This window comes from Mesorhizobium sp. SP-1A (genome assembly GCF_032460275.1).
Taxonomy (GTDB): Bacteria; Pseudomonadota; Alphaproteobacteria; order Rhizobiales; family Rhizobiaceae; genus Mesorhizobium.
Genome location: NZ_JAVXZD010000001.1, coordinates 1,408,103 through 1,464,800, shown reverse-complemented (window position 1 = coordinate 1,464,800; position 56,698 = coordinate 1,408,103). Strand labels below are relative to the sequence as shown.

The window sequence follows — 56,698 nt, the reverse complement described above, 5'->3', positions numbered from 1 at the left end:
TCAGGCAGGAGTGCTCAAGGACGCATGACACTGGCCATGCGCTCGGCAAAGGGCAGCGGCCGGACGATTTCCTTCTTCTGCGCCACCGGCCGGAAGCCGAGCTTCTGGTAGAGCGGCAAAGCGGCCGGGTGGTCGAGCGTGCAGGTCTGCACGGTGACGCGCCGGGGCTTGTGCGACCAGCAGGCTTCGATGGCAGCGCCCAGGAACCAGCGGCCGAGCCCCTGCCCGGTCGCATGTTCCATCATGCCGAAATAGGCCAGTTCCGCCGTGTCCGGCAGGTGCGGCTTGACATCGAAGAAACCGGCCGGGGCGCCGTCGAGATAGAGCACCCGAATGTCGCGGTCCTCACGGTGGAGGGTGGCCGCGAGTTCCTCGTCGTCGAGCCGCAGCACGTTCACCCAGTGCCATTTGCGGCCGACCCGATCGGTGAGATAGCGGTAGAAATGAAGCGGGATGTTCTTCGTCTTCAAAAGCGCGATCTGCCGGCCGTAAGGCAATGGCGGATAGTAGGCAGGCGGAGCGTCCATCTCCAGGAACGTCACCGTGACCTCGATCTGCTCTGGCACTCCGTTTTCCATACGCTTCATTCCTTGCCGGTGACGACAGGCGTGTCGGACAGCGCGCCCCATTCGGCCCAGGACCCGTCGTAGAGCCTGTTGTCGGTGTGGCCCAGCGTTTCCAGCGCCAGGGTGATCGCCGCGGCCGTCACGCCCGAACCGCAGGAGGTGACCACCGGCTTCGACAGGTCGATGCCGGCATCCTCGAACAGCTTGCGCAGCCTGGCCTTCGGCAGCAGGGCACCGTTTTCCGCCAGCGAGGATACCGGGATGTTCTTCGCACCGGGCATGTGGCCCGATCTCATTCCCGCGCGCGGTTCCGGCTCCGTGCCGGAAAAGCGGCCCGCGGAGCGCGCATCGGCAATCTGGCTTTGCCCCGTGTCCACGATCCGGCGCATTTCGGCCAGATCGACAACGCGCTCGGCATCGAAATCGGCATGGAACACGTTGGGGGCGACCTTGGTGGGCTCGGAGGTCACCGGCCGGCCCTCGGCTTTCCAGCGGTCGAACCCGCCATCCAGAATGTAGGTCTGGAACACGCCCATCACGCGGAACATCCACCAGGCGCGCGGCGCCGAGAACAGGCCCGGCCCATCATAGACCACGATGGTGTCGTCGGCGGAAATGCCGAGCGGGCCGACGAACTGGGCGAATTCGAGCGGATCGGGCAGCGTGTGCGGCAGCGGCGAATCCTTGTCCGAAATGGCATCCTGGTCGAGGAACACGGCGCCCGGAATATGGGCAGCCTTGTATTCGGCCGCGCCGTCGCGCTTCTGCGCGGGCAGATACCAGGACGCATCCACGATGCTCAGGCCCGGCTGTTCAAGCCGCTGCTGGAGCCAGTCGCCATCGACGGTGAAAGGGCTATCCTCTGCCATTGCGTCCTCCCTGGACAAACGTCGCGTCAAGCAGCCGGCAGCGGCCCGAAGCGGATACGGAAGCGCCGGTTCTCGCGGCCCTTCTTTTCGATCTTGCCGATGTGGATCTGGCCAACCTCGCCGGTGCGGGCGACATGCGTGCCGCCGCAGGGCTGGCTGTCCACCACCGCGTTTTCGCCGATGCAGACCAGCCGGATACGGCCCGTGCCGCTCGGCGGGCGCACGTTCTTGGACTTCACCAGCCCGGGATTGGCGGCGAATTCCTCGTCGGTGATCCAGCGGATGAACACCGGATGATCGGCATTCACCAGTTCGATCAGTTTGCCGGTGACGTCTTCCTTGGTGTAGCCGGCATCCTGAATATCGAAATCGACGCGGGAATCGTCCACCGCGACGGAAGCGCCCGTGATCGGAAACGGACAAACGACGCTGAGCAGGTGGCAGGCCGTGTGCATGCGCATCAGCAAGTGGCGGCGATCCCAGTCGATGACGAGCCTGAGCCGTTCCCCCACCGACGGCACCGGCTGCTCCGGAGCCGGCACGTGGATGATCTCGTCCTTGGTCTCGCCGGTGACGGTCGCGGCGATGGCAATGCGGCTGCCGTCGGCCCGCTCGAAATGACCCGTATCGCCGGGCTGGCCGCCGGAGGTGGCGTAGAAAATCGTGCGGTCGAGGATGACGCCGCCGCGCTCGTTGATCGCGACGACCTCGGCCTCCGCCGTTCGCAGATAGGAATCGTCGCGAAACAGCGCCTGCGTCGTGGACGCCATCAGGGCACCTGCTCGAACGGCACGGATATTTCGCTGCGGGCCTCCATCCAGCCCGGCACCGGCAGGTTCTTCTCGCGCAGGAAGGCCGGGTTGAACAGCTTCGACTGGTAGCGCGTGCCGTAGTCGCACAGCATGGTCACGATGGTGTGCCCGGGGCCGAGTTCGCGCGCCAGGCGGATGGCGCCGGCGATGTTGATGCCGGTCGAGCCGCCGACGCAGAGCCCCTCCTCCTGGATCAGGTCGAAAATGATCGGCAGCGCATCCTCGTCCTGGATCTGGTAGGAGAAATCCGGCGCGAAGCCCTCGAGATTGGCGGTGATGCGGCCCTGCCCGATGCCTTCGGTGATGGAAGTGCCTTCGGACTTCAGTTCGCCCGCTGTGTAGAAGCTGTAAAGGGCGGCGCCCATGGGATCGGCCAAAGCTACCTTCACGTCCTTGCTGCGGGCGCGCAGCCCCGCCGCGACACCGGCCAGCGTGCCGCCGGAGCCGACCGCGGACACGAAACCGTCGACGCGGCCGCCGGTCTGCTCCCAGATCTCCTCGGCCGTGGTGCGGGCGTGCCCGTCGCGATTGGCGACGTTGTCGAACTGGTTGGCCCAGACCGCGCCGTTCGGCTCGCTTCTGGCCATCTGCTCGGCCAGCCGGCCGGAGAGCTTCACATAGTTGTTCGGGTTCCTGTAGGGGACGGCCGGCACCTCGATCAGCTCGGCGCCGAGAAGACGAATGGTGTCCTTCTTCTCCTGGCTCTGCGTCTCGGGGATGACGATGACGGTGCGGTAGCCCAGCGCCTTGGCCACAAGGGTAAGGCCGATGCCGGTGTTGCCCGCCGTTCCTTCCACGATCACGCCGCCTGGCTTCAGCAGTCCGCGGCGCTCGGCATCGCTGATGATGAACAGCCCTGCCCTGTCCTTCACCGACTGGCCGGGATTCATGAACTCGGCCTTGCCGAGGATCTCGCAACCGGTTTCCTCCGAAGCGCGTTTCAACCTGATCAGCGGTGTATTGCCGATCGCTTCGATAACAGAACCGTACATCATGGGAATCCTTCAGAAAGTTCGACGAAACCCTAGAAACGCACGGCCCGGCTTTCAAGGCAGGAAATGGCCTGGACCATTCGCATTTCGGGTGAACGCGGCCGCGGCGAGGACGCGCAAATTCGCACATGCGTCGCAAAACGCCCTTCCTTTTCGGTTTTCTGCCCGTTAGGTCGTGGATCGAGGGCAGAAATCGGGACGTCATGACGCTTTATCGGGCCAATCCGAAAGATGGTGTCGCCTGGATCACCGGCGGCAGCTCAGGAATAGGCAGGGAACTGGCGAAGGAACTCGCGGCCCAGGGCTTCCGGGTCGCCGTGACGGCTCGCGAGGAAGATTGCATCGACACGCTGGTATCGGAATGCGCGGGCCTGCCGGGAAGCGTCCTGTCCTTCGCCTGCGACGTGACCGACGAGCGGGCGATGGCCGAAACCGTCGCGGTCATCGAAGCCAAGGCCGGCCCCATCGTGCTCGCCATCTTCAACGCCGGCGCCTTCGTTCCGGTCGTCGGCGACAATCTTTCGGTGCGCAAGTTCCGCCGCAGCTTCGACGTCAATGTCATGGGCGTGATGAACGGCCTTGTGCCGACGGTGAAATGCATGCGCTCGCGCGGGCGCGGCCATATCGTCATGGTCGGCTCCATCAGCGCCTATTTCGGCTGGCCGACCACCGCCGCCTACGGCGCCACCAAGGCCGCGATCAATGCGATAGCGGAATCGCTGAAATTCGACTTCGACAAGATCGGCATCCGCATCCAGGTGATGAATCCCGGTTTCATCGACACGCCGCTGACGCGCGCCAGCGGCGTGCGCCTGCCGGCGCTGATGCCGGCGCCGGTGGCGGCGAAGCGTGCGCTGGAAGGCATCCAGCGCGGCGGCTTCGAAGTCACCTTCCCGCGCCGCCTCACCTGGAGCCTGAAGCTGCTCAGCATGTTGCCGCGGCCGTTCTGCCTGTCGGTGATCGGCCGCCTGACGAAATGGAAGCAGCGCCCGCTGAGCTTCGGGCGCCGGATTGCGCCCGGCAGTCGCTTGCCGGAACCGGCAAGCGCACCCGAGCGCGCCGAGTAGGCGTTAAGCGGCCCGCGCCTGACGGTTGCGGTTGCCGAAACGGCGCTTGCCGCGGAACGGCTTTGCGCCCTCGGGTTTGCGCTCCCGGTTCGGCTTGCCGGCGAAGACTTTCTCGCCAGACGGTTTTGCACCGGCCGGTTTCGTGCCCGAAGGCTGACCGGCGCCGGCCGGCTTGGCGCCGAAGCGCTTCTTGCCGAAGCCGTCGCGCTTGCGCTCCTGCGGCCTGCCGTCACGGGATTCGCCCCGATCATTGGCGGGTTCCTGCGCCCGTTCATGCTGGCGCGGCTCGCGCTGCGGATCGGGGCTGCCCAGATGATCGGCGATGACCGGCAGCTTCATGCGGATGATGCGCTCCACCTGCCGCAACTTGCCGTTCTCCGACGGGTCGACCAGCGTGATGGCCACGCCGTCGGCGCCGTTGCGTCCCGTACGGCCGATGCGGTGCACATAGCTTTCCGCCTCGTCCGGCAGGTCGAAATTCACCACATGGCTGATGCCCGGCACGTCGATGCCGCGTGCGGCGATGTCGGTTGCCACCAGGATGCGCACGGAGCCGTCGCGGAAGCCGTTCAGCGCCTTCTGGCGCGCGTTCTGCGACTTGTTGCCATGGATCACGGCGGCCTCGAAGCCATCGCGTTCCAGATCCTTGGTGACGCGGTCGGCGCCGTGCTTGGTGCGGGCAAAGACGATGACGGAACTCATCGCCTCGTCGGTCAGCATCCTCGAAAGCACCTGCCGCTTCTGCTTCGTACGGGCAAAGACGACTCCCTGCGATATCTCGGCGGCCGTCGTGCTCTGCGGCGACACTTCCACGCGCAAGGGGTTCTGCAGCAGGCTCTTGGCCAGTTCGGCGATCTCGTCGGGCATGGTCGCGGAAAACAGCGCCGTCTGCCGCCCGGGATGCGTGGCCTTGGCGATGCGCCGCACATCGTTGATGAAGCCCATGTCGAGCATGCGGTCGGCCTCGTCCAGAACCAGCCAGGTGGTGTCGGACAGGTTTATGTCCTTCTCGCGCACCAGATCGGTCAGGCGGCCCGGCGTGGCGATAAGGACATCGACGCCCGGCGCGATGCGCTTGACCTGGCTATAGCGGGAGACCCCGCCAAGCACCAGGGCGGTGGAAATATGAGCGCCCTTGGCCAGCAGCTTGATCGTGTCCTCGATCTGCACCGCCAGTTCGCGGGTCGGCGCAAGGATGAGCGCGCGCGCCGTCTTCGGCCGGCGCTTGGTGCCCAAGGCGATGATCTTCGACAGGATCGGCAGGGCGAAGGCCGCCGTCTTGCCCGAACCCGTCTGGGCGATGCCAAGGATGTCCCGGCCTTCGAGCTGAGCCGGAATGGCCTGCTCCTGAATGGGCTTCGGCTCGGTGAAGCCGGCGCCAAGGGTGGCCTTCAGAAGCTGGCCGGAAATTCCGAGCTTGGCGAAACCGTTCTGTTCCGCATCGTTCGGCTTGATGTTTTCGTTGGTCAAAATTCTTCTTCTTTCACGCGGCCTTGGCCGCAAGCATGAGTGCGGCGGGGCGCAACCCGCCGTAAAAATATGTTGGAAAACGACAAGGCGGCGGATCTAACGGATCCGCACGGCTGCGCTGTCGTGCCCGCCGGCCTCATGCCGCGGGGCTTCGCCGCTTTGCCGGAAATCCGGCAAAGGGGAACAGACGCAACCAGTCTCGATCTTGGAGAAAGCCGGAATCCTGCCCGGCCCAAGCGCCTATGGCACGCATATGGAGGAGTTCGGGCCGGAAAGCAAGCCGCTTATGTTGCAATGCAGCAATGCAGGGGCAGCAACACCAGCCGAAAGCCGCGCTTGCGCCCGCCATTCCATATGGCTACCAAAACAGAGCTTTTCCGCAGGGGATCCATCCGATGAAGGACGTGCTGAAGGAACTCGAGCGCCGCCGCGAAGTCGCGCGCATGGGCGGCGGCAAGACCCGCATCGAGGCCCAGCACAGGAAAGGCAAGCTCACCGCCCGCGAACGCATCGATATATTCCTGGACGAAGGCTCGTTCGAGGAGTTCGACATGTATGTCGAGCACCGCTCGACCGATTTCGGCATGGAGAAGACCAAGATCGCCGGTGACGGCGTGGTGACCGGCTGGGGCACGGTGAACGGGCGGCCGGTCTATCTGTTCGCCAAGGATTTCACCGTCTTCGGCGGTTCCCTGTCGGAGGCGCATGCCGAAAAGGTGGTGAAGGTGCAGGAGATGGCGCTGCGCAACCGCGCTCCGATCATCGGCCTGTACGATGCCGGCGGCGCACGCATCCAGGAAGGCGTGGCGGCTCTCGGCGGCTATGCCGAAATATTCCAGCGCAACGTGCTGGCTTCGGGCGTCATCCCGCAGATCTCGGTCATCATGGGCCCCTGCGCCGGCGGCGACGTCTACTCGCCGGCCATGACCGACTTCATCTTCATGGTGCGCGACACCTCCTACATGTTCGTCACCGGACCGGACGTGGTGAAGACCGTGACCAACGAAACCGTCACCGCCGAGGAGCTTGGCGGCGCGTCGGTCCACACGACCAGGTCGTCGATCGCGGACGGCGCGTATGACAACGACGTGGAAGCGCTGTTGCAGATGCGGCGTCTGGTCGACTTCCTGCCGGCGTCGAATACGGCCGAGATCCCCGAGATCGAGTGCTACCAGTCGGCCACGGAGCATGACATGTCGCTGGACCGGCTGGTCCCCGACAATGCGAACAAGCCCTATGACATCAAGGAGCTGATCCTCAAGACCGTCGATGAAGGCGATTTCTTCGAAATCCAGCCCAGTTTCGCGAAGAATATCGTCACCGGCTTCGGCCGCATCGAGGGCCGCACCGTGGGCTTCGTGGCCAACCAGCCGATGGTGCTTGCCGGCGTGCTGGATTCGGACGCCAGCCGCAAGGCCGCCCGCTTCGTGCGCTTCTGCGACTGCTTCAACATCCCGATCGTCACCTTCGTGGACGTTCCGGGCTTCCTGCCCGGCACCAGCCAGGAATATGGCGGCCTGATCAAGCACGGGGCCAAGCTCCTGTTCGCCTATGCGGAGGCGACCGTGCCCAAGGTCACGGTCATCACGCGCAAGGCCTTCGGGGGCGCCTATGACGTCATGGCTTCGAAGCATCTGCGCGGCGACATGAACTATGCCTGGCCGAGCGCACAGATCGCCGTCATGGGCGCCAAAGGCGCGGTCGAGATCATCTATCGCAAGGACATCGGCGACGCGGAAAAAATCGCAGCGCACACAAAGGCTTACGAGGACCGCTTCCTGTCGCCCTTCGTCGCCGCAGAGCGGGGCTACATCGACGAGGTGATCATGCCGCATTCGACGCGGCGCCGGGTCGCGCGGGCCCTACGGATGCTGCGCAACAAGGACCTGAAAAACCCCTGGAAGAAACACGACAACATTCCGCTCTGACGGCGGAGAAGCCGGACGGCGAAAGCTGCCCCGGCTGTTCACGGGCTGCGATCAGGCGGCGGCGCCGACCACCTCGTTATAGGTATCCAGGTCGAGATAGAAGACGCGGATGATCTCGGTGACCAGTTCCTCGTCCTCGTAGCCTCGCGACTTCAATATGTTGATCGCCGTCAGAATATCGACGCGCTCCGTCAGCCGTCGTTTTTGGTAGTCCTCCAGGAAACGTTCCATGAGCCATCCCCTTGCCCATTGCCTGATGTGCAGAACGACGCAAACATCGTGGGGATGCTAGAAACGGTCGCTTGCGCGGAACTTGCCGGCGGCTACGCCGTGTCCCGCCCCGTCTGCCCCCCCGACAGACTCACCCGGAAAAACGGCCGACTCACAAGGCCGGGGCAAGGATACAACGGTTCGCCATTTCAGCGACCGGGAACATTATGAGAATGGAATTTTCGGAAAGTCGAAAGTCTGTGCTACGCCAGTGACATATGAAGACTTCGACACAGCACCGGCCACCGGCCGGTCACAACGGCAGTTGCCATGACACGTTTTCTCTTTCCCCTCGCCGCTTTGATCTTGTCCGTTACGGGGCCGGCAGCGGCGAACATTGCGAACGGCAAGTTGCCGGATGGCTCCTATCGCTGCGAAGTCTACCTGCTCGGCACCTTCATGACGGTCGGAGACATCAGGATCAGGGGTGCTGTCTATAGCGGACCGGCCTTTTTCGGAGCCGCGCAGGCGCAGCAGGGCTACAATTACCAGATCAATCCGAACGGCGAGATCGCCTGGCTGGGTCCGCTCGGCGGCTTCACTTCAGGCGGCAACAGCGTGGTGCTGACCCAAATCACCGACGACCGCGACAGGACGGCGTCCTTCGATATCGTGATGCGCCAGCGGGACGGCGCGTTCACGGCTTTCACCTGCACGATCCGTTGAGCGGATCAGGCGGCATCCGCCACGACCGTTTCCAGGGCGAGCCGGGCCATGTTCGCGAACAGGCCCTGGCGTTCGGCGTAATCCGTCTCCTCTTCCGTGACCACGTTGTCGACCGCGGTGCAGATGGACAGCGCCCGAACCCGGAGATTGCGGGCCAGGCGATAAAGCGCGCTCGTTTCCATATCGACCGCCAGCGCACCCGCTGCCTGGACCCCGGCGAAGCGGGCGCGGCCGGCGGGATGATGGAATATGTCGCTGCAGGCTGTCAGCCCGACATGATGCGGGATTCCAAACCGTTGCGCCAATGCCCTCGCGCGCGCCAGCAGGATCGGATCGGGGCCGGAGCCCGGCGCATAGAGGCCGAAGACCTGTCCGCTGACGGCGTCCTCGCCCTGCACCGCCGCCGAAATCACCAGATCGCGCAGCGCCACCTCCGCCCGCAGCGCGCCGCATGTTCCGGTGCGGATCAGCCGGCTGGCGCCGTAGAAGGAGACAAGTTCATAGAGGTAGATCAGGAAAGACGACGCGCCAATGCCGGTGGACTGGACGCTGACCGGCAAGCCGCGATAGGTCCCGGTGAACCCGAGGGCGCCCCTGCGCCGATTGACGCATCGCGCGCCATTCAGGAAGGTCGCGGCCATCCATTCGGTGCGCTGCGGATCGCCCGCCAGCAGGACCGTCGCGGCATAGTCACCTTTGCCGGCTTCGATATGCGGCGACACCGAAGACCCCCAAACGGCTGAATCGAGCCGTGCGGACCACGGCCGGCAGCGTTTCACCTACGATCATGCCATGACGCGGCTGATGCGCAAGCGCCACATCGGCCGACTGGCCGGACCCTACGCCTCAAGCACTTCCTTCACGACCGTCGCCAGTTGCTTCAGCGAGAACGGCTTGGGCAGGAAACCGAACTGGGCGTCAGCCGGCAGGTTCTTGGCGAAGGCGTCCTCGGCGTAGCCGGACACGAAGACGAACTTGATGTTGGGCTCGCGCTTGCGCAGTTCCCCGAGCAGGGTCGGCCCGTCCATCTCGGGCATGACCACGTCGGAGACGACGATATCGACCTTGCCGCCGAGCGAATCGAACACCTCGAGCGCCTCGACGCCCGAAGAAGCCTCATGCACCGAATAGCCGCGCGAGGTCAGCGCCCTCACGCCGCCCATGCGCACGGCGTCCTCGTCCTCGACCAGAAGCACCGTCGCGGAACCGGACAGGTCCTTCCCGGCCGTCTCGGCCTTGGCAGCGGCCGGCGCGGCCTGGTCGCTCCGCGTCGCGGCTTCAGGCTTTGCTGAAGCCAGCTGCGCCTGCCCCGCCTGCGCGATATGGCGCGGCAGGAAGATGCGGAACACGCTGCCCTTGCCCACTTCCGAATCGCAGTAGATGAAGCCGCCGGTCTGCTTGATGATGCCATAGACCATGGAAAGCCCGAGACCGGTGCCCTTGCCCACTTCCTTGGTGGTGAAGAAGGGTTCGAAAATCTTCTTCAGCACGTCCGGCGGAATACCGCTGCCGGTATCCTCCACTTCCACGAGCACATAGTCGCCCGGCGCCAGTTCCCGATAGCCGTAGGCGGCGCATTGCTCCGTCGCCACATTCTTGGTGCGCACGGTGAGGTCGCCGCCGGAGGGCATGGCGTCGCGCGCATTGACCGCGAGATTGACCACCACCTGCTCGAACTGGCCGATATCGACCTTGACCGGCCACAGGTCGCGGCCATGGTCGACCTTGAGCCTGATATTGTTGCCGACGAGCCGCGTCAGCAGCATCCGCAGGTCCGCCAGCACATCGGTCAGGTTCAGCACCTCCGGCCGCAAGGTCTGCTTGCGCGAGAAGGCCAGCAGTTGCCGCACCAGCGAAGCCGCCCGGTTCGCGTTCTGCTTGATGTTCATGATGTCCAGGAAGGACGGATCGGACGGGCGGTGGTTCGCCAGCAGCAGGTCCGAGGCCATGATGATGGCCGTCAGCACATTGTTGAAATCGTGCGCGATGCCGCCGGCAAGCTGGCCAACCGCCTGCATCTTCTGGCTTTGCGCCATCTGGCCTTCCAGCGCCTTCTGCTCGGTCGTGTCGACCGCATAGACGATGGCCGCCTCCTCGGCGCCGTCGTTCGCCGTGCCGTCCGCCACGGCGTTGACATAGAAGCGCACGTGCCGCTCCTCGTCGTTCGGCAGCACGGTGTCGATCGGCGCGATGTCGGCCTGGCGCTGGCGGGCCTTGTCGAGCGCGGCGGCGAAAGCCGGCCGGTCGCGCTCGTGGATGACGGTGTCGAAGCGCACCCTGCGGTCGAGCGCGTCGCGATCCACCACCGACGAGAACAGCGACAGGAACGGCGCGTTGGTGCGCAAAATGCGCCCCTGGTGGTCGACGCCTGCTATCGCCATCGGCGTGGAGTTGAAGAAGCGCGTGAAGCGGATCTCGGAGGCCCGCAGATCCGCCGAAGCGTCTTCGCCCTGCGTGCGGTTCAGCACGATTGTGCGCGTCGGGCCGCTCACGCCGTCGCGGCTGGCGGAGACGCGATGCATGAAGCGCACCGGCAGCGCCTGCCCCGACATGGTGGTGAGGTCGAGGTCGATGACGGCGTTGCGGGTCGTGCCGGGGTCCGCGCGCACGGAGCGGATCAGCGCCATGCCGTCGCCGGCCACGATCTCCGGCAGGGTCACCGCGCCGGGCGTGAAGGAAGCCAGATCGATGCCCAGCCATTCGGCCAGGGTGGCGTTGAGATAGGTCACGCGGCCTTCCTGATCGGCGGAGAAGAACCCCGCCGGCGCGTGGTCAAGATGGTCTATGGCCTTCTGGAGGTCCAGGAAGAAGCGCTCCTGCTCGGCCCGTTCGCGGGAGATGTCGGCAAGCTGCCAGGCCGAGAGGGGCTGTCGTTGTCCCGGCGCCATGAAGCTGCGCGCCTGCACCCTGTACCAGCGCGCGCCGGGCTCCGCGCCCGGCCGGATCGACTGGGAAAGGCGGAATTCGCCGTCTCCCGGCTGACCGTCGCGCAGCCCCGAGGCCACGCGGTAAATGGTTGATGACGCTTCCGGCACGTCCGAAAGCAGCGCTTCGACCGTCTTGATTTCGGCGGCGGAAGCGGCGCCCGTCATGTCGGCATAGGCGCGATTGGCATAGATGACGCGCCCCTTGGCGTCGGAAACCAGAAGGCCCTGCGCCATCGAGTCGACGAAGGCCTTGGACAATTCGTCGCCCGTGGAACGCGGCGCCACCTGGATGAAGCCGATGGCGGTCGCGAACAGGAAGCCGACGCCGATCATGGCCAGGACGCCGAGCAGGCCGAGTAGGAACGGATCGCCGAAGCGCTCGCGGAAGATGGCGAACACCACGGCCGAGCAAGCCAGCACGACCATGAAGATGATCAGCCGAACGACCGCGCCGGGCCGGGCGCCCTGGTCCACCATCGGCACGGGATAGAAATCGCCGCCCGGTTCCTTGGCCATCTGCCTCTTGCTCACCAGTTCCTTGCCCCTTTCAGCCGCTCCGGTTGGATCACATTCTCCCTGTCCGGAAAAGGGCCGCAGCCTGCAAATGTCGGGAAAAACGGCCTCGCCGCCGAACGCGGCCATTCTCCTGTGTCGCATTGTTCACAATCACGGATGCCGCCTTGCCGCAGGCCGCCGCAACAGTCTAGTGTTCGCGGCATTCGGCGGATGGATGCTGGGGAAAAACGATGCAGGATTGGCTCGACGGCATGGGCGGCTCCGGTTATGCCGCCGCGCTTTTATGGACCTTCGCCGCCCTCCTCCTGCTGATCGTCGTGCTGATCGTCATAAGACTGATACGCAGCCTCACTTTCGGGACCTTCGTGGCCGGCGGCAGGAACCGCAAGACCCGCCTGGCGGTGATGGACGCGACGGCCGTCGACAGCCACCGCCGCCTCGTGCTGGTGCGCCGCGACGACATCGAACATCTGCTGCTGATCGGCGGGACGACCGACCTGGTGGTCGAGCGCGACATCCGGCTGGTGCCGGTGCGGCGTCCCGCGACGACGGGAGACGCCGGTCACCCGCAAGCGCAGGCCGGCTCCCCGGTTGCGCGTCCCCGGCCACAGAACCCGGCAGCCGCCATGCCTGCGCAATCTGCTCCCGCCAGGCAGCAGCCACAGGCGCCGCGACATGCCGAGCATTCCGCACAGGCAGCGCCCTCGATCGAGCCGATGTCACGTCCGGTCGCCTCACCGGTCGGCGCACCATCCGCGGCCAACCAACCTGTCAGGCAGCATGCCCCCTTGCCGGCCGCGCCGCTGCCGGTCGCGCCAGCCACGATCGACGAAGCGCTGCTGCGCGAACTCGAAGTGTCGCTCGACGAGCCGCCGGCAGTGGAACCGGCGGCCAAGACAGCCTCGCCGTCGCTCGACGACGAAATGGCGAAGTTGCTGGGCGAACTCGCAAACCACAAGAAGTGATCGGGACGCGGAAACCGCCGGCAAGCTCCGCAAGGCTTGATGCGACTGCCTTGCCGCAGTTGCCGATTGAGAAACGAAAAACGGCCGGTTTCCCGGCCGTTTTTGAAGCAAATCTCCGAATTCCTCAGTCGTCGCGATAGACTTTCTCGCGGCGCTCATGGCGTTCCTGGGCCTCGATCGACAGAGTGGCGATGGGACGCGCATCCAGCCGCTTGAGCGCGATCGGCTCACCGGTTTCCTCGCAATAGCCGTAGGTGCCTTCGTCGATCCGCTGCAGGGCGGAATCGATCTTGGAGATCAGCTTGCGCTGGCGGTCGCGTGCCCGCAGCTCGATGGCCCGGTCGGTTTCCGACGATGCGCGATCAGCCAGATCGGGATGATTCGCGTTTTCCTGCTGCAATATTTCGAGGGTCTCGCGCGCTTCGCGCAAAATGTCGTTTTTCCAGGTGACCAGCTTCTGCCGGAAGTAGGATTTCTGCCGCTCGTTCATGAACGGCTCGTCTTCGGAGGGTACGTAATCGGAAGCAATAATCTCGCTCATTCGACTCACCCGACAAACCCCAAATTTGGCGCCTATATATTCGCCGAGTGAAGGCTATACAAGCGTAAACCTCCGCACGCTCACGTATTTGTCAGCAATGCTCACCCGTGTCGGTTGCAAACGCTCGCGCCGCAAGGGGCGCGGGCGGCGCGGCCCGCATGGCATTGCACCGGAGCGACCCGGCGGCTAGAGCTTGTATCGGCGGAACGGCGAAGTTGCCGGAGGTTGTTGCGGATGGCCAGGCTTTTTCTTCTCAGGCACGCCAAGGCCGGCTGGGCACCGCCCGGAACGCATGATTTCGACCGGCCGCTGGAGCCGGGCGGGGCGGCGGACGCGGAAGAAATGGGCCAGGCGATGCGGGCCGGCGGCTACGTGCCCGACATGACGCTCTGCTCCACGGCGCTGCGCGCCCGGCAGACGCTGGAAGGCGTGGCGATGCATGCCGATACGGGCCGCGTCGTCTATCTTCCCGCCCTCTACAGCGAAGACGCGGCCGGATACCTTTCCATCATCCGCGAAAATGGCGGCGACGGCTCGCTTCTCGTCATCGGCCACAATCCGATGATGGAAGATCTCGCCACCGCGTTTTCCGAGGAAGGCGACGAGGAGGCCCGGGCCATCCTCCACTACGGCTTTCCGACTTCCGGCCTTGCAATCATAGGTTTCGGAGGAAGCCTGAAGACCGCGGCGCCCGGCGAAGGCCATCTGGAGGCCTTCCTGACGCCAGCCAGGCCCTGAAAATCGCGGCGGCCGCGCCTATATGCGATAGCCGACGCAGAGAGAACCAGATTGGCATCATCGCTGACCAGCTTTTCCGACGAGGCCCGCATCGCGCTCGACACGATTGCGGGCCGCGCCACGGGGCTTTTCTCGCCGTCGCTGCGCCTGGGCGTCACCGGCCTGTCGAGAGCGGGAAAAACGGTGTTCATCTCGGCTTTCGTCCACAACCTGATCCATGGCGGCAGGCTGCCTCTGTTCCAGGCGCAGAAATCCGGCCGGATCGCGCGCTCCTTCCTCGAACATCAGCCGGACGACGCAGTGCCGCGCTTCCAGTACGAGGACCATATCGGCGCATTGGTGGACGAGCGCGTGTGGCCGGACTCGACGCGCGCGATTTCGGAACTCAGGCTGACGATCGAATACGAGACCGCTTCCGCCTGGGGCCGCATGTTTTCCGCCGGCAAGCTCTCTGTCGATATCGTCGATTATCCCGGCGAATGGCTGCTCGACCTGCCGTTGCTGGGCAAGTCCTATGACGATTTCTCGCGCGAGGCGCTGGAACTGGCGCTGCTGCCGGTGCGCGCCGACCTTTCGCAGCAATGGCGCGAGCTTTCCGCGGCCGTCGATCCGAAAGCCCCCGCGGACGAGATGACGGCGCGGCGGCTGGCCGAAAGCTTCGCCGCCTATCTGAAGGCCTGCAAAGAGGACGAGCGTGCTCTTTCCACCCTGCCGCCCGGGCGCTTCCTCATGCCGGGCGATCTCGAAGGCTCGCCGGCCCTTACCTTCGCGCCGCTTTCGGCACCGGCCGAGGGCCGCGCGCGGCCCGGTTCCCTGCACGCCATGATGGAACGGCGCTACGAGGCCTACAAGACGCATGTGGTGAAGCCGTTCTTCCGCGAGCATGTGGCGCGCCTTGACCGCCAGATCGTGCTGATCGACGCCTTGCAGGCCTTGAATGCCGGCCCCGGCGCCATGGCCGATCTGGAACGCGCCGTCACGGAAATCCTGGCGTGCTTCAGGCCCGGCCGCGGCAACATTCTCACCGATATTTTCTCGCGTCGCATCGACCGTATCCTGATCGCCGCGACCAAGGCCGACCATCTTCACCACGAAAGCCACGATCGGTTGCAGGCGATCGTGCGGCGGTTGGCGGACCGCGCCATCGCACGGGCGAGCTTTACCGGCGCCGACGTGGACGTGGTTGCCATGGCGGCGGTGCGCGCAACGCGCGAGGGCACGGTGAAGCAAGGGCGCGAGACGCTGCCGGTCATCATCGGCACGCCGCTGGCCGGCGAGCGCATCGGCGATGAACTGTTCGACGGGAATATGGAAACTGCCATATTTCCCGGTGACTTGCCGCAAAAAGCTGATGTCGTGTTCAAGGATTTCAGTGCCGCGCCGGAAGGCTCCCTGGCAGAACCGGCAATCCGCTTCGTGCGCTTCCGCCCGCCGAAGCTGGAACGCACCGCCGAAGGCGTTTCCCTCTCGCTGCCGCATATACGGCTGGACAGGGCCTTGCAGTTCCTGATCGGAGATCGACTGGCATGAGCGCACCGCGCAAGCCTGCTGCCTTCCGCATCGACCCGGAACCGGTAAACGTCGAGCCGGCACCCCGGCCCGAGCCCGCCGCCTCCCAGCGCAAACCGCGCGCGCTGAAACCCGCCGAGGCAGTCGTCGTCCAGGATGAAATCGACGTTTTCGCCGAACCGGATCTCGTCGCAGCCGAGCCGCCCCCGGCCACAGCACCGCACAAGCGCTCCGTACTGGGCAGCCTTTTCTTCGGCGCCCTCGGCGTGCTGGTGTCGCTCGCCGTCGGTCTCTGGACCGACCGGCTGATCCGCGACCTGTTCGAGCGCGCGCCATGGCTGGGTTGGCTGGCTGCCGGAATGGCCGCTCTCGCGGGATTGGCGCTGGTCGCCATCCTGGCGCGCGAATTCCTGGCGATCCGCCGGCTGGCGGAGGTCGAAAAGATGCAACGCCGCGCTCTCGACGCGGTCGCGCGCGACGATCCGAAGGCGGCGCGTGCGCTCGTCGGCGAGTTGTCCGACTTCGTGGCGAACAAGCCGCAGACGGCGGCGGGACGGCGCATGCTGGCAGAGACGCGCGGCGAAATCATAGACGGCCGCGACCTGCTCAAACTGGCGGAAACGGAAATCCTGGAACCGCTCGACGCGCGCGCCAAGGTGCTCATCCTGGATGCCGCCAAGCGCGTGTCGCTCGTCACCGCCGTCAGCCCGCGCGCGCTTGTCGACATCGCCTATGTGGTGTTCGAGGCCGGGCGACTGATCCGCCGCCTGTCGGAACTGTATGGCGGACGTCCGGGCACGCTGGGGTTCGTGCGCCTCGCGCGCAGCGTGCTGGCGCATCTGGCCGTTACCGGCTCGATCGCCGTCGGCGACAGTTTCGTCCAGCAGGTGGTCGGCCACGGACTGGCGGCGCGCCTGTCCGCAAAGCTGGGCGAAGGGGTGGTCAACGGCATGATGACGGCACGCATCGGCATCGCCGCGATGGAGACGACGCGGCCCCTGCCCTTCATCGCGGTGAAGCGCCCGGGGCTCGGCGACTTCATGTCGGCGCTGACCGCCTATGCGACGCGCAAGCGCGACGATCCCGACGCCACGAATGCCTGATCCGGCCTGCGTAACCATGCCGCAGTGACGAACCATTAACCATTCTTGTTCATGGTCGGCCCGGGTTCTTCCTCTTGTCCCTGTCGCTGGGTGCCGCTCATGAAAAGCATGATCCTGTCCGCCGTATTGCCTTTCGCGATCGCCGCCACCACGCCGGCAGGCATGGTCGCCAGCGCCGCCGCCGGCGAGCACGACGGCGATTTCTTCCATTCGGTCGAAGGCAACTGGACCGGGCCGGGCGAGATCGTGGCGGGGAAATACAAGGGCACGAAGTTCACCTGCAACTTCGTCGGCTCGACGCCCGCCGGCAAGATCGGAATGTCGCTGGACGGCGGCTGCCGCGTCGGCCTGTTCAGCCAGCAAATGTCCGCGTCGGTGGAACGCAAGGGCCGCGGCTACAAGGGCAGCTTCATGGGCGGCTCCAGCGGGAACGGCCTGGACATCATCTCCGGAAACGTGGTCGATGCCCGCAAGGTGGTCTTCGCGATCAACCGCAAGCAGCTTCGCGGCGTGATGCAGGCTCGCGTGCCGGACGGCAATTCAATGATCGTCACGGTTTCGGTCAAGGTCGAGGACCAGATGGTGCCGGTGATCGGAATGAACCTGAAACGGGTGGACGGCGTCGCGGTCGGGGCGATCGCAAAGAACTGACCCTGCACCACGCAAAAAAGGCTGCCGGCGGCAGCCTTTTGATCAATCTTTTTGCCGCGAACCCCGACATAACCACCGCGCAGATTTGGCGGATAGCGCCTGTCTGGCGCGGGTTTGGACGCCCGATCAGCCCTTGATGGCGGCGATGACCTCGTCATAGGCCTTGCAGGCCTCCGCCGGCGTGGAAGCGCCCTGATATTTATTGGTCACGTCCTGCACCTTGGTCATCAGTTCGGTCGCCTTCGACGGATCCTTGGTGACCGCTTCCTGGACGGCCGTGGTCATTTCCTGGGCCTTCTTGGCAAGCTCTTCGCTCGTGCATTCCGGAGCCTTCGAGCAGGCGGAACCGGCAAGCGCGGCAAGGCCTGTGGCAAGCAACAAAAATTTCTTCACGTTCAATATCCCTCGATCGACAACCAGCCCCGTCGCCCGAAACATGCAAGTCCTAGTCTCGTTCAGGTGGCAGCGGCAACCAGCGCGCGCACAACCCACAGCTTTATTCGGATGTCCTCGGCGGCGTTGCGACAGGCCGGCGTGCTTGCGAGACGGGTTGTTATGCCACCCCTGCCGGCCCTATCTTGGAACGACCCGCAACATCCGAACTTCCCGGAAGGTAATGCATGGCCGCCGAAGCCGCTGGCAGCGATCTCACACAGATAGTGGCGCTCCTGGCGGCGGGCGTGGTCGCGGTGCCGATCTTCAAGCGGGCGGGACTGGGCTCCATCCTCGGCTATCTGGCCGCCGGCCTCGTCATCGGGCCGTTCGGGTTGCGCGTCTTTTCCGATCCGCAGGCCATATTGCACGTCGCCGAACTGGGCGTCGTCATGTTCCTGTTCATCATCGGGCTGGAAATGCAGCCCTCGCGGCTATGGAGCATGCGCGGCGAGATATTCGGGCTCGGCACGCTGCAGGTCGGCCTGTGCGCCGCGCTGCTGACGCTGGCCGGACGGCTGGGCGGCTTCTCCTGGCCGCAATCCTTCGTCGGCGGCGCCGGCTTCGTGCTGACGTCCACCGCCATCGTGATGCAGCTTCTCGAGGAGCGCGGCGATATCGCGACGCCCAGGGGCCAGCGCATGGTGTCGATCCTCCTGTTCGAGGACCTGATGATCGTTCCCTTGCTCGCGCTGGTCGCGTTCCTCGCTCCCGGCGGCGAAGAAACCAGCCTTTCGCAGCGCTTCGCAGAGGTCGGGATCGGGGTCGCCGCGATTGCGGGGCTCATCCTTGCCGGCCGCTACCTGCTCAATCCCTTCTTCCGCATCCTCGCCGACGCGCGGGCGCGCGAGGTCATGACCGCTGCCGCATTGCTCGTGGTGCTCGGCTCGGCGCTGGCCATGCAACTGTCCGGCCTGTCGATGGCGATGGGCGCGTTCCTGGCGGGCGTGATGCTTTCCGAATCGACCTTCCGCCACCAGCTGGAAGCCGACATCGAGCCGTTCCGCGGCATATTGCTCGGCCTGTTCTTCCTGGCCGTCGGCATGTCGCTCGACCTCAGGGTAGTCGTGGAGAACTGGCAGCTCGTGGGCCTCTATGTCGTGGTCTACATGGTCACCAAGGCGTGCGGCATCTATGTCGTCGCCCGCTTGCTCAGGAGCCGCCACCAGGAGGCGCTGGAGCGCGCCGTGCTGATGGCGCAGGGCGGCGAATTCGCCTTCGTGCTGTATTCCGCCGCCGCCGTGGTCGGCATCATCGACGGCCGGGCGAACTCGATCCTGACCGCCATCATCATCCTGTCCATGGTGCTGACGCCTTTGGCGATGGCCGCATTGCGGCGCCTGACGCCAAGGGACGAGCAGTCGCTGGCCGAGGTGGACATGGCGGAAGGCCTGACCGGTTCCGTGCTCATCATCGGCTTCGGACGGTTCGGCCAGATCGTCAGCCAGCCGCTGCTTCTGCGCGGCGTGGACGTATCGATCATCGACAACGACGTGGAGATGATCCAGGCGGCCGCCGATTTCGGTTTCAAGGTCTATTATGGCGACGGCACGCGGCTGGACATCCTGCACGCCGCCGGCGCGGGGCGTGCGCGGGCCGTGCTGATTTGCGTGGACAAGGCTGAAACCGCCGTGCGCATAGCGGAGCTCGTCAAGGCGGAGTTTCCGCTCGTCATCCTGTTCGCCCGCGCCTATGACCGCGGCACCGCGCTGCAACTCATCCATGCCGGCGCGGACTACCAGTTGCGCGAGACTTTCGAATCGGCGCTGGTCTTCGGCGGCTCCACGCTGGAAGCGCTCGGCGTCGATCCCGAGGAAGTAGCTGAAGTGATCGAAGACGTCCGGCGTCGGGATGCCGCACGCCTCGATCTCCAGCTTGCCGGCGACATCCGCGACGGCCGCAACTTCCTTAAAGGCAATATCGCCACGCCGGTGCCCGCCCCGCTCGCCCAGCCGCGCCATACAGGGCGGGCCTTGAGCGAGGAAACGGCCGGAATGCTCAGACCCCAGCAGAACAGGACAGGTGCCTCATGACGCAACCCGACAAAACAGCCCTCGCCGTCACCGGTTTCTGGCGCGAAGCGGGGCGCGACGCCTGGTTCAGCAAGAGCGATGCCTTCGACGACGAATTCCGGAGCCGCTTCCTCGACCTGCACTACAGGGCCGCCAGGCGCGAACTGGATGACTGGATCGCCCACCCCGAAAGCACGCTGGCGCTGATGATCCTCCTCGACCAGTTCCCGCGCAACTGCTTCCGCGGCACCGGCCACATGTTCGCGACAGACCCGCTGGCACGGCATTTCGCGGTGAAGGCGATCGAGGCCGGTCACGACCTGGCGGTGGAGACGGAAGTCCGGGTGTTCTTCTACCTGCCTTTCGAGCACTCGGAGGACCTGGCCGATCAGGAGCGGTCCGTCGAGCTCCACCAGGCAAATGCCGTGGAGGAGCTGGAATACGCCGTCGGGCATCGGGACATCATCGCGCGTTTCGGCCGCTTCCCGCACCGCAATCGGGCGCTCGGGCGCGAGACCACGCCGGAAGAACAGGCCTTCCTGGATGGCGGCGGATTTGCCGGCTGAGGCCGGAGCGTTTCGTGGCTACACGGAACTATGAAACGCCCTACGCAGCCGGCGAGTTGGAATTGCCGGTCGGCCCGTCGTGCCACCAGTCCCGTCCTGAGGGCAGCTTCTCGATGCCGGCAACGTCCATCTCCGCCAGCCTCTGCGAAACGCTGTAGCCGACCACGATCAGGTCCGGCGCGATTTCCGCCAGCGGCGCGAGCACGAAGGCGCGGTCGAGCATGCGCGGATGCGGCACGTCCAAGCCGACTTCCTGGATGGCGCGCTCGCCAAACATCAGGATATCGACATCGATCAGCCTCGGTCCCCAGCGCTCCTCGCGGACACGCTTCAGCCGTTTCTCGATGCCCAGGCAAAGGTCGAGCAGGCCGCGCGGCGACAGCGTCGTGCTCAGTTCGGCAGCGGCGTTGAGGAAATCCGGCTGGTCGAGCTTGCCCCATGGCGGCGTGCGATAGAGCGACGACACGGACACGACCGTGGTGCCGGCGTCGTCGTCCAGCATGCGCAAGGCAGTGGCCATGGACGCGGCCGGATCGCCGAGATTTCCGCCAAGGCTGACGAAAACCCTGCTAGTGCGTGACTTACTGGGGCCAGACAACTGTCACCTCGACATGGTCGAGCACGCCGCGCACGGGTGCATTGGGCTTGCGCACGGTGATCTCGGCCGTGACGATCTGTGGGAACCGCTCCGCCAGCGCCTTGCCGACCTCCAGTGCCAGCGACTCGATCAGGAAACGGCGGGCCCCCGTGATGATCTTCTCGATGACCTCGAACGCCACGCCGTAGTCTACCGTGGCGGCGATCGCGTCGTCCTCCAGCGCGCGCAGCGGCTCGACCGTCAGTTCGGCGTCCACGTAGAAGCGCTGTCCAAGCGTTTCCTCCTCGTCCAGCACTCCATGCCGGGCGAAGAAGGCGCAATTCTTCATTCGAATCTTGTACATCAAGGAAATTCCCGCTCGGCGGTCTGGCGCGCCAGCATAGCATCGGCGATGGCCAGGGCATCCGCATTGGTTGCGACATCATGGACGCGAAAAAGGTCCGCGCCCTTCAATCTCAGTATGACACTGGTGGCGGCGGTGCCGGCTGCCCTGTCGGCCGCCTCGCGCCCCGTGACGGTGCCGATGAAGCGCTTGCGCGAGGTGCCGACGCCCAGCGGGAAGCCAAGCGCGTGCATTTCCTCGAAGCGCGCCATCAGGTCGAGATTCTTTTCCGCCGTTTCCTTGGCGAAGCCGAAACCCGGATCGAGCATGATGCGATCGTCGGCGACGCCTGCCGCGCGGGCGATCTCGACGGATTTTTTGAGGAAGAAGAACTGGTCCTCGATCACGTCAGGCAGGATTTCGCGGCCGCGACCGGTATGCATGATGACCAGCCCGGCCCCTGTTTCCGCCGCGACGCGTGCGATTCCCGGCTCCCTTTGAAGGCCCCAGACGTCGTTGACGATATGGGCGCCCGCGGCAACAGCCAGCCTGGCGGTCTCTTCGCGGTAGGTATCGACCGAGATCAGCGTCTCGCCCGAGCGGGACAAGGCTTCGATCACCGGCAAGACCCGGTCCTGCTCCTGAGCGGCGCTCACCGGCTCCCCACCGGGGCGGGTCGATTCGCCGCCGACATCGATAATCGCAGCTCCCTCGCGCATCATCCTGCGGGCCTGTTCCATGGCAATGTCGGGCGCGTCGAACTGCCCGCCGTCGGAGAAACTGTCCGGTGTGACGTTGAGGATGCCCATCACCACGGCCTTTCCGCCCAGGTCGATGTGGCGGCCATGCGCCAACTGCCATCGTCTCATCATCATTGCCGGCCATCCATTGGCACATTCGGACGAATGGTGCCCGGATTTTCCGTTGCGCCGGCAAGGGCCCTAACGCAAGGTGAAACCGGAGGCAACAGAATGAAACGTCCCCTGCTCTGCATTTTTGCTCTGATGACGGTCGCATACCCGGCCGAAGCGCTGACGCTGGTCAAGAGCTACAGCTATTTCAACACCGGAGGACGCACGCTGGACCAGATCCAGGACGAACTGACCACGCGCGGACCGCAGGTCAAAACCACGGGCTTGCGCCACCCCGGCGCCACGCAGATGAAATTCACCACCCGCGTCGGCTATTCGCAGCAGCCGGACTCGTGCCGCATCGTTTCAGCCGACGTCACCGTCAAGACCCATGTGATCCTGCCGAGATGGCGGCCACGCGGAAAGGTCGGGCCGGACGTGCGGTTCTTCTGGGACACGCTTTCGGCCGACATCAAGCGGCACGAGGAGCGCCATGTCGAGATCGCCAAGAACTACGGCAGGGAGCTGGAGAACGCGCTGAAGGCGACATGGCCGCAAAAGACATGCGAGGCCGCGGCCGCCAAGGCGCGCCAGATCAGCGCCGCGGTGCTCGCCAGACACGACAAGGCGCAAGCCGATTTCGACCGTGTCGAACTGGTCAATTTCGAAAGCCGCATCCTGCGGCTGATGCACTACCGGCTGGAAAGGATGCAGGCCGCCCGGCAGCAGCAGGGATAAGCGCCTCGCTGGACCATTCAAGTTTCCGGCATCCGGCAGGTGGCATTCTCGACAGGCTTGCGCCGCTCTGCTATTTCCCGCGCCGCTGTTTCAAGGAAACGCAGGCCGGTTGGTAGTCCGGCAGTCCCGCCAAGGGACCCGAAGCCCGCATCTCGCGAGCCCACAGCCAGACCAATCCATCGGACTGTTTTTGGACGCCTTTTGCGCCATTTTCGGTCGAAGCGATACGGCAAGCGGAAAGACAATGGACAAGCCCGTCACACAGGAAGCGGCGCATGGCACGGCCGTGCCGGCAATCAGCGAAAGCGAGAAGAACGCCATCATCGGCGGCGTGCTGTTGTCGATGCTTTTGGCCGCGCTCGACCAGACCATCGTCGCTCCGGCGATGCCGACCATAGCGGCGGCGCTCGGACACGCCCAATATCTTCCCTGGATCGTGACGGCGTACCTGCTGACCGCCACCGCCATGGCCCCGCTCTACGGCAAGATCTCCGACGTATATGGGCGCCGGCCGACCATCTATGCCGCAATCCTGATCTTTCTCGCCGGCTCCCTGATCAGCGCGCTGGCGCCGAACATGCTGGTCCTGATCATCGGCCGCGCCGTGCAGGGCCTCGGCGGCGGCGGCCTGTTCGCGCTGTCGCAGACGGTGATCGGCGATCTGGTGCCGCCGCGGGAAAGAGCCCGCTACGCCGCGTGGATATCCGGCACCTGGGCGGTCGCCAGCGTGGCTGGTCCGCTTCTCGGCGGCACGTTCGCGGAGCACCTGCACTGGTCTCTGATCTTCTGGATCAACCTGCCGCTGGGCATCCTGGCCATGGCCATCATAAACAATCCGCTGAGGAAGCTGCCGGTCGTCGCCCACAAGCACCGCATCGACGGCTGGGGCGCGGTGCTGCTGGTGATCGCCACGGCGCTGCTGTTGCTGGCGCTCAACTGGGGCGGCGGCACCTATGCCTGGACCTCCCCTGAAATCCTCGGGCTGATCGGGCTTTCGGCGCTGTTCTGGGCCGGTTTCGCATTGCGCGTCATGCGTGCCGACGAGCCGCTGATCTCGCTGGAGGTGCTCGGCAACCGCATCGTGCTTTGCGGCACGCTCTCCATGTTCCTGCTGCAGGCCGCCAATATCGGACTTGCCGTCTACCTGCCGGTCTATCTCCAATCCTATATCGGACTGAGCGCCGCCGAATCGGGCATCGCCATGCTCGGCCTGCTTCTTGGCACAGTCTTCGGCGCGACGATGAGCGGACGCATGGTGGCGCATGTCGTGCACTACAAGCGGATCGCCCTCTACGGCGTCGCCTTCGCCATCGCCGCACTCGCGATCATGGCCTATGTCGCCGGAAACGCTTCACTGCTTGTCGTGGAAGTGCTGACGACCTGCATCGGCATCGGAACCGGCACCACGTTCCCGGTCGCAACCGTATCCGTGCAGAACGCGGTGGACCGCATGCATCTGGGCGTCGCGACCGGAATGCTGACCTTCCTGCGCTCGCTGGGCGCCGCGCTCGGCGTGGCGCTGCTGGGCGCGGTGGCGCTGGCCTATCACCTGCCGCTGATGGGCGAAGGCGTGCAGGTCACCACCCTGCTGACTTCGGCCGCGCCCTTCGCCATGATTTTCCTGGTCTGCGTCGCGATGCTGGTCGCCGCGCTGGCAACGTTCGGGCTGATGCCGGAAAAGCCGTTGCGCGGCAGCCATCAGGCCGAACCGCCCGTGCTGGTGGAGTGAGCGAAGAGACTTTGGGTCCGAGAAGGCTACGAAGACGCCGCAGGCTCAGCCCTGGCGCTCGGGCACGCGCACGACCAGCCCGTCGAGTTCGTCGCGCACCCTGATCTGGCACGACAGGCGCGAATTCGGCTGCACCTCATAGGCGAAATCGAGCATGTCCTCTTCCATCGCCTCCGGCTCGCCGACGATTTCGGTCCAGGCCTCGTCCACATAAACGTGGCAGGTCGCGCAGGCGCAGGCGCCGCCGCATTCCGCCTCGATACCGGGAACGGCGTTGCGTATGGCGTTCTCCATGACGGTCGAGCCGTTCTCGGCGTCCACGTCGAAGCGAGTGCCGTCGAAGGCGATGTAGGTCAGCTTGGTCATTCCGTCACCTGAAGGGGAGATCACCGACCGAGATAATCACTCGCGCGGACAAGTCAACTGCCGCGCAAAAACGCCGTCGCATGGCGTTTTCGAGAAAACGCCGGAGCAGCAGGCGCGCTGGCGACATGCGCTCCACAACTCCAGCCTGGTTTCCAGGCCGCGTCCATGCAGCGGCGGACGATTCCCTGCGGCTAACGATCGATCGTGGCAATGAAGTCCCGCAGTTGCCCGATCAGCAAACCAAGCCGATCGAGATGACCTTCGTCGTGCGGATTCTCCTCCGCGCGAGCGGCCCATTCCGCGATGGCGAAAGCGCCCACGCCGCGCGCGGCCCCCTTCAGATTGTGCGCCAGCAGGAGGCGCTGCCTGGCATCGCATCCCGCCATGCTGTCCCGCACCGAGATCGCCTGCTGCACGAACAGCTCCAGCACCTCGCGCGCGAGGTCCCGGTCATCCATGGTCTGCCGTGCGAGATGTTCCAGATCGAGCGGCCGAGGCGAAGCCGATCCACATTTTTCTGCACCGTTTATGGAAAACGCCGCATCGTCCTCATCATGCATCTGCCAACTCCCTGCGGGCCGCCTGGCGAGCCGTGAAGCTAATGAAATCCGATGGATAGGGAGTTAACGTGAGGTTGCGAAAAATCTGCAGCGGGCCCGCGAAACTCACGGCCCCGTTAACCGTATATTTAAACTTTTACGTATGCCGCCGAATGCATGTTTTCTTTACCCCCCTGTGTCATTACGATACGAGGGTCCGATTTTCAGCCTCAGGCGCGGGGCATCAAGCTAAAATAATAGGTTCCGCAGCAGCCAGTACAGGGTAGCGAAGGCATGGCGAAGAAATCCATTACAAACAAGACGCTGGACAGCGAAGTCGCTCGCGAACTCGAAGAGGCGCTCGACCTCGATCTCGGCATGGCCGAGGGAGGCGATCTGGATATCGCCGCTTCCATGGAAGACCTGGAAGCGCAGATATCGCAGGCTGCGGACGAACTGGCGCGGGCCGGAAAAGGCGCCGCACCTGTTTCGAATCAGGCCACCTCCGAGCCGGCGCCGCAGTCCAAGCTCGGACTTCGCCCTGCCGAGACCAACGGCAACAACGCCCAGCCCGCCGGCTTCTCGCCCGCCAACAATGCCCAGCCTGCCGGCTTCTCGCCTGCCAACAACGCCCAGCCTGCAGGCTTCTCGCCTGCCAACGACGACCGCCAGAAAGACTACCGCACCCTGCTGCACGGCCTGAACCGCCGCGGTTCCAACACCATCTATTGGGTGGTGGCCTTCGTTTCCATCGCCTGGATCGCCGGCGCCGTCGCTCTGGCGAACCTGATTTTCGGCTCCGGCATCTGGAGCACCCGTTCGATCGACCAGCTCCTCGGCCGACCCGAACTGATCGGCATGGCCGTCGCGACGGTCGTCCCGCTGATCCTGTTCTGGGCCTTCGCGATCATGGTCCGCCGCGCGCAGGACATGCGCCTCGCCGCCCAATCCATGACCGAGGTCGCCTTCCGCCTGGCGGAGCCGGAAAACCTCGCGCAGGACCGCGTGATGATGATCGGCCAGGCCGTGCGCCGCGAAGTGGCCGCCATGGGCGAAGGCATCGAGCGCACGCTGGCGCGCGCCGTCGAGCTGGAAACCCTCGTCCATAGCGAGGTGAGCCAGCTCGAACGCTCTTATTCCGACAACGAAGCCCGTATCCGCACGCTGGTGGACGGCCTCGGCAACGAGCGCGAGGCCGTGGTCGGCCATGCCGAGCGCGTGCGCGCTTCCATCGCCGGTGCGCACGAGACGCTGCGCGACGAGATCAACTCGGCCGGCGACATGATTCGCGAGAACATCCTCGGCGCCTCCACCAAGCTGTCGATGACGATCACCAATTCCGGCGACACGCTGATCGACCGGATCAACGAAAGCTCGATGTCGATCTTCGATTCGGTCGAAAGCCGTCTCGATTCGATCACCGAACGGCTTTCGACCTCCGGCGAAGCCTTCGCCAGCCTGCTCGACACGCGCATCGCCAAGCTGACCGATTCCACCGAGGGCCTGACCCGGTCGCTGACCGAATTGCTGGACGACCGCACGGCAGGCATGGTTTCGCTGCTCGGCGGCGCCGCGCGCTCGCTGAGCGCCGAGTTCGAGACGAGCCTGACCGGCATCGAGCGCACGCTGGCCGAACGCGGCCAGGCGCTGATAAGCCAGTTCGAGACGCGCGCCGAGGCGCTGGACACCGGCACCCAGAAGCTCAATGCCGCGCTCGAGGCGCGTGCCCGCCAGATCAACGAGACGCTGGTCGATCGCGCCCGCGAGATCGCCGACGCCTTCACCCAGGGCAAGGACACCTTCGCGACCCTGATCGACGAAGGGCGCTCGCGCCTGAACGCCGACGTCGCCGAGATGGTCACCTCCACCTCCGCCATGCTCGAAGCCCATGCGAGCGATTTCGCCGGGCGCATGGAAGCGGCCAGCCAGACCGCTTCGCGTGCGTTCGACGCCGATATCCAGCGTCTTTCCGACGCGCGTCTCGGCATCGAGGAAGCCGTCCAGAACCACAGCCGCGAACTGGCCGAAAGCCGCGAGCGCATGGCAGCGGCCATGCACGAGGATCTCGCCCGCTTTGCCGAGGGCCGCTCCGAGATCGATGCCGCCGTCTCCGGACAGGTGCAGAAGCTGTCGGAAGGCCGCGACCTCATCGCACGCGCGCTGGAAGAAGACCTGCGCAAGGTCAACGAAACCCGCGCGGCAATCGACGCCTCGCTCAGCAGCCATCTCGAGCGGCTGGAAGAAGGCCGCGCGCGCCTTGCCGACGCGCTCAGCCACGACTCCGAAAAGCTCGTCCAAGCCCGCACGATGATTGACGAAATGGTCGCCGGCCATGTCGGCAAGCTGGCTGAGGGTCGCAATATATTGTCGCGTGCGCTCGATGCCGACCTCGGCAAGATCGCGGAGAGCCGTTCGGGCATCGACGGGCTGGTCGCCGGTCAGGTCGAGAAGATCGCCGAGGGCCGCGCCCTCCTCGCCCGCGCCCTGGAAGCCGATGTCGACCGCATCCGCGCGCTGATGGAGGAGCACTCCGTCCGGCTGTCGGAGGACCGCGGGGAACTGGGCCGTACGCTCGAGACCGATCTGGCCAACATCCGGCAGGCGGTGGAGAACCATTCGAGCCGGTTGTCCGAGGAACGCGGCCTGCTTTCCCAGACGCTGGAATCCGATCTCGCCAAGCTGGCCGAGAGCCGCTCCAGCATCGACGGGCTGGTCGCCGGTCAGGTCGAGAAGCTGGCCGAAGGCCGCGACATCCTCAAGCGCGCCCTGGAATCGGACCTCGGCACCATCAAGGATACGCTTTCCGAGCAGTCGCAGCGCCTGATCGACGACCGCGCGCAGTTCGCGCGTGTGCTCGAAGGCGATCTCCAGAGCATCAACGAACTCGTCCACAGCCACATGGAGAGGCTGTCGGCCGATCGCTCCACCCTCGCAAGGGCGCTGGAAGACGATCTCGCCAAGCTGGCAGAGAGCCGGTCCAGCATCGACGGGCTGGTCGCCGGCCAGGTCGAGAAACTGGCCGAGGGCCGCGACATCCTCAAGCGCGCCCTGGAAAACGACCTCAACACCATTCAGGACGCGATTTCCGAACAGTCGCGCAAGCTCACGGAAGACCGCGAGCAGTTCTCCCGTGCGCTCGAGGACGACTTCCGCAACGTCAGCCAGTTGGTCAGCGGCCATAGCGAAAAGCTGATTTCCGATCGCTCCCTGCTTTCCCAGGCCCTGCAGGACGATCTCGCCAAGCTGGCCGAGAGCCGTTCCAGCATCGACGGGCTGGTTGCCGGCCAGGTCGAGAAACTGGCCGAAGGCCGCGACATCCTCAAGCGCGCCCTGGAAGACGATCTCGCAAAGCTCGCAGAGAGCCGCCAGAGCATCGACGGGCTGGTTGCCGGCCAGGTCGAGAAGCTCGCCGAAGGCCGCGACGTCCTCAAGCGCGCACTGGAGAACGACCTCAACGTCATTTCGGAGGCGGTTCAGGACCAGTCGAGCAGGCTGACCGAGCAACAGGAGAAATTCTCCCAGTCGCTGCGTAGCGATCTCGACAACGTCAACACGGTCGTCCGGAGCCATATGGACCGGCTGACGGATGACCGCGCCACGCTGTCCAAGGCGCTGGAAGACGATCTCGCCAAGCTCGCCGAAAGCCGCCAGAGCATCGACGGGCTGGTTGCCGGCCAGGTCGAGAAGCTGGCCGAGGGCCGCGACATCCTCAAGCGTGCCCTGGAAAACGACCTCAACACCATCCAGAACACGGTGTCCGAGCAGTCGCGCCGGCTGGTGGAGGATCGTGCGCAGTTCTCGCGCGCGCTGGACGAAGACCTTCGCAGCGTCAATGAGCTCGTCAGCGGGCATGGCGAAAAGCTGGCTGCCGAACGGTCAAGCCTGTCCAAGGCGCTCGAGGAAGACATCGCCAAGCTCGCCGAAAGCCGGGCGGGTATCGACGGGCTGGTCGCCGGTCAGGTCGAGAAGCTGGCCGAGGGCCGCGATATCCTCAGGCGGGCCCTTGAAGCGGACCTGGCGAAGATCGCGGAAAGCCGCGGCGGCATCGACACGGTGATCGCCGACCACGTCGGCAAGCTTGCCGAAGGCCGCAACATGCTGACGCAGGCGCTGCAGGACGATCTCGGCCGCCTCACCGAGGCGCGCCGCGACATCGACACGGCCGTGAGCGGCCACATCGAGCAGATCGCGGCCAGCAGCTCGCGCATCTCGGACGCGATCACGTCCGACATCGGCCGTATCGAGGACGCGTTCGGCCGTCAGACCGGGATCATCGAGGAGCGCGCCGGCACCATGGAACGCGCGCTCTCGGCCGGTGTCGACAATATCCGCGGCGCCCTGGAGCGCAGCGCCGTCTTCGTGGCCGGACAGCTGCGCGACAAGGTGATGGAAGTCACCGCCGCCCTGCACGAGCAGGCGGGCGCGGCCTTCAGCGACGCCGACCGGAAGATCGCCGAGCGTGCCGAACAGACCTCCGCAGCGCTTCTGGCGCGCGCCGAAGATATCGCGCGCGCCTTCGAGGAAGCCGACGGCCGGCTTGCCGCCCGCGCTGAGGACAACTCCAACCTCCTGCTTGCCCGCGCCGAGGAGAGCGCCGAGAAGCTGTCCGGCCGCGCCAGGGAGATCGCATCGACCTTCGACGAGGCCGACCAGCAACTGGTGGCCCGCGCGACCGAAACCGCCCGGTCACTGGCCGAGCGCGCCGGCGACATCCTGCGCAACTTCGAGGACGCCGACCAGAAGCTCGGCGCCCGCATCGGCGAATCGGCCGAGGCGCTGGCGGCCCGGGCGAGCGATCTCGGCCGCATCTTCGACCAGGCCGAACAGCATCTTGCCGCGCGCATCGCCGAAGGTGCGGAAAGCCTCACCACGCGCGCCTCGGAGATCAGCCGCGTGTTCGACGACGCCGATGGGCGCCTGGTTTCGCGCATCGCCGAAAGCGCTGCGGCGCTCGACGGCCACACCGACCGTATCGTCGGCGCTTTCGCCGACACCGAGCAGCGCGTGGCCGAACGCGTGCGCATGACGGGCGAACAGCTCGCCACCCACGCCCGCGACATCGAGCAGACGCTGACCGGCGCCGACGAGCGGCTGGCTTCCAGCGCCGCTGCGGCGGCCGCACGCGTCGAAGAGCACGTCTCCGGCGCGGAAAGCCGTTTCGCCCAGTCCGCCGAGGCGATGACGCAGAAACTCGGCGAGCACATCGCGCAGGCCGAGAACCAGCTGACCTCGCGCGCCAATACCATTGCGGAAACCTTCGCCGCAGTGGGCCAGCATGTCGGCCAGAGCACCAACGAGGCGGCCAAGAGCATCGGCGCCAACACGCGCGAACTCAACTCCATGCTGGCGGCGCGTTCGGCGGAACTGTCGAAGATTCTCGATGAAACCGCGCGGCCGCTGGTCGACCGCTTCGCCGACGGCGGGGCGGAGCTGCAGCGCAGCATGGAAGAGGCGACGAACCGCGCCACCGAGAAGCTGCGCCAGGAGAATGCGAACCTGGTCGATGCGCTCGCCAGCCGCACCGCAGAAACCCTGTCCGCCGTGGATGGAGCCCGCTCCACCCTGGCGCAGAGCGTCACCGACCTCATCGGCCGTATGTCCAGCTCCAGCGTTCAGCTCAACGAGCTGATCGAGAAGGCGGCCACCAACCTCAGCCAGGTCGAAGGGCAGCTCACCGGCAGCACGCAGAGCTTCGCCGCCACGACCGAGAAGGCCGCGCAGACCTTTGCGAGCTCGGCAAGGCTGGTCGATTCCAACACCTCCCGCCTCACCGAACTCTCTTCGGCGACACTGCGCGAAGTGGCCTCGATCGCGACCCGCTTCGACAAGCACAGCAGGCTGCTGGCCAGCGCCTCGGAACTGCTGTCCTCCGCCCAGAGCAACCTCGAGCATACGCTGGAGCGGCAGTCCTCGCTGGACGATCTGGCCGTCGGCCTGGTGAAGAAGTCGGAAGAGCTGGAGAAGGTCATGCGTTCCTTCGAGGGCCTCGTCGGCAAGACGCTCCAGAATGCGGAAGGCAAGACGATCGAGTCGGCCGAAAAGATCCGCAGTTCGATCGCGGAGGCCATCGATTCCGCCACCAAGCGCTTCGCCGACGCGACGGACGAGATGCGGCGTACAGCAAGTTCCATCAAGAGCGAACTGGACATCACCCGCGCCGAGCTGAAGAAGGGCGTGGTGGAAATGCCGGAAGAGGCGAAAGAATCGACCACCGCGATCCGTCGCGCGGTCTCCGAGCAGATCAACGCGCTCAAGGAGCTGTCGGCCATCGTCGCCAAGTCGGGCCGCGCGGTGGATGTTTCGGAGCCCCGCAACCTGCGCCCTGCTCCGCAGCCAGCTCCGCGCGCGCAGGAACCCGCGCCGGTGTCCCAGCCGCAACGCGCGCCGCAGAGCCCGGCTCCGGCTTCACCGGAGATGAACCTGCGCGGTTCGCTCGACACCGCGACCGAGGCTCCGTTGCGGCCGCGCGAGGCCGGCCAGCGTCCGCAGCAGGGTGCATGGGTACGCGACCTGTTGAGCGGTGCGTCGCGCGACGAGGCCGCACGGCCTGCGTCCAGCGACGCGCCGAAGCCGACGCCGGTGCAGCGTTCGCCGCTGCACGTCGTGGAATCGCTGAACTCGCTGTCGGTCGATATCGCCCGCGCGATAGACCACGAGGCGTCCATCGAGCTGTGGAACCGCTATCGGCGTGGCGAGCGTGACGTGTTCACGCGCCGGCTCTACACGCTGAAGGGCCAGCAGACATTCGACGAAATCCGCCGCAAATATCAGGCCGAGGCGGAATTCCGCGCCGCCGTGGACCGCTATTGCGACGACTTCGAGAAGCTGTTGAAGGATGTGTCGCGCAACGACCGCGACAACATCATGACGCAGACCTATCTGTCGTCCGACACCGGCAAGGTCTACACCATGCTGGCGCATGCCAGCGGGCGCCTGCGGTAGGGCATTTCGCAGAGAAACAAAAAGGCGGGAGAATTTCTCCCGCCTTTTTCATGGCCTATGCGGTGTTCCTTCCGCGATGGAGCGGGGCGCGGGAGCATTTCGCAGCGGTCGGCATCGCCTGACGGCGGCAGATGCGGTCAGGCGCGAATGGCCAGAACAACCGACAATGCGGCTCTTCGGTGCCGCTCGCTCAGATCGTGGAATCCGTCCAGCGAACGATGTCCTTCGCAGCCTGTCCGAAGGCCGCGTCCAGCGCTGCGACATAGGCCGCATTGCCCGCGCCCGATACCGGCGCGCTTGCGGTGAAGGAACGCTGCGCGCGCACCTCGCCGTTGCGATCGTTGAGCAGCCGCACGAACAGCTCGACCTCCGCGCGCTCGCCGCCGTTGCCGGCCAGCACCCCGAAGGCGCGGATATCGGTGATGACCTGATAGTCGATCGCCAGCCCCTCGCCCGGCTTGCCGACGCCCGCGAAGCTGCCGGAGCGCTGGAAGGTTTCGGTGAGCCTCGCCTGCACGATCAGCGGCAGCCTGTCGGCCCATTGCGCGCCCTTGAGGTACTGGATCGAGCGCGCGCCCGTCTTGATGACGATGTTCTGGCTGTCGAGCGCCTTCAGCGCGGAAGGCTGGGCGATGAGGATCTGCCGGCGGCTGTGGCCCTGGGCCGAAACCGTGGCCGCCGAAAGCTCGAACGTATCGAGCGGCGCCGGGCCGCCGCCGGGCAGTGCCGCGCATCCCGCAATGGCGAGGGTCAGCATCGCCGCTCCACAACCGGATATGATGGATTTCACGCGCGATCCCCGTTCCTACGCAAATCCTGTAGCCGCCACCGTTGCGGCGGTCCGTTTTCTTGCGGCGCGCGATGCCGCATGTCAACTGCAGGTAGCGGAGCCGACGTCACCGTCTCGCCCGTCCGTCGAACTGGCGCACTTCCCCGGCTCCGCCCGAAATGATGCGCTGCGGGTTGCGCTGGAAGTCCGATACGGCCTCCTCGATGCGGTTGACCGAGCGGCGGCTGTCCTGCACCAGCGCCTCGATATTCTTCAGGCCCTGCCCGGAGAAACGGGAGATATTGTCGGTGATGGTGCCGAGCCGTGCATTCAGCGTATCGGCCACCTGCTTGAAGGATTTCAGGGTAGCCCTGGCATCGGCCATCACGCCGTTGGTCTCGTCGGAGCCGAGCAGCTTGTCGACCTTGGCGAGTATCCCGTCCACGCGCACCGAAGCGTCGTTGAGGCGCTGCGAGAGTTGCTGGGCGTTCTTGATGGTCTGGTCGATGTCGCCGGAGCGGTTGCTGACCTTTTCCGTGATCTTTGCGATGTCGGCGGCGGCTTTGTCGGCGCTGGCGCTGGCCTGCCTGATATTGGCGAGCGCCTCGCGCACGTCGGACGGATCGACGCTGTCGAGCACGCCGTTGACCCTGGCCAGCGTTCCCTGCGTGCTTTTGGCGAAATCGTTGATCGAACCGACCGCCGTGTTGACGTTGGCGACCACGTCGTCGAACTGCTTGCTCGTCTGCTTGAGGTTGCCGGTGACCGTGTCGATATTGGCCACGATCTCCCTCACCTTGTCCTTGTCGACGGCCTTGAGCAGGCCCTCGGCCGCCTTGAGCGTGCCGTCCAGCTTGCCTGAAACGCCTTGCAGTTCCCCGGCAAGGGCGCTGACGCTGGCGAGGAACTTGTCCACGCCGTCGGAATTCCGCGCGAGCGCCTCCGAGAATTTCTGGGCGTTCTGGACGGTCTGCGTCAACGGTCCGCGCACGTCCTGCGTGAAGCCTTCCAACTGCGAAATCACCTTGTCGGCGCGCGTGAAGATGTCCTGCGCCGTTTCCAGCAGGTTGGTGACCGCCGACGGGTTGGCGACGATCTCGGCCACCTTGCCCTGGGCCTCGGCCTCGTCGAGCAGCTTCGGCTCCTTCGGATTGGCGCCCTTCAGCTCGATATTGGCCTGACCGGTCAGGCCGGCGAGGCCGATGTCGGCCTGGGTCGACTTGGTGATGGGCGTCAGCCGGTCGATCTCGGTGTCGGCGATGGCAACGGTCGGGTTGGTGACGTCGATATAGACGCGGCGGACATCACCCACCTTGACGCCGTTGAACAGCACGAAGCTGCCGCGGCCGAGCCCCGAGGCCGAGCCGGGTATGCGCACGCGCAACATCGTCGTTTCGCCCCGTTCGCCGACCCCGGACGTCCAATAGACGAAGCCGAAGGCCGCAAGAATGGCGACCAGCGTAAAAATCCCGACGATGACGTAGTTGGCTCTCGTTTCCATCGTTCACTTATCGCTAGTGGCGGCTTTCCAGATCAAGCTGGCGGGCGCGTTTGCCCCTGAAATAGGCCTTCACCCAAGGTTCCTCGCTCTTGAGCATGTCCTCGATCGTGCCTTCGATCAGCACTTTCTTGTTTCCCAGCACGGCCACGCGGTCGCAGGTCGTGAACAGCGAATCGAGATCGTGCGTAACCATGTAGACCGTCAGTCCCATCGTGTCGCGAAGCTTGATGACCAGTTCGTCGAACTCCGCCGCGCTGATCGGATCGAGGCCCGAAGTCGGCTCGTCCAGAAACAGGATGTCGGGATCGAGCGCGAGCGCGCGCGCCAAGGCCGCTCGCTTGATCATGCCGCCGGACAATTCTGACGGGAACTTCGCGGCATCGTCGGCCGACAGCCCGACCAGTTCGATCTTCAGCAGGGCGAGTTCGTCCATCAGTTTTTTCGGCAGATCGAGATATTCCCGCATCGGGACCTGGATGTTCTCCAGCACTGTCAGCGCCGAGAACAGCGCGCCCTGCTGGAACAGCACGCCCAACCGCATATCGACGGCGACCTTCTCGGCGTCGTTCGCCTTGCCCACATCGACGCCGAAAATCCTGATCGTGCCGGAACGCTTCTCCGTAAGCCCCAGTATCGTGCGCAGAAGCACCGACTTGCCGCCGCCCGAGGCGCCGACGAAGCCGAGAATCTCCCCGCGCTTCACGTCCAGCGACAAATGCTCCAGCACCGTGCGGTCGCCGAAGGCGACGGTGACGTCGTGCACCGACAAGACGGTTTCGTCCTTTTGGCTCCCCTCCTGCGTCTCGGGCTGCTTTTCCACCGCCGCCATGTCAGAACCCTATCGCGGCGTAGAAGATAGCGAACAGCCCGTCGAGGATGATGACCACGAAGATCGACTTCACCACCGAAGCGGTGACGTGGAGGCCGAGCGATTCGGCGCTGCCGCCCACCTTCATGCCTTCGACGGACGCTATGATACCGATGATGATGGCCATGAACGGCGCCTTGATCAGGCCGGCGAAAATGGTGCTGAGGTCGATGGCGGCGCGCAGCCGATCCAGGAAGGCGGCCGGCGGAATGCCGGAATAGAGGTCCGCGGCCAGCATACCGCCGCCCAGCGCAGCGAAATTGGCCAATATGGTCAGGCACGGCAGCGCCACGACCAGCGCGACAAGCCGCGGGAACACGAGCACGCCTATCGGGTTCAGGCCGATGACCTTTAGCGCATCGACTTCCTCGCGCATCTTCATTGAGCCGATCTCGGCGGTGATGGCGCTGCCCGAGCGGCCCGCGATCATGATCGCGGTCATGAGCACGCCCAGTTCGCGCAGGACCAGCACGCCCACCAGGTCGACCACGAAAATGTCGGCGCCGAAATAGCGCAACTGGTAGGCGCCCTGCTGCGCCACGATGGCGCCGACGATCAGCGACATCAGCGACACCACCGGGATGGCGCCCACCCCCATCCGGTCGATCTGGTTGAAGATCGCCGCCGGATTGATCGCATGGCCGCGGCCGAGCTTCATCTGCGCGCCGCCTATGGTCGCGCCCAGTATGTTCATGGCCGCGATGAAGTCGTCGCACATGCTGTAGACGCCGCGCCCGATGGCCTCCAGCCCCCGGATGACGATGTTCGGCGCAAGGGCGGGCCTGGCGTCGGTGTTGCGGCCGGTGGCTTCGCCGACCGCGTCCAGCAACGTCGCGGCGATCTTGCTCTGGCCCTGGATCGTGACCTCGACGCCGCGCTTCTCATTGACCTCGATCAGGCGTTCGATCAGCCAGGCGCCTGCGGTGTCCATGCGGCCGACCTGCGAAAGATCGAGCGCCAGGCGCTTGTGGCCGCCGCGCCGCTCTATGGCGCGCATCTCGGCGTCGACCGTTGCCACCCTTCGGGTCGTCCAGTTGCCGGAGAAGGCACAGCCGAGAAGATCGCCCTCCTCGCCAACGGCGACACGCGGCTGCTGGTCGTCGCGGGCGGCGGCCTTGCTGCTTGCGTCCTGTTTGCCGATGGTCAACATGGCGTCCTGTTTAGCCCGGCAGGCACAGGCTGTCGATTTCGACAAACCCCGTCTACCCCATTGTCGGAGAAGAAAAATATGACGCGTGTCATTTCGGTTGAAACCGAACGGTTTCCCATAGCTGGCGTCTTCACCATTTCACGCGGCTCCAAGACCGAAGCCGAGGTCATAAGCTGCATGATTCGCGAAAACGGCAACGCCGGGCGCGGCGAATGCGTTCCCTATCGCCGCTATGGCGAGACGATCGAGGGCGTGGCGGCGGCCATCGAATCCATGCGCGCGCGGCTGGAGGCCGGCATGACGCGTTCGGAGCTTCTGCAGGCCATGCCCGGCGGCGCGGCCCGGAACGCCATCGACTGCGCGCTCTGGGACCTCGAAGCCAAGGCGAGCGGCGTTTCCGTGGCGGAACGCCTGCGCCTCAGCCCGCGCCCGCTCGAAACCGCCTATACGCTGTCCCTCGGCGAGCCTGAAGCCATGGCCCGTCAGGCGCGCGACAACGCCTTCCGGCCGCTGCTCAAGGTCAAGCTGGGCGGCGGAAACGACATCGCGCGACTGAGGGCGGTGCGGCAGGCCGCGCCGCGCAGCCGCATCATCGTCGATGCCAACGAAGGCTGGAGCGAGCGCGACATCGTGGCCAACATGGCGGCCGCCGCCGAGTTGGGGGTGGCTCTCATCGAACAGCCCCTGCCCGCCGGACAGGACGGGATGCTGCGCGACATTGCGCATCCGGTGCCCATATGCGCCGACGAAAGCGTGCATGAGGCAAAGGACCTCGACCGGCTCACGGGGCTTTACGAGGCCGTCAACATCAAGCTGGACAAGGCCGGAGGCCTGACCGCGGCGCTGCTGTTGCGCGATCGCGCGCGCGAACTCGGCTTCGCCGTCATGGTGGGCTGCATGGTGGGCACCTCGCTCGCCATGGCGCCGGCCGTTCTGCTGGCGCAGGGGGCCGATTTCGTGGACCTCGACGGTCCGCTCCTGCTCGCAAGGGACCGGGAGCCCGGCCTCGTCTACGAAGGTTCGCTGGTTTCAGCGCCGACGCCGACGCTTTGGGGCTGAGCGCGCCGCAAGCCAGATCAGCCCCAGGCCGACCAGCGCCACCGGCACCATGGCGTAGAAACCATCGACGCCGAAGCGGTCGTAGAGCGGCCCCGATACCAGGGTGACGCCGGCCATGCTGACGCCGTTGGCAAAATAGGCGATGCCCTGCGCGGCACCGGTCTGCTCGTCCGGCACGGTTTCGCCGATCATCTTCTGCAGGCCGATCAGGATCAGCGCCGTGGAGACCGAGTGCAGCGCCTGCACGCCGAAGAAGCCCGCCATGCCGAGCCCGAGCGGCCACACCAGCGGATAGGCGATCCACCGCACCACCGCGCCTATGCCGGCCATGACCATGACCGAGACGACGGAAAACCTTCCGAACAGCCGGTTGAAGGCGACGAACATGCAGACTTCGCACACGACGCCGAACGCCCACAGCAGCCCGACCGTCGAATCGCCGAGGCCGACCGATTTCCAGTAGATCGACGCAAAGCCGTACAGAAAGCCGTGGCTGCCGATGATGACGCCCGCGCCCGTGGCGAAGCAGAGAAAATAGGCATTGAGCAGCTTGGGCGCCTTGTCCTGGATGTCGGCGGCCGAAAGCGGGGAAGCCAGCCGGGGCGGACCGAGACGCGGCGCGAAGACCGCCGCCGCCAGCGCCAGGCAGAAGGACAGGAAAAGAATCGATGGCACCGCGCCGGACCCCGTGGCCGCCAGGATGAAGCCGCCGGCGAGATTGGCGCACAGGAAGGAGATCGACCCCCAGATGCGCATCGCAGGGTAGTTCGAGCCGAAGCGGCGCACGCCCGAGAGCGCCAGCGAATCGGCAATGGGCGAATGCGGCGTCCACACCACCGCGAGCACCAGCGAGACGGCCAATACCGTCGCATAGCTCGGTTCCAGGAAATAGCCGGCCGAAGCAAGCACGGAGGCGGCCACCAGCGCGATATAGACGTCGGCGCGGTCCCGAGCCTTGTCCGCCAATGCCGTGAACAGCGGCGTCGTCGCGACGCGCAGGAACATCGGCGCGGAGAGGATGATGGCGATCTTCTCCGGATCGAACCCCTTCGCCTCGAGCCAGACGGGAAAGTAAGGCAGGTAAATGCCGTTGGGCACCAGAAGCGTGAAGAACAGCGCGGACATGCGCGGCTCGAACAGGCGCGGCTTGATCTTCCGTTCTGGCGATAGAGGCGGCAGGCGCATCCGTGGCGATCCGTCGGCGCGGATCGGACGGCTGAACTCCGCGCACGCAGCCGCCATAACATGGCTGTCTACGGTGCGATACTGGCTGGACCAGTCGATTTACGTGCAGAGCGGGCTCAAGCCGCCTCGGAGATGCGCGTTCCGATTGCCGGCGCCACCGGAATGCCGAGCAAGGGCGGCCGCTGCGGCAGGACGTGCGGCCAATGCAGGATCTCTATCCGGCCGTCGAAGTGCTCGACCGCCGCGGTGCAGCTTTCCACCCAGTCGCCGGTGTTGATGTACTGCACATCGCCGAAGACGGCGTTCGCCGCATGATGGATGTGTCCGCAGACCACGCCGTCCACCTTGCAGCGGCGCGCCTCTTCCGCCAGCACCTCTTCGAAGGCGCCGATGAAGTTCACCGCCTTCTTCACCTTGACCTTGGCCCAGGACGAGAACGACCAGTAGGGCATGCCGAACAACTGGCGGAAACGCCCGATCACGCGGTTGACGAACATCGCGGCGTCGTAGGCATAGTCGCCGAAATAGGCCAGCCAGCGCACGTTGTGGACGACGGTGTCGAACTGGTCGCCGTGGATGACCAGAAATCGCCGACCGTCCGCCGTTTCATGGATGGCGCGGTCGGCCACGACGATGCCGCCGAAATGCACGCCCTGGAACTGGCGCGCGAATTCGTCATGATTGCCGGCGATATAGGTGACGCGGGCGCCTTTGCGCGCCTTGCGCAGCAGTTTCTGCACCACGTCGTTATGGCTTTGCGGCCAATGCCAGTTTCGCCGCAGACGCCAGCCGTCGACGATATCGCCGACCAGATAGACGGTGTCGGCATCGTGATGGCGCAGGAAATCGATCAGGAACTCTGCCTTCGCCGCCCGCGAGCCGAGATGGACGTCGGAAATGAAGATGCTGCGGAATATGCGGGGTTCGGGGCCGGGCATCGCGTTCTCGCCTTTCATGCCCTCGCCTATGCCCAGATTCATGCAACAGCCATATGACGGTTGCGGTCCGCCCGGCGACGGGAGTAAGCCAGCAGGAAACGCACAGGAGTATTTCGACATGGATCTCGGCATCCGCGGCAGGAAGGCCATCATCTGCGCCTCGAGCAAGGGGCTGGGGCGCGGTTGCGCCGCCGCGCTGGCCGAAGCCGGCTGCGACATCGTCGTGAACGGCCGCAATGCCGAACTGCTGGCAGGCACGGCAGCCGAACTGCGGCAGGCATACGGGGTAAAGGTCACCGAAGTTCCCGGAGATGTCTCAAGGCCCGATATCCAGGCGGCGCTGCTGGCCGCCTGCCCGGAGCCTGACATCCTGGTCAACAACAATGGCGGCCCGCCCTTCCGCGACTTCCGCGAACTCGACCGCGCTAAGATCCTGGAAGGCGTCACTAACAACATGGTGACGCCGATCGAGCTGGTCCAGGCCGTGGTCGACGGCATGGCGGCGCGCGGCTTCGGCCGCATCGTCAACATCACCTCGCTGTCGGTCTATACGCCTATTCCCAGGCTCGACCTGTCCTCGGGCGCGCGTGCCGGGCTGACCTCGTTCCTCGCCGGGGTAGCGCGCACCGTGGCCGACCGGAACGTCACCATCAACAACCTGCTGCCCGGCAAGCTGGACACCGACCGGCTGCGCGGCCCGCACGAGGCCGGAACCGTGGAAGACCCGAAGGCGGCCGCGGAGCGCAAGGCCCGCATCAGCGCCGACGTGCCGGCAAAGAGGCTCGGCACGCCGGAGGAATTCGGCCAGATCTGCGCCTTCCTGTGTTCGGTCTATGCGGGCTACATCACCGGCCAGAATATCCCCGTGGACGGCGGTCTCTACGTCAGCGCGTTCTGACCTGCGGCCAAACGCCTGATACACTTCAGCAGCTTTCTCAGGCAAGCTGCTGATAATTTTCTATTTTCCGTAACATTGGCATGGTCATGCGAGGCGGCGCTTTCCCGCGTCGAAAAAACGTTTTGGCGTGCTAAAAGGGTCAAAAGGACAAGAAAGGGACGCCAGCATGGGCATTCAGGATGAAAAGACGCTGCGATCCGATCTGCAGGAAGCGGCCCTTTTCTTTCACAAATATCCCGTTCCCGGAAAGCTGGAAATCCAGGCCACCAAGCCACTCGGCAACCAGCGGGACCTGGCGCTGGCCTATTCGCCCGGCGTGGCGGCCCCATGCCTTGCCATCAAGGATGATCCCGCGACCGCGGCCGACTATACGGCGCGGGCGAATCTCGTGGCCGTGATCTCCAATGGCACGGCCGTTCTCGGCCTGGGCAATATCGGCCCGCTTGCCTCCAAGCCGGTGATGGAGGGCAAGGCGGTGCTGTTCAAGAAATTCGCCGGCATCGACGTGTTCGACATCGAGATCGACGCGCCCGGCATCGAACGCATGGTCGAGACCATCTCCGCGCTCGAACCCACCTTCGGCGGCATCAACCTGGAAGACATCAAGGCGCCGGAATGCTTCGAGGTCGAGGAGCAGCTGAAGGCGCGCATGCGCATCCCGGTCTTCCATGACGACCAGCACGGCACCGCCATCATCGTCGCGGCGGCTGTCCTCAACGCGCTGGAACTGGCCGGCAAGAAGATCGAGGAGGTGAAGATCGTCACCTCCGGTGCGGGCGCGGCCGCGCTCGCCTGCCTCAACCTGCTCGTCTCGCTGGGGGCGAATGTCGACAACATCTGGGTCACCGACCGTTTCGGCGTCGCCTACAAGGGCCGGACCGACGAGATGGACCGGTGGAAAGACGTCTATGTGAAAGACACCGAACACCGCACGCTGGCCGACGTGCTGCCGGGCGCCGACGTGTTCCTCGGCCTGTCGGCCGCAGGCGTGTTGAAGCCGGAACTGCTGCATCTGATGGCGCCGAACCCGCTGATCCTGGCGCTCGCGAACCCCACCCCGGAGATCATGCCGGACATGGCGCGCGCGGCGCGGCCCGACGCCATGATCTGCACCGGCCGTTCCGATTTTCCCAACCAGGTCAATAACGTAATCTGCTTTCCTTACATTTTCCGTGGAGCGCTGGACTGCGGTGCGAGCGCCATCAACGAGGAGATGAAGATGGCGGCGGTGCGCGCCATAGCCGCGCTTGCCCGCGAGGAACCGTCGGACGTCGCCGCGCGCGCCTATTCCGGCGAAACGCCGATGTTCGGCCCGGATTTCCTGATCCCCTCGCCGTTCGATCCGCGCCTCATCTTGCGGGTGGCGCCGGCGGTCGCGCGGGCGGCCGACGAGTCGGGCGTCGCCACGCGGCCCATCACCGACATGGCCGCCTATCTGGACAAGCTGAACCGCTTCGTCTTCCGTTCCGGCCTGGTGATGAAGCCGGTGTTCTCGACGGCCAAGACGGCCACCGCCAAGCGCGTCATCTACGGCGACGGCGAGGACGAGCGGGTGCTGCGCGCGGCACAGGTCGTGCTGGAGGAAGGCATCGCCCAGCCGATCCTGATCGGCCGTCCGCATGTCATCGACGTGCGGCTGAAACGGTACGGCCTGCGCATCCGGCCGGGCGTCGATTTCGGGCTGATCAATCCGGAAGACGATCCGCGTTACCGGCTCTATGTCGACCTGCTGATCGAGCTTGGCGGGCGCCGGGGCATCACGCAGGAGGCCGCGCGCAACATGGTGCGCACCGATCCGACGGTGATCGCGGGGCTGGCGATGAGGCGCGGCGAAGCCGACGCCATGATCTGCGGACTGGAAGGGCGCTTCGCCCGGCACCTGCGCAACGTCAACCTGCTGATCGGCCCCCGCGACGGCATCAAGGAACTGTCGACGCTGTCCATGCTGATCTCGCAGCGTGGCGTGCTGTTCCTCACCGACACCTATGTAACGGTCGACCCGACGGCCGAGGAAATCGCCGAAATGACGATCCTGGCAGCCGAGGAGATACGGCGCTTCGGCATCGAGCCGAAGGCGGCGCTCGTGTCGCTGTCGGACTTCGGCTCGCACGAGGCGCCTAGCGCCCAGAAGATGCGCAAGGCGGCCGCCATTCTGGCCCGTAAGGCTCCGGACCTGGAATGCGACGGCGAGATGCATGCCGATTCGGCCCTCTCGGAGCAACTGCGTCAGCGCGTCTATCCGCATTCGCGCCTGAAGGGCGAGGCCAATCTCCTTGTCTTCCCGAGCCTGGATGCAGCCAACATCACGCTGACGGCGCTGCGCACCATGATGGACGCGCTGCATGTCGGCCCCATCCTGCTGGGAACCGACAGGCCCGCCCACATATTGACGCCTTCGGTCACGTCCCGCGGCATCGTCAACATGACGGCGCTCGCCGTGGCGGAGGTGGCGCACCGCGCCCAGACGACCCCAAAGGCTTCAACCAGCTAGAGAAAGGGTTAACCCGCCCCAAGCTAGATTCCCGTCGAGATTCCATAGGCGGGACGAGGCATATGAGGGGCGGAACCCGAAGGCTGGCGCTGGCCACCGCCACGATCTTTGGTGCGGCGGTCGCGTCGGTTTTTGCTCCTGCAGCAACCCAGGCGGCCTCGCCGGCCTGCCGGCAACTCGAAGCCGAACTGGCCGCGACCAAGGGCTCGAGCGGTCGGGCTGTCGTCGGCCGGTACGATGCCGCGATTGCCAGACAGAATGACGAACTCGCCAAGGCGCGCGCCCAATCCCGTGCCGCCGGCTGCGGCTTCTCGCTTTTCGGGGGCAACATCTCGCATTGCGCGGAACTGAACGCCGCGCTGGAGCGCATGAACCGCAACCTCGATATGCTGGAGCGCAAGCGGGCGCGCCTGGCGGCAGGTGCGTCACCCCGCGACCGCGCACGAATCCAGGCGCGGCTCGAGGCCAATGGCTGCAACGACACGGCGGCGCCGCGTATCGTAAAGGCCGAAACGCAAACGGAGGTGCGCATACTCGGCGGCTCGGCCCAAACCGCCGATCCGGACGGCATGCCGCCGCAGCCGAACGACACGGCCGGGGAAAGCGTCAGCGGCCGGGTGCTCAACCTCAGTGCCCTACCCTCCGGCGGCGGCGACTACCGGACGCTGTGCGTGCGAACCTGCGACGGCTATTTCTTCCCCATGTCCACAGCCGCCTCGACCGGCGAATTCGAGCGCGACCAGAAAAATTGCGAATCGAGCTGCCCCGGCACCGAGATTCAGCTTTTCTATACGCGCGGCTTCGACAACGATCCGGCGGGCATGATCTCCACCGCGACAGGCCGTCCTTACGACCAGCTTTCCAGCGCCTATCTCTACAAGCGCCCCAACGCTTCCATTCCACGCGGTTGCGGCTGCAACGCGGCCAAGGATTTCAAGATCATCGCCGGCAATCCCGCCGCCGGCGCCGCTGGAGGATCGTCCTTCCTTCCGGTTCCGGCCACGCGCCCCGATCCCGCCGCGGACTCGGAGACGCTGGCGAATGCGGCCGGCGGGCTCGATGCCGAAGCCCTGCGCGAGCTTGCCGCGAAACCGGCCGATAGCCCGAAATCAACGGCCGAAGACCGCAGGATCAGGGTCGTCGGGCCAACGTTCCTTCCCGACCCAGAAGGGGCAATAGATCTGCAAGTTCCGGCCCCGAAGACAGGCCGGTAAGCGCCAGCCGAAGCGGCATGAACAGGGATTTGCCCTTGCGTCCGGTGGCTTCCTTCACCGCCGCTGTCCAGTCTTTCCAGATCGTCGCGTCCCAAGGCTCCTCCGGGAGGAGGTCGAAAGCCTGACGCAGGAATTCCCGGTCTTCGTCCGAAAATTCCGGCTGCTCGAGCGGGCCTTCCTTGACGATCCGCCACCAGAGCGCGGCGTCCGACAGCTTGTCGCAATTTCCACGCACGGCCTGCCAGAACGGCGCGGCACGGCTGTCGGAAACACCCAATATCGCCAGCCGGTCCCGCACCTGCTCGAACGGCATGTGGTGCAGCAACGACCGGTTCAGCACCAGAAGCTCGTCGGGGTCGAACTTGGCTGCCGATTTCGAGGTGGCGGCGGGATCGAAGCGCTCGGCCAGTTCCGCCATGGTCGGCACGGCCTCGACATTCTCGGAGGTGCCGATCAGCACCGCCAGCGACGCGACCGCCATCGGCTCGATGCCGCCCTCGCGCAGCCCTTCGATCGACAGCGCGCCAGAGCGTTTCGACAAGCCCTCGCCCGAAGTGGTGGTCAAAAGGTTGTGGTGGCCAAAAACCGGCGCCTGTGCGCCAAGCGCATGGAAGATGGCGATCTGGACACCCGTATTGGTGACGTGATCGTCGCCGCGGATGACATGGGTGACACCCATGTCGATATCGTCCACCACCGAAGGCAGCGTGTAGAGATAGGTGCCGTCCTCGCGCACCAGAACCGGATCGGAAACCGAGGCAAGGTCCACCGTTTCCTCGCCGCGCACCAGATCGTTCCAGTGGATCTCGGTGCGTTCCGGCTGCAGCGGGTCGGAGGTGAAATTGGGCAGCAGGAAGCGCCAGTGCGGCCGGCGGCCGTCGGTTTCATACTCGGCGATCTGCTCCGGGGTCAGCGCCAGGGCCTCGCGGCCATAGACCGGCGGCAGGCCGCGCGTGCGGCGCACCTTGCGCCTCAGGTCGAGTTCTTCGGGCGTCTCATAGCAGGCATAGAGCACACCGGCCGCCTTCAGCCGCTCGACCGCCGCGTCGTAGCGGTCGAAGCGTTTCGACTGATACTCCGTCGCGTCCTGGAAAATGCCGAGCCAATGCAGATCGTAGAGGATCGCGTCGGCGAACTCCTGTTTCGAGCGGACAACGTCGGTATCGTCGAAGCGCTGGATGAAGCGGCCCCGATGCTTTTGGGCGAACAGCCAGTTGAACAGGGCCGTGCGCGCATTGCCGATATGGATGCGGCCGGTCGGGGACGGTGCGAAACGTACTGTGACGGTCATTCTGGCGGGCGTAGCGGATGCGGCCGCGCTTGACAAGCGCCGGCGCCGGAGAGCCCGGCCGCGCAACTCCCCGGCAGGGCTCCATACGGCCGCAGTGGCGACTACCGCCTCATCTGCATATCGAGGCCGGAGTCGGCCGCTACGAAGCCGAACTGCTTGTACAGGCCGTGTGCATCGCTGGTGCTGAGTGTCCAGCTGCCGACCGTCGCAAGGTCCGGGTGGCCGAGCAGCGCCCCCATCAGTGCCTTGCCGACGCCCTTGCCCCGATGTTCGGGCCAGACGATGACATCGGAAATGCGCGCGAAGACGGCGCGGTCTCCGGAAGCGCGGGCGAAACCCACCTGCCTGCCCTCGATCAGGGCAATGGCGCAGATCGAGTTGGCAAAAGCGCGCCGGTTGAGCGTGTCGGTACGCTCCTGCCCCCAGTAGGACGACTTGATCAGGTCCGAAGTCCTGTCGAAGTCGAGATGCGCCGGATCGAAACTTATCTCGATTCTGCTCATCGATACCGGGCTCAGCCCTTGTCCCGGAACCTGTTGGTGATCGGGTAGCGACGGTCGCGGCCGAAGTTTTTTTTCGTGATCTTCACGCCCGGCGCCGCCTGCCGGCGCTTGTACTCGGCAACGTAGAGCAGGTTCTCGACCCGCGTTACCGTTGCCCGATCATGACCTCGCGCGACGATCTCGTCGACGCCCATCTCGTTCTCGACGAGGCATTCCAGGATATCGTCAAGGTCCGGATAGGGCGGCAGGGAATCCTGGTCGGTCTGGTTCTCGCGCAGTTCCGCCGAAGGCGCCTTTTCGATGATGTTGACGGGGATCACCTCACCGGAGGGGCCGAGCGCGGTCGGCGGCACGTGGCCGTTGCGCCAGCGCGACAGGGCGTAGACCTGCATCTTGTAGAGGTCCTTGATGGGATTGAAGCCGCCGTTCATGTCGCCATAAAGCGTGGCGTAGCCGACCGACATCTCCGACTTGTTGCCGGTGGTCACCACCATCGAGCCGAACTTGTTGGAGATCGCCATCAGGATAGTGCCGCGCGCGCGCGACTGCAGGTTCTCCTCGGTGATGCCTTCCTTCGTGCCCTCGAAAAGCTGGGTCAGCGCGTGCTGGAAACCCTCGACGGGCTCATGGATCGGCACGATGTCGTAGCGGCAGCCAAGCGCGCGGGCGCAATCCTCGGCATCCTTGAGCGACGCGCTGGAGGTGTAGCGATAGGGCATCATCACGCAGCGCACCCGCTCCTCGCCGAGCGCATCGACGGCGAGCGCGGCGCAGATGGCCGAGTCGATGCCGCCCGAGAGGCCGAGCACCACGTTCTTGAAGCCGTTCTTGTTGACGTAGTCGCGCAGGCCGAGCATGCAGGCGCGGTAATCCGCCTCCTCGCGCTCCGGCAGCTTCGACATCGGTCCCTCGGCGCAGACCCAGCCGTGATCGGCTCTCTTCCATGTCGTGACGGCAAGCGTCTCTTCGAACTGGCTCATCTGGAAGGCGAGCGACTTGTCCGCCGCGATGGCGAAGGACGCCCCGTCGAACACCAGTTCATCCTGCCCGCCGAGCTGGTTGGCATAGATCATCGGTAGACCGCTTTCGATGACCTGCCTGATCACGACCTGCTGGCGCACGTCGGCCTTACTGCGGTAGTAAGGCGAGCCGTTCGGCACCAGCAGGATTTCGGCGCCGCTTTCGGCCAGCGTCTCGCTGACGCCGAGATCGCCCCAGATATCCTCGCAGATCGGAATGCCGAGCCTGACGCCGCGGAAATTCACCGGTCCGGGCAGGTCGGGGCCGGGCTGGAACACGCGCTTCTCGTCGAACTCGCCATAGTTGGGCAGATCGACCTTGAAGCGCTCGGCGATCACCTTGCCGCCGTCCGCCACGATGACTGAATTGTGCGTGCCGCTCTTGCGCTTCAGCGGCGTGCCGATGATGACGCCCGGCCCGCCGTCCGCCGTATCGGCGGCGATCTGTTCCGCCGCGCGCTCGCACGCCTTCAGGAAGGCCGGCTTCAGCACCAGATCCTCCGGGGGATAGCCGGCGAGGAACAATTCGGTGAAGAGCACGAGATCGGCGCCCTGGCGGGCGGCATCGGCGCGCGCCTCGCGGGCGCGGGCGAGATTGCCGGCGACGTCGCCAACGGTCGGGTTGAGCTGGGCGACGGCTATGCGCAGCGTATCGGGAACGGATTTCTTCGTCATGGCGAGGGTTTAGCGTGGGCGGGCGCGGCCGGCAATGGCGTTCGGCCCGGCATTGTCATGGTCCATCATGCGCTGGTGTAGCGCTGCATCGTTTCGGGCGATCTGTTCTCGCCGATGGACATGGCCAGGATGCGCGATATGTGCTTGCGCGGCAGCCCGGTCTGCGCCGCCCATTCGTTGATCTGTTTCTGCACCTTCTCCGCATCGCGCTTCGAGGTCGGGCTCTGGGCGATGTCGAGGCCGGCATCGCGCAACGCCGCCACCACGTCGTTCGAGAGGACGTAGGCGTCCCATTCCAGCCAGCGCAGCAGATATTGCGCCGTGGCGCCGCCGAGCCGGCTGCCGTTCTTTGCAAGATAGGCCGTCAGTCCGATCTGGTCGTCGGCCGGCCATTCGGCCAAAAACCTGCCGAAGCCACCGTGCTCCTTCGACACGCGCTCCACGAAGGCGGCGTTGTCCCTCACCGCGCGTATCTTCTGCGGGTTGCGCACGATGTGCTTGTCCGAAGCGAGGTCGTGCCAGAAATCGTCCGGCTGGAACAGCAGCCGTTTGGGCTCGAAACCGAGGAACGCTTCTTCGAAGCCGGGCCATTTCTGCTCGATGACGCTCCACACGAAGCCGGCGGCGAAGACCCGTTCGGCCATGGTGGAGAGGATGCGGTCGTCCGCGATGGCCGCGAGCCTGGCATTGTCCGGCGCGGCGCCGAGCAGGGACGCCAGCACGTTGTCACCGCCCTTTCGGGAAGCGGCCCGTGCACGGATCTTCTGGAAATCGATCATGTGATCCTCGTTCACCGGCGAGCCCTTCCCACGCGTCACGACTGCCTTTACCTCTAGCACGAACGATACGGAGATCCCCATGAACAAGTCGATCGAGGACCTGGCCAAACGCTGGCTGAAGCGCCGGTCGGACGGTCTTTCCATGCTGGAGCACCGCGTTTTGCAGAGCGCCATCGAGCGCAAGACCATCTCCAGGGACACGAACGAGACCTACGCGGAGCAGCTCACCCTGGGGCAACGTCTTGCCGACGGCATCGCCCGCTTCGGCGGCTCCTGGTCGTTCATCCTGGGCTTCCTCGGCTTCCTGGTGCTCTGGGCCGTCGGAAACGTCTACCTGTTGCGGCAGGACGCATTCGACCCCTACCCGTTCATCTTCCTCAACCTGGTGCTGTCGATGCTGGCGGCGATACAGGCGCCGGTCATCATGATGTCGCAGAACCGGCAGGCCCAGCGCGACCGCATCGACGCTGCGCATGATTACGAGGTCAACCTCAAGGCCGAGATCGAGATCATGGCGCTGCATGAAAAGCTGGACGAGATGCGCCACAGCCAGATCATGGGAATGTGCGAGGACATCGCGAGGATATCGCAGAGAGTCGAAAGCATGGAAGGCCGCCTGTCGGCCTTGCACGACGCCGCCAAAGGCAAGCGATGACGGACACCATCCATCGCCTGGTCGAACAATACGGGCTGATCGCGGTCTTCCTCGGCTGCGTGGCCGAAGGCGAGAGCGCGGCGATCCTCGGCGGCTTCTTCGCGCACCAGCATGTCTTCATCGTCTGGCAGACGGTGCTCGCCGCCTTCCTGGGCGCGTTCGCCGGCGATACGTTCTTCTTCTTCCTCGGCCACAGCTTCGCCGAGCATCGCTGGGTGCGCCGCCTGCGCAAGCGGCCAGGCTTCAGCCACGCCTACCAGTCGGTGCGAACGCACCCGAACATCTTCGTGCTGTCGAACCGCTACATTTACGGCATGCGCCTCGTCGGCGGCATCGCCTCCGGACTTTCCGGCATTCCGATCTGGCGCTTCATCGCGCTCAACGCTTTGTCGTCGCTGGTGTGGGCGCTGCTTTTCAGCACCATCGGCTATGTGTTCGGACTCGGCGCGGAGCAGATCATTGGCCGCAGCCTGCTTCTTCACCAGCGGTTGCTGATCGCGCTCGGCATCGGCGTCGCCGTGATCGTCGTGGCGGTCTTCATCGGCCATCGGGTGGCAAGACGCGAACGGGCCAGGGAAGGCGACTGAATTCAGACCGGCAGGCCGGTGATGCGTTGCGCGATCGCGATGATCCAGACGCCGCCGGCCAGCAGGATGGAGATGAGCACGGCGAGCGAGCCGCAATCCTTGGCAAGCTGGATATCGATATTGAATTCGCGGCTGAAGGCATCGCAGGCGGCCTCGATGCCCGTGTTCAGCACCTCGACCATGATGAGGACCAGCACCGCGCCGATCAGCAGCGCATACCCGCTCCACGAGGTGGAGACGAACCAGCCGAGCGGCAGCGCCAGCGCCAGAAGCATCAATTCCTGCTGGAACGCCGCCTCGCTCCCTGCCAGGCGACGAAATGCCCGCACGGAATTGCGAAAGGCGCTGATAAGCCGCTTCATTGCCTGCTCCCTGCGTGAACGGCAGGCGCCGCGCCTGCCCTCGTGGTGGACGCAGGGCTTATGTCTTTTCCTTCAGTCCTCCGCAACCTCGATCGAAGGCGACGAGCGCCCGAATTGCGGCAGCCCGTCTTCGATTTCGTAATAGTCCCCCTTGTCGGCGACGAACAGGTGCTCCTCGCCCTTCAGGCCGGTCGGGGTGTCGAAGCTGCCCGCAAGCACCGAAGTCGTGTCGGAGCCGTTGCGCTTCCAGAACAAGACCGACCCGCAGGTCCGGCAGAAGCCGCGCCTGGCGAAGTTCGAGGCTGCGAACCACGTCACATTGTCCGTGCCCCGAGCATCCATCTCGGCATCTTTGACGTTCGTCGCAGCGAAATAATGCCCTGTCTGCTTGCGGCATTGCGAACAATGGCAATAGATCACGCCGCGCACCGGGCCGCGGGTGATGAATTGCACCGCGCCGCATAGACACGAGCCGTTTCGAACGTCCGTCATGAGCTTCTCCTCTATCAAAACAACGCTTCGCATCTCATCGGCAGACAACGATAAGATGATTGCGACGTAACCTGGCGGAAACAATGTTACCTGACAGGGAAATATCGAGCCGTTTCAGCAAGTAGAGACGTTGCGCGACAGGTTCGCAATTAAGAAAACTTTAGCGCGAACACAGCTATATTGATGCGTGCACAGGATGCAAAAAGGGGGTGCGTCCTGGATGCTGCAATCCCGTCAAGGCGATCCCCTGCCCGGGTTCGAAGGCGAATGCCGACGAATCGGCCATTGAGGTATCCATATGCAGCCGGCTGCTGCTCCGCTCGAACGAAGCACGGACATCGCCACAACCGTCGTCACCATGATGCGCCAGCTCGGCGTGATGGGATTGCCGCGCAACTACGAGATCTTCTATGAGGCCCTCGCCGGCAGCAATCCGGAACTCAGCCTTTCGGTGATCGCACTGAGCAACAGGCCGACGCAGGACGAACTCGACCTGATCGGTCGAAAATTCTTCGCCCAGAACCATGGGCGCGGCATTGTCGAGCATGCCCGCGACGTGCTGGCGCACGAACTGGAAGAGGTTGCGACGCTGCTCAGGGCCGAGCGGTCGCATGTGGAAAAATACGGCAAGATCCTCGACGAGACGTCGGGCGGCCTGAAGAACCGGAGCGCCCTTTCCCGGGAACTGCTGGAAAAGATCGTCAGCGCCGTCTCGAATGCCACCAGTTCCACCATCGAACGGGGACGGTACGTCGCGAACGCGCTGACGGAGAAGACGGCCGAACTGGAGACGGTGAAGTCGAAGCTCGAGGAATACAAGCGGCTGGCCGACACCGACCCGCTGACGCATGTGTGGAACCGCCGCGCCTTCGACACGGAGATCGCGCGCATCTACAGCAGCAACAAGGGCATCCTGTTCAACGCGCTGATCCTGGCCGACATCGACCGCTTCAAGGACATCAACGACCGCTTCGGCCATCCGGCAGGCGACAAGGTCATCAAGAGCATCGCCAACATCTTCCACGGCAGCGCCGTGCCGGGCATGTTCGTGGCGCGCACCGGAGGAGAGGAATTCGCCATCATCGTCGAGGGCGTGAGCGAGGACTACACCTTCGAGATCGCCGAACGCTTCCGGCTGCTGATCGAACAGAGCCGGTTCCAGATCGGCCAGGACATGGAGTGCGGCCCGGTCACCATCTCCATGGGCATCTGCATGGCTTCCGAAGCGACAGGCCCGGAAGACCTCTACACCAAGGCCGACAGCGCCCTCTATCGCTCCAAGATCGATGGACGAAACCGCGTCACGCGCCATTCCACCATGGGCGGGAGGTCGGGCAAGAACTGGATGCTGTACAAACAGGACTGACCGGGGTTCGCCACGGCCGCCATGCGGTTTCCTGCATGAAAAAAGCGCCGGGTTGCCCCGGCGCTTTCGTATTATGCGGATGCCGCGATCAGCCGTTGGCGGCCTGCTTGTGCTGGACCGAATGGCTCTTCTTGAGCAGGTCCGAAACCAGGAACGCCAGTTCGATCGCCTGATCCGCGTTGAGGCGCGGGTCGCAATGGGTGTGATAGCGATCCTGCAATTCCTCGGCGGTGATGGCACGCGCGCCGCCGGTGCATTCGGTGACGTTCTTGCCCGTCATCTCGATATGGATGCCGCCCGGATGCGTGCCCTCGGCACGATGCACGTCGAAGAAGGTCTGCACCTCCTTGAGGATGCGGTCGAACGGCCGGGTCTTGTAGCCGGCGGCGGTGATGGTGTTGCCGTGCATGGGATCGCACGACCACACCACCGAACGCCCTTCCCGCTCCACCGCGCGGACCAGCTTGGGCAGGTGATCGGCCACCTTGTCGGCGCCGAAGCGGGCGATCAGGGTCAACCGGCCGGGCTCGTTTTCCGGGTTCAGCAGGTCGATCAGTTCGATGAGCCCATCCGGGGTCAGCGACGGGCCGCACTTCAGGCCGAGCGGGTTCCTGATGCCGCGGCAGTACTCGATATGCGCGTGGTCGGGCTGGCGCGTGCGGTCGCCGATCCAGATCATGTGGCCCGACGTTGCGTACCAGTCACCGGTCGTGGAATCGACGCGGGTCAGCGCTTCCTCGTAGCCGAGCAGCAGCGCCTCGTGGCTGGTGTAGAAGTCCGTCTCGCGCAACGCGAAGTTGGTCTCCGAAGTGATGCCGACGGCCTTCATGAAGTCCATCGTCTCGGTGATGCGGTTGGCGAGCGACTCGTATTTTTCGGCCTGCGGGCTGTCGGAGACGAAGCCGAGCATCCAGCGATGCACGTTTTCCAGGCTGGCATAGCCGCCCTGGGCGAAAGCGCGCAGCAGGTTCAGCGTCGCGGCGGCCTGGCGGTAGGCCATCACCTGGCGCTGCGGATCGGGTATGCGCGCCTTGGCGTCGAACTCGATGCCGTTGATGATGTCGCCGCGATAGCTCGGCAGCGTCACCTCGCCCTTGGTCTCGTTGTCGGACGAGCGCGGCTTGGCGAACTGGCCGGCGACACGGCCGATCTTCACCACCGGCTGGGAGCCGGCGAAGGTCAGCACAACCGCCATCTGGAGGAAGACGCGGAAGAAGTCGCGGATGTTGTCCGCGCCATGCTCGGCGAAGCTCTCGGCACAATCGCCGCCCTGGAGGAGGAATGCGTCACCGGCAGCCACGCTGGCAAGCTGCTTCTTCAGCTTGCGTGCCTCGCCTGCAAAAACCAATGGCGGAAAGCTGGCAAGCTGGGCCTCCGTGCTCTTCAGCACATCCACGTCCGGATAGGCCGGAACCTGGCTGATCGGCTTCGTTCTCCACGAATTCGGGGCCCATTTCGTCATCGTCGTACCCAATGCTCTCTTGGCCGGAAGCTCTCCGGGCTCGCTACGCGGGCATCGTTACCCGCAAACCTGTCCTCATATGGGGACTGCGCTCCTTACATGAAGCCGTCTTTCCATTCTAGTCCGGATTCGTGCGGCCGCTAAGCCGTATCGCCGCACGAATAATCCGCCATCGGTAGGCATCGGCAATTTGATCTTCCGCAGCGACACGTGTGGCGTGGCGGCAACGTCACCCGATTTCCCGAGCCGCCTACGTCAGAGAATATTAACTGAAAGTGATCAATTGGTGTTACGATCCGTAACAAAACGAAAAAGGTTTGGGCGGACAGTGATTCGGGTCGGCAGACCACCGCATTCAATGCTGAAGAAGACCTCCAGCGGCGCAGATCGGCCGCAACACAGAACGGCGGTCTCCTCGATGCGCAGCTTCTGGGGCCTGATGCGGGCCTACTGGTTCTCCGAAAAATGGGCGGAAGCATGGCTGCTGGCTGCCGTGATCGCCCTGATCACCGCCCTGTCCAGCAAGGCCGGCGTCTGGTTCGCCGAAGCTTCGGGCGAACTGGTCAACTCCATCGCCTTCTTCCACGACGCCGCAAACACCAACCCGCTCCGCAGGCTTCTGGAAGATGCGGGATGGCTGGTCCTGCTGGTCGTCTTCAAGGATGCCGGCATCACCGGCTCGCGGATGCTGGTCTCCACAACGCTGCACCGCAAATGGCGCGGCTGGCTGGACAGCCGCTTCAACGAGGCCCTGCTCGACGCCAACCATACGCATTTCCATGCCCAGCACGGCACCGCGGACGGGGCTCCCGACAATATCGACCAGCGGGTGCAGGAATCCATCAAGGACCTGACCGGCGGCGCCATAGGGCTGGCCATGGGCGTGATGGCGGTCGCCACTTCCGTCTTCTTCGTCGGCCAGAAGCTCTTGGAAACCTCCACCGAAGTGGCCGGGCTGGAATTCCTGGGCGACTACGGCAGCGCGGTGCTGGCGCTGGTGGCGGTGGCCGCCTACGTGCCGCTCAACACCTGGATCGCCGCGAAGCTCGGCGGCATGCTGGAGCGCCTCAACGTGCACATGCAGCGCGCCGAAGGCACCTATCGCGGCGAGCTGACCACCTTCCTGCGCCGCTCCTTCCACGTTGCCGCGTCGCGCGGAGAGGACGTGCAAAAGGCCATGCATGGCCGGCTGTACAAGGACATAGACAGCACCTGGGGCCGGCTGAACGTCGTCAACACCAGCTATGCCGCGTTCGAGCTCGTCTACAATTTCATCGGCGCGAGGATCGTCGCCTACGGGCCGGGCCTGGTGCCCTTCATCCATAACCGGCTCGACCTCAAGGGCTACATAACCGGCGCGGAACTGGTCAATTCGCTGATCAGCCAATGTTCCTGGTTCATCCACGTGATGCCGGCGATCGCCACGCTGCGGGCCAACAGCCATCGCGTGACGGAGCTCGCGCAAGCGATCGAGAACGTGCAGCAGCCGGCCGAATTCTATCGCCAGACAGGCAAGTCCGAATTCATCTACGCCCGGCAGAACCCCGTGTTCGGCCTTACCATCCAGCATCTCGAGCTGACGCACAGGGGCCACGATTCGGAGCCGTTCCTGGCCAGCGAGCGGCTGCGTTTCCGCCCCGGCGAATGGACCTTCCTCAAAGGCGAATCCGGCTGCGGCAAGACCTCGCTGATCAAGGCCATCAACGGCCTGTGGCCATATGGCCGGGGCATGGTGGTGTTCCCGGACGGCATCAAGACCTTCTATGCCGCGCAGGAGGTCAAGCTGCCTCCGCTGTCGCTCAAGGAACTCGTCTGCCTGCCGGAGAGCCCCGGCAGCTACAGCGACGCACAAACCGCCGCCGCCCTTCACAAGGCAGGGTTGGGCGAATTCATCGAGCATCTCGGTTCCGAAGAGCATCAGGGCAAAATCTGGGAACAGGTGCTTTCCGGCGGCCAGAAGCAGAAGCTGGTGGTCGCCCGCATCCTGCTCCAGCAGCCGGGCTTCCTGTTCCTGGACGAAGCCACCGGAGCGCTCGACCCGGAAGGCAAGGTGGCTTTCCATCAGGTCATCAAGGACAATTGCCCGGACGTGGCGGTCATCAGCGTCATGCACGAAGCAACCCCGCCGCGCGCGGCCAACGGCCAGGAATTCTATCACAGCGTGCTGTCGATCGCCGACGGCGTGGCCACCAAGAAGGCGCTCGCGCCGAGCCTGCCGGCGGAGATCACGAAAATCCTCACCAGCCCCCCGGTGGCGGACGACCACTGGCTTCGCCTCCCCCGGCTTCGCCTCAGGGCCTCGAACAGGAACTGACCGGCGCCGGGATCATTCCCGGCGGATGCACAACCGGCCGGCCATCATTCGCGGCGGCGGGACAGGACCTTCGTCAGCATCGGCTCGATACGGGACAATTCGTCCAGATGGACGGCCGAAAGCCGGTGCAGGTGGTCGTCAGCCTGCCGTGTCAGCGCGAGGAACACCCGCCGCTGATCTTCCTTGTCGTGCCGGCGCTCGACCAGCCCTGCCTCGCACAGGCGGTCCACCAGTTCCACGGCGCTGTGATGGCGAATGCGCAGCCGCTCGGCCAGGTCCCCGATGGCCACCGGCCCGCCGCCCGGATAGCCCTTTATGGCCAGCAGCGCCTGGTGCTGGCGCGGCTGAAGACCCACCGTGCGCGCCGCGTTCTGGCTGAACTCCAGGAAGCGGCGGATCAGGTATCTGAACTCCGAAAGCGCCTGGTAGTCGGCC

50 protein-coding genes (1 of these 50 only partly in view) are annotated in these 56,698 nt (G+C 65.1%); 21 read left to right on the top strand and 29 right to left on the bottom strand.

Features of this window, described 5'->3' with window-relative positions; translation table 11 throughout:
- Positions 1-14 precede the first annotated feature (14 nt).
- The 4 genes from QU595_RS07100 to QU595_RS07085 are packed head-to-tail and all read right to left on the bottom strand — an operon-like array spanning position 15 to position 3,239.
- Positions 15-578: a GNAT family N-acetyltransferase gene (locus QU595_RS07100; RefSeq protein WP_315920135.1), complete on the bottom strand. Its 564-nt coding sequence runs from the start codon at positions 576-578 to the stop codon at positions 15-17.
- A 5-nt stretch (positions 579-583) separates the two neighbouring features.
- Positions 584-1,435, bottom strand: coding sequence for a 3-mercaptopyruvate sulfurtransferase (gene sseA, locus QU595_RS07095; protein ID WP_315920133.1), 852 nt, complete (start codon positions 1,433-1,435; stop codon positions 584-586).
- Positions 1,436-1,461: 26 nt separating this feature from the next.
- Positions 1,462-2,205, bottom strand: a complete 744-nt coding sequence (locus QU595_RS07090; RefSeq protein ID WP_315920131.1) for an alanyl-tRNA editing protein — start codon at positions 2,203-2,205, stop codon at positions 1,462-1,464.
- Positions 2,205-3,239, bottom strand: a complete 1,035-nt coding sequence (locus QU595_RS07085) for a cysteine synthase A (protein WP_315920129.1) — start codon at positions 3,237-3,239, stop codon at positions 2,205-2,207. The genes QU595_RS07090 and QU595_RS07085 overlap by 1 nt, the downstream gene beginning before the upstream one ends.
- 203 nt (positions 3,240-3,442) lie before the next feature.
- Between QU595_RS07085 and QU595_RS07080 the strand changes: the two genes are divergently transcribed.
- Positions 3,443-4,306, top strand: coding sequence for an SDR family NAD(P)-dependent oxidoreductase (locus QU595_RS07080; RefSeq protein ID WP_315920127.1), 864 nt, complete (start codon positions 3,443-3,445; stop codon positions 4,304-4,306).
- Positions 4,307-4,309: 3 nt separating this feature from the next.
- Here QU595_RS07080 and QU595_RS07075 read toward each other — a convergent pair whose 3' ends face one another.
- Positions 4,310-5,776, bottom strand: coding sequence for a DEAD/DEAH box helicase (locus tag QU595_RS07075; protein ID WP_315920126.1), 1,467 nt, complete (start codon positions 5,774-5,776; stop codon positions 4,310-4,312).
- A 395-nt stretch (positions 5,777-6,171) separates the two neighbouring features.
- Between QU595_RS07075 and QU595_RS07070 the strand changes: the two genes are divergently transcribed.
- Positions 6,172-7,704, top strand: coding sequence for an acyl-CoA carboxylase subunit beta (locus QU595_RS07070; RefSeq protein ID WP_315920125.1), 1,533 nt, complete (start codon positions 6,172-6,174; stop codon positions 7,702-7,704).
- 51 nt (positions 7,705-7,755) lie between these two features.
- Here QU595_RS07070 and QU595_RS07065 read toward each other — a convergent pair whose 3' ends face one another.
- Positions 7,756-7,935: a hypothetical protein gene (locus QU595_RS07065; protein WP_315920124.1), complete on the bottom strand. Its 180-nt coding sequence runs from the start codon at positions 7,933-7,935 to the stop codon at positions 7,756-7,758.
- 309 nt (positions 7,936-8,244) lie between these two features.
- On the opposite strand from QU595_RS07065, the gene QU595_RS07060 reads away from it, so the two are divergent.
- Positions 8,245-8,640 (top strand): hypothetical protein, encoded by a 396-nt coding sequence (locus QU595_RS07060; protein ID WP_315920122.1) that lies wholly within the window; start codon positions 8,245-8,247, stop codon positions 8,638-8,640.
- A 5-nt stretch (positions 8,641-8,645) separates the two neighbouring features.
- Here the strand turns inward: QU595_RS07060 and QU595_RS07055 are convergent, their stop codons facing one another.
- Positions 8,646-9,362: a purine-nucleoside phosphorylase gene (locus QU595_RS07055; RefSeq protein WP_315920121.1), complete on the bottom strand. Its 717-nt coding sequence runs from the start codon at positions 9,360-9,362 to the stop codon at positions 8,646-8,648.
- A gap of 117 nt (positions 9,363-9,479) precedes the next feature.
- The gene (gene cckA, locus QU595_RS07050; protein WP_315920754.1) at positions 9,480-12,083 is read right to left on the bottom strand and encodes a cell cycle histidine kinase CckA; all 2,604 of its coding nucleotides are present in this window, start codon (positions 12,081-12,083) and stop codon (positions 9,480-9,482) included.
- A gap of 230 nt (positions 12,084-12,313) precedes the next feature.
- Here cckA and QU595_RS07045 point away from each other — a divergent pair, with 230 nt between their 5' ends.
- Positions 12,314-13,048: a flagellar biosynthetic protein FliO gene (locus QU595_RS07045; RefSeq protein ID WP_315920119.1), complete on the top strand. Its 735-nt coding sequence runs from the start codon at positions 12,314-12,316 to the stop codon at positions 13,046-13,048.
- A gap of 124 nt (positions 13,049-13,172) precedes the next feature.
- On the opposite strand, the gene dksA is transcribed toward QU595_RS07045, so the two are convergent.
- Positions 13,173-13,589 (bottom strand): RNA polymerase-binding protein DksA, encoded by a 417-nt coding sequence (dksA, locus tag QU595_RS07040; RefSeq protein ID WP_315920117.1) that lies wholly within the window; start codon positions 13,587-13,589, stop codon positions 13,173-13,175.
- A 234-nt stretch (positions 13,590-13,823) separates the two neighbouring features.
- Between dksA and QU595_RS07035 the strand changes: the two genes are divergently transcribed.
- The 4 genes from QU595_RS07035 to QU595_RS07020 all read left to right on the top strand — a co-directional run bounded on the left by QU595_RS07035 (position 13,824) and on the right by QU595_RS07020 (position 17,590).
- Complete coding sequence (locus QU595_RS07035; RefSeq protein WP_315920116.1) at positions 13,824-14,327, top strand: histidine phosphatase family protein; 504 nt, start codon at positions 13,824-13,826, stop codon at positions 14,325-14,327.
- 51 nt (positions 14,328-14,378) lie between these two features.
- Positions 14,379-15,857, top strand: a complete 1,479-nt coding sequence (locus tag QU595_RS07030) for a YcjX family protein (RefSeq protein WP_315920115.1) — start codon at positions 14,379-14,381, stop codon at positions 15,855-15,857.
- A complete protein-coding gene (locus QU595_RS07025) occupies positions 15,854-16,939 on the top strand; it encodes a TIGR01620 family protein (protein WP_315920114.1) in 1,086 nt (361 codons plus the stop codon). Before QU595_RS07030 ends, QU595_RS07025 begins: the two co-directional genes overlap by 4 nt.
- Before the next feature lie 99 nt (positions 16,940-17,038).
- On the top strand, positions 17,039-17,590 hold the full coding sequence (locus QU595_RS07020) for a hypothetical protein (RefSeq protein WP_315920112.1): 552 nt from the start codon (positions 17,039-17,041) through the stop codon (positions 17,588-17,590).
- Between the two features lie 126 nt (positions 17,591-17,716).
- Here the strand turns inward: QU595_RS07020 and QU595_RS07015 are convergent, their stop codons facing one another.
- Positions 17,717-17,983 (bottom strand): hypothetical protein, encoded by a 267-nt coding sequence (locus QU595_RS07015; RefSeq protein ID WP_315920110.1) that lies wholly within the window; start codon positions 17,981-17,983, stop codon positions 17,717-17,719.
- 227 nt (positions 17,984-18,210) lie between these two features.
- On the opposite strand from QU595_RS07015, the gene QU595_RS07010 reads away from it, so the two are divergent.
- Entirely contained in the window at positions 18,211-20,055 is a 1,845-nt protein-coding gene (locus QU595_RS07010) for a monovalent cation:proton antiporter-2 (CPA2) family protein (RefSeq protein ID WP_315920109.1), read from the top strand.
- Positions 20,052-20,600: a DUF924 family protein gene (locus QU595_RS07005; protein WP_315920107.1), complete on the top strand. Its 549-nt coding sequence runs from the start codon at positions 20,052-20,054 to the stop codon at positions 20,598-20,600. Before QU595_RS07010 ends, QU595_RS07005 begins: the two co-directional genes overlap by 4 nt.
- A 40-nt stretch (positions 20,601-20,640) precedes the next feature.
- On the opposite strand, the gene folK is transcribed toward QU595_RS07005, so the two are convergent.
- Genes folK through folP form a run of 3 tightly spaced genes read right to left on the bottom strand, consistent with a single transcriptional unit; the run spans position 20,641 to position 22,395 of the window.
- Positions 20,641-21,198: a 2-amino-4-hydroxy-6-hydroxymethyldihydropteridine diphosphokinase gene (gene folK / locus QU595_RS07000; protein ID WP_315920106.1), complete on the bottom strand. Its 558-nt coding sequence runs from the start codon at positions 21,196-21,198 to the stop codon at positions 20,641-20,643.
- Positions 21,182-21,541 (bottom strand): dihydroneopterin aldolase, encoded by a 360-nt coding sequence (gene folB, locus QU595_RS06995; RefSeq protein ID WP_315920104.1) that lies wholly within the window; start codon positions 21,539-21,541, stop codon positions 21,182-21,184. The genes folK and folB overlap by 17 nt, the downstream gene beginning before the upstream one ends.
- Positions 21,541-22,395 (bottom strand): dihydropteroate synthase, encoded by an 855-nt coding sequence (gene folP / locus QU595_RS06990; RefSeq protein ID WP_315920103.1) that lies wholly within the window; start codon positions 22,393-22,395, stop codon positions 21,541-21,543. Before folP ends, folB begins: the two co-directional genes overlap by 1 nt.
- A 96-nt stretch (positions 22,396-22,491) precedes the next feature.
- Between folP and QU595_RS06985 the strand changes: the two genes are divergently transcribed.
- Together QU595_RS06985 and QU595_RS06980 are read left to right on the top strand one after the other, a co-directional pair.
- Positions 22,492-23,109: a DUF922 domain-containing Zn-dependent protease gene (locus tag QU595_RS06985; RefSeq protein WP_315920102.1), complete on the top strand. Its 618-nt coding sequence runs from the start codon at positions 22,492-22,494 to the stop codon at positions 23,107-23,109.
- A gap of 244 nt (positions 23,110-23,353) precedes the next feature.
- Complete coding sequence (locus QU595_RS06980; RefSeq protein ID WP_315920101.1) at positions 23,354-24,838, top strand: MDR family MFS transporter; 1,485 nt, start codon at positions 23,354-23,356, stop codon at positions 24,836-24,838.
- A gap of 45 nt (positions 24,839-24,883) precedes the next feature.
- On the opposite strand, the gene QU595_RS06975 is transcribed toward QU595_RS06980, so the two are convergent.
- Both QU595_RS06975 and QU595_RS06970 read right to left on the bottom strand, forming a co-directional pair.
- Positions 24,884-25,204: a 2Fe-2S iron-sulfur cluster-binding protein gene (locus QU595_RS06975; RefSeq protein WP_315920100.1), complete on the bottom strand. Its 321-nt coding sequence runs from the start codon at positions 25,202-25,204 to the stop codon at positions 24,884-24,886.
- Positions 25,205-25,395: 191 nt separating this feature from the next.
- On the bottom strand, positions 25,396-25,764 hold the full coding sequence (locus tag QU595_RS06970; RefSeq protein ID WP_315920098.1) for an Hpt domain-containing protein: 369 nt from the start codon (positions 25,762-25,764) through the stop codon (positions 25,396-25,398).
- Between the two features lie 273 nt (positions 25,765-26,037).
- Between QU595_RS06970 and QU595_RS06965 the strand changes: the two genes are divergently transcribed.
- Positions 26,038-32,685 (top strand): kinesin, encoded by a 6,648-nt coding sequence (locus QU595_RS06965; protein WP_315920096.1) that lies wholly within the window; start codon positions 26,038-26,040, stop codon positions 32,683-32,685.
- Positions 32,686-32,875: 190 nt separating this feature from the next.
- On the opposite strand, the gene QU595_RS06960 is transcribed toward QU595_RS06965, so the two are convergent.
- The 4 genes from QU595_RS06960 to QU595_RS06945 form a co-directional block, all read right to left on the bottom strand.
- Complete coding sequence (locus tag QU595_RS06960; protein WP_315920753.1) at positions 32,876-33,442, bottom strand: ABC-type transport auxiliary lipoprotein family protein; 567 nt, start codon at positions 33,440-33,442, stop codon at positions 32,876-32,878.
- A 139-nt stretch (positions 33,443-33,581) separates the two neighbouring features.
- Positions 33,582-34,955 carry an MlaD family protein gene (locus tag QU595_RS06955; protein WP_315920094.1) on the bottom strand — a complete coding sequence of 458 codons (1,374 nt, stop codon included), beginning with the start codon at positions 34,953-34,955 and terminating at the stop codon, positions 33,582-33,584.
- 13 nt (positions 34,956-34,968) lie between these two features.
- Complete coding sequence (locus tag QU595_RS06950; RefSeq protein WP_315920092.1) at positions 34,969-35,784, bottom strand: ABC transporter ATP-binding protein; 816 nt, start codon at positions 35,782-35,784, stop codon at positions 34,969-34,971.
- A gap of 1 nt (position 35,785) precedes the next feature.
- Complete coding sequence (locus QU595_RS06945) at positions 35,786-36,973, bottom strand: ABC transporter permease (protein WP_315920091.1); 1,188 nt, start codon at positions 36,971-36,973, stop codon at positions 35,786-35,788.
- A gap of 78 nt (positions 36,974-37,051) precedes the next feature.
- Between QU595_RS06945 and dgcA the strand changes: the two genes are divergently transcribed.
- Positions 37,052-38,032, top strand: coding sequence for an N-acetyl-D-Glu racemase DgcA (gene dgcA, locus QU595_RS06940; protein ID WP_315920090.1), 981 nt, complete (start codon positions 37,052-37,054; stop codon positions 38,030-38,032).
- Here dgcA and QU595_RS06935 read toward each other — a convergent pair.
- The gene (locus tag QU595_RS06935) at positions 38,003-39,217 is read right to left on the bottom strand and encodes an MFS transporter (RefSeq protein WP_315920089.1); all 1,215 of its coding nucleotides are present in this window, start codon (positions 39,215-39,217) and stop codon (positions 38,003-38,005) included. The two genes, dgcA and QU595_RS06935, sit on opposite strands and share 30 nt — an antisense overlap.
- 116 nt (positions 39,218-39,333) lie before the next feature.
- Positions 39,334-40,155 (bottom strand): UDP-2,3-diacylglucosamine diphosphatase, encoded by an 822-nt coding sequence (locus QU595_RS06930; RefSeq protein ID WP_315920751.1) that lies wholly within the window; start codon positions 40,153-40,155, stop codon positions 39,334-39,336.
- Positions 40,156-40,273: 118 nt separating this feature from the next.
- Between QU595_RS06930 and QU595_RS06925 the strand changes: the two genes are divergently transcribed.
- The 3 genes from QU595_RS06925 to QU595_RS06915 all read left to right on the top strand — a co-directional run bounded on the left by QU595_RS06925 (position 40,274) and on the right by QU595_RS06915 (position 44,758).
- On the top strand, positions 40,274-41,053 hold the full coding sequence (locus tag QU595_RS06925; protein ID WP_315920087.1) for an SDR family oxidoreductase: 780 nt from the start codon (positions 40,274-40,276) through the stop codon (positions 41,051-41,053).
- A gap of 166 nt (positions 41,054-41,219) precedes the next feature.
- Positions 41,220-43,544, top strand: a complete 2,325-nt coding sequence (locus QU595_RS06920; RefSeq protein WP_315920086.1) for an NADP-dependent malic enzyme — start codon at positions 41,220-41,222, stop codon at positions 43,542-43,544.
- Positions 43,545-43,606: 62 nt separating this feature from the next.
- A complete protein-coding gene (locus QU595_RS06915; protein WP_315920085.1) occupies positions 43,607-44,758 on the top strand; it encodes a DUF2865 domain-containing protein in 1,152 nt (383 codons plus the stop codon).
- Here the strand turns inward: QU595_RS06915 and gltX are convergent.
- From gltX to QU595_RS06895, 4 genes are all read right to left on the bottom strand, one after another.
- Positions 44,676-46,049, bottom strand: coding sequence for a glutamate--tRNA ligase (gltX, locus tag QU595_RS06910; RefSeq protein ID WP_315920084.1), 1,374 nt, complete (start codon positions 46,047-46,049; stop codon positions 44,676-44,678). The genes QU595_RS06915 and gltX overlap by 83 nt on opposite strands.
- Positions 46,050-46,150: 101 nt before the next feature.
- Entirely contained in the window at positions 46,151-46,552 is a 402-nt protein-coding gene (locus QU595_RS06905) for a GNAT family N-acetyltransferase (RefSeq protein ID WP_315920083.1), read from the bottom strand.
- A gap of 11 nt (positions 46,553-46,563) precedes the next feature.
- Complete coding sequence (locus QU595_RS06900) at positions 46,564-48,246, bottom strand: NAD+ synthase (protein ID WP_315920081.1); 1,683 nt, start codon at positions 48,244-48,246, stop codon at positions 46,564-46,566.
- Positions 48,247-48,311: 65 nt separating this feature from the next.
- On the bottom strand, positions 48,312-49,025 hold the full coding sequence (locus QU595_RS06895; protein ID WP_315920749.1) for a DNA-3-methyladenine glycosylase I: 714 nt from the start codon (positions 49,023-49,025) through the stop codon (positions 48,312-48,314).
- Between the two features lie 79 nt (positions 49,026-49,104).
- Between QU595_RS06895 and QU595_RS06890 the strand changes: the two genes are divergently transcribed.
- Positions 49,105-49,680 (top strand): DUF1003 domain-containing protein, encoded by a 576-nt coding sequence (locus tag QU595_RS06890; protein WP_315920080.1) that lies wholly within the window; start codon positions 49,105-49,107, stop codon positions 49,678-49,680.
- Positions 49,677-50,267 (top strand): DedA family protein, encoded by a 591-nt coding sequence (locus tag QU595_RS06885; RefSeq protein ID WP_315920078.1) that lies wholly within the window; start codon positions 49,677-49,679, stop codon positions 50,265-50,267. Before QU595_RS06890 ends, QU595_RS06885 begins: the two co-directional genes overlap by 4 nt.
- Before the next feature lie 2 nt (positions 50,268-50,269).
- On the opposite strand, the gene QU595_RS06880 is transcribed toward QU595_RS06885, so the two are convergent.
- Both QU595_RS06880 and QU595_RS06875 read right to left on the bottom strand, forming a co-directional pair.
- A complete protein-coding gene (locus QU595_RS06880; protein WP_315920076.1) occupies positions 50,270-50,629 on the bottom strand; it encodes a diacylglycerol kinase in 360 nt (119 codons plus the stop codon).
- Positions 50,630-50,701: 72 nt separating this feature from the next.
- A complete protein-coding gene (locus tag QU595_RS06875; RefSeq protein WP_315920074.1) occupies positions 50,702-51,121 on the bottom strand; it encodes a GFA family protein in 420 nt (139 codons plus the stop codon).
- 298 nt (positions 51,122-51,419) lie between these two features.
- On the opposite strand from QU595_RS06875, the gene QU595_RS06870 reads away from it, so the two are divergent.
- Entirely contained in the window at positions 51,420-52,487 is a 1,068-nt protein-coding gene (locus QU595_RS06870) for a GGDEF domain-containing protein (protein WP_315920072.1), read from the top strand.
- An 88-nt stretch (positions 52,488-52,575) separates the two neighbouring features.
- Here QU595_RS06870 and QU595_RS06865 read toward each other — a convergent pair whose 3' ends face one another.
- Positions 52,576-53,949: a class II 3-deoxy-7-phosphoheptulonate synthase gene (locus QU595_RS06865; protein WP_315920070.1), complete on the bottom strand. Its 1,374-nt coding sequence runs from the start codon at positions 53,947-53,949 to the stop codon at positions 52,576-52,578.
- Positions 53,950-54,367: 418 nt separating this feature from the next.
- On the opposite strand from QU595_RS06865, the gene QU595_RS06860 reads away from it, so the two are divergent.
- A complete protein-coding gene (locus tag QU595_RS06860; RefSeq protein ID WP_315920068.1) occupies positions 54,368-56,263 on the top strand; it encodes an ABC transporter ATP-binding protein/permease in 1,896 nt (631 codons plus the stop codon).
- Between the two features lie 44 nt (positions 56,264-56,307).
- Here QU595_RS06860 and QU595_RS06855 read toward each other — a convergent pair whose 3' ends face one another.
- On the bottom strand, positions 56,308-56,698 hold the 3' portion of the coding sequence (locus tag QU595_RS06855) for a helix-turn-helix domain-containing protein (RefSeq protein WP_315920067.1). The gene runs 47 nt beyond the window's last position; only the last 391 of its 438 coding nucleotides appear in the window; its start codon lies off the right edge, out of view; it ends in the stop codon at positions 56,308-56,310.

Excerpts from the sequence above, each read along its gene's own strand:
- QU595_RS06985 (WP_315920102.1), top strand. The coding sequence starts at position 22,492 with ATGAAACGTCCCCTGCTCTGCATTTTTGCTCTGATGACGGTCGCATAC.
- QU595_RS06885 (WP_315920078.1), top strand. The coding sequence starts at position 49,677 with ATGACGGACACCATCCATCGCCTGGTCGAACAATACGGGCTGATCGCG.
- QU595_RS06930 (WP_315920751.1), bottom strand. The coding sequence starts at position 40,155 with ATGCCCGGCCCCGAACCCCGCATATTCCGCAGCATCTTCATTTCCGAC.
- QU595_RS07025 (WP_315920114.1), top strand. The coding sequence starts at position 15,854 with ATGAGCGCACCGCGCAAGCCTGCTGCCTTCCGCATCGACCCGGAACCG.
- QU595_RS06875 (WP_315920074.1), bottom strand. The coding sequence starts at position 51,121 with ATGACGGACGTTCGAAACGGCTCGTGTCTATGCGGCGCGGTGCAATTC.
- gltX (WP_315920084.1), bottom strand. The coding sequence starts at position 46,049 with ATGACCGTCACAGTACGTTTCGCACCGTCCCCGACCGGCCGCATCCAT.
- QU595_RS06895 (WP_315920749.1), bottom strand. The coding sequence starts at position 49,025 with ATGATCGATTTCCAGAAGATCCGTGCACGGGCCGCTTCCCGAAAGGGC.
- QU595_RS07080 (WP_315920127.1), top strand. The coding sequence starts at position 3,443 with ATGACGCTTTATCGGGCCAATCCGAAAGATGGTGTCGCCTGGATCACC.
- QU595_RS06955 (WP_315920094.1), bottom strand. The coding sequence starts at position 34,955 with ATGGAAACGAGAGCCAACTACGTCATCGTCGGGATTTTTACGCTGGTC.
- QU595_RS06945 (WP_315920091.1), bottom strand. The coding sequence starts at position 36,973 with ATGTTGACCATCGGCAAACAGGACGCAAGCAGCAAGGCCGCCGCCCGC.
- QU595_RS06975 (WP_315920100.1), bottom strand. The coding sequence starts at position 25,204 with ATGACCAAGCTGACCTACATCGCCTTCGACGGCACTCGCTTCGACGTG.
- QU595_RS06920 (WP_315920086.1), top strand. The coding sequence starts at position 41,220 with ATGGGCATTCAGGATGAAAAGACGCTGCGATCCGATCTGCAGGAAGCG.
- folP (WP_315920103.1), bottom strand. The coding sequence starts at position 22,395 with ATGATGATGAGACGATGGCAGTTGGCGCATGGCCGCCACATCGACCTG.
- QU595_RS06880 (WP_315920076.1), bottom strand. The coding sequence starts at position 50,629 with ATGAAGCGGCTTATCAGCGCCTTTCGCAATTCCGTGCGGGCATTTCGT.
- QU595_RS06950 (WP_315920092.1), bottom strand. The coding sequence starts at position 35,784 with ATGGCGGCGGTGGAAAAGCAGCCCGAGACGCAGGAGGGGAGCCAAAAG.
- QU595_RS06925 (WP_315920087.1), top strand. The coding sequence starts at position 40,274 with ATGGATCTCGGCATCCGCGGCAGGAAGGCCATCATCTGCGCCTCGAGC.
- dksA (WP_315920117.1), bottom strand. The coding sequence starts at position 13,589 with ATGAGCGAGATTATTGCTTCCGATTACGTACCCTCCGAAGACGAGCCG.
- QU595_RS06980 (WP_315920101.1), top strand. The coding sequence starts at position 23,354 with ATGGACAAGCCCGTCACACAGGAAGCGGCGCATGGCACGGCCGTGCCG.
- QU595_RS06900 (WP_315920081.1), bottom strand. The coding sequence starts at position 48,246 with ATGACGAAGAAATCCGTTCCCGATACGCTGCGCATAGCCGTCGCCCAG.
- QU595_RS06915 (WP_315920085.1), top strand. The coding sequence starts at position 43,607 with ATGAGGGGCGGAACCCGAAGGCTGGCGCTGGCCACCGCCACGATCTTT.
- QU595_RS07100 (WP_315920135.1), bottom strand. The coding sequence starts at position 578 with ATGGAAAACGGAGTGCCAGAGCAGATCGAGGTCACGGTGACGTTCCTG.
- QU595_RS07005 (WP_315920107.1), top strand. The coding sequence starts at position 20,052 with ATGACGCAACCCGACAAAACAGCCCTCGCCGTCACCGGTTTCTGGCGC.
- QU595_RS06905 (WP_315920083.1), bottom strand. The coding sequence starts at position 46,552 with ATGAGCAGAATCGAGATAAGTTTCGATCCGGCGCATCTCGACTTCGAC.
- cckA (WP_315920754.1), bottom strand. The coding sequence starts at position 12,083 with ATGGCCAAGGAACCGGGCGGCGATTTCTATCCCGTGCCGATGGTGGAC.
- QU595_RS06960 (WP_315920753.1), bottom strand. The coding sequence starts at position 33,442 with ATGCTGACCCTCGCCATTGCGGGATGCGCGGCACTGCCCGGCGGCGGC.
- QU595_RS06965 (WP_315920096.1), top strand. The coding sequence starts at position 26,038 with ATGGCGAAGAAATCCATTACAAACAAGACGCTGGACAGCGAAGTCGCT.
- dgcA (WP_315920090.1), top strand. The coding sequence starts at position 37,052 with ATGACGCGTGTCATTTCGGTTGAAACCGAACGGTTTCCCATAGCTGGC.
- QU595_RS06865 (WP_315920070.1), bottom strand. The coding sequence starts at position 53,949 with ATGACGAAATGGGCCCCGAATTCGTGGAGAACGAAGCCGATCAGCCAG.
- QU595_RS07070 (WP_315920125.1), top strand. The coding sequence starts at position 6,172 with ATGAAGGACGTGCTGAAGGAACTCGAGCGCCGCCGCGAAGTCGCGCGC.
- QU595_RS07010 (WP_315920109.1), top strand. The coding sequence starts at position 18,211 with ATGGCCGCCGAAGCCGCTGGCAGCGATCTCACACAGATAGTGGCGCTC.
- QU595_RS07090 (WP_315920131.1), bottom strand. The coding sequence starts at position 2,205 with ATGGCGTCCACGACGCAGGCGCTGTTTCGCGACGATTCCTATCTGCGA.
- QU595_RS06970 (WP_315920098.1), bottom strand. The coding sequence starts at position 25,764 with ATGCATGATGAGGACGATGCGGCGTTTTCCATAAACGGTGCAGAAAAA.
- folB (WP_315920104.1), bottom strand. The coding sequence starts at position 21,541 with ATGTACAAGATTCGAATGAAGAATTGCGCCTTCTTCGCCCGGCATGGA.
- QU595_RS07035 (WP_315920116.1), top strand. The coding sequence starts at position 13,824 with ATGGCCAGGCTTTTTCTTCTCAGGCACGCCAAGGCCGGCTGGGCACCG.
- QU595_RS06860 (WP_315920068.1), top strand. The coding sequence starts at position 54,368 with ATGCGCAGCTTCTGGGGCCTGATGCGGGCCTACTGGTTCTCCGAAAAA.
- sseA (WP_315920133.1), bottom strand. The coding sequence starts at position 1,435 with ATGGCAGAGGATAGCCCTTTCACCGTCGATGGCGACTGGCTCCAGCAG.
- QU595_RS06890 (WP_315920080.1), top strand. The coding sequence starts at position 49,105 with ATGAACAAGTCGATCGAGGACCTGGCCAAACGCTGGCTGAAGCGCCGG.
- QU595_RS06935 (WP_315920089.1), bottom strand. The coding sequence starts at position 39,217 with ATGCGCCTGCCGCCTCTATCGCCAGAACGGAAGATCAAGCCGCGCCTG.
- QU595_RS07060 (WP_315920122.1), top strand. The coding sequence starts at position 8,245 with ATGACACGTTTTCTCTTTCCCCTCGCCGCTTTGATCTTGTCCGTTACG.
- QU595_RS07065 (WP_315920124.1), bottom strand. The coding sequence starts at position 7,935 with ATGGAACGTTTCCTGGAGGACTACCAAAAACGACGGCTGACGGAGCGC.
- QU595_RS07020 (WP_315920112.1), top strand. The coding sequence starts at position 17,039 with ATGAAAAGCATGATCCTGTCCGCCGTATTGCCTTTCGCGATCGCCGCC.
- QU595_RS07085 (WP_315920129.1), bottom strand. The coding sequence starts at position 3,239 with ATGTACGGTTCTGTTATCGAAGCGATCGGCAATACACCGCTGATCAGG.
- QU595_RS06870 (WP_315920072.1), top strand. The coding sequence starts at position 51,420 with ATGCAGCCGGCTGCTGCTCCGCTCGAACGAAGCACGGACATCGCCACA.
- QU595_RS07045 (WP_315920119.1), top strand. The coding sequence starts at position 12,314 with ATGCAGGATTGGCTCGACGGCATGGGCGGCTCCGGTTATGCCGCCGCG.